This is a genomic window from Cupriavidus sp. FW305-F7, from assembly GCF_058782875.1.
On record NZ_JBYSYC010000025.1, the window covers coordinates 1 to 42,442 of the forward strand.

Below are 42,442 nucleotides of genomic sequence, written 5' to 3' on the forward strand. Positions count from 1 at the left end.
TGGTTTTCGTCTTGCGTGGCATACATGCTCCTTATCGACATGTTATGCCCTAAACACAAAATTTCTGACAGGTCCCCCTACGATATTTTGATCTTTGAATCCATTCTTTGCCGCGCGTTCCTGCACCGAAGAACGTCGACATCTGCCAGGGCTCGATTTTCTCCGTCCAAATGCCCACAAAGCGGGTCTGGCGATCATAGAGTTGCTGCTCGATACCGTTGCCGCCCAAGGTAAGCCCTCTTCGCCGTACCCAACGATACGAACGAGCGCATCCTTGAGCCAGAAACCTTGCGCATATGCGCCGGTGCCCCACACTCGCGGTTACACTCGAATCCGAGGCCGCTGGCCATCGAATGTCCGTTAGCGTGGCGAATGCCGACGTTTGAGCGCCCGAGTAATCGCGCGGGCCAACGACGCTTCATGGCCGATATGCGTCAGCCCACGGGACAGACCAACCAACTCTGTACCAGCCCCAAAAAAATAACCGCAGCCGAAGCTGCGGTTATCCCACCCCACCGGAGCAACACCCCCGGCCACATCAGCTTCCCCACTCATTCCACCGGACAAATCTCCGCCGCCGTTCGATCAAACTTCGCCTTGATCATCTCCACCAGGCACCGGATACCAAAGCAAGCATCCGAACATTCGCTTTCCACTTCCAACAGCGCCAGCACCCTGTCCAATCCAGCACTGATGCAATCCATGGATTCCCGAAATTCTTCCGGAATAGCGGCCAACACGGTTTGTTGTTTCGACGCAGTTTGTTCCTGCATTGCGAGCTCCTATCACAGTTGGAAGACCCGCCTGATACCTGCATTAAAAGGGTGGCGGGCCTGACAGCGGGGGTACCAATACCGGCTCATTCACAGAGTAGTCCGGCCAGCCTTGCGGCTGCCCCGCCCGGCCCGCCATTAACTGAGGGATGTGGGCGTACGACTGTGGCCGCTTGAGACGGCCATCTGGAATGAGATCCGGGTTGGTACACCCGATCACCGTTGTTTCGGTGATGGCTCTAGTGTTCCCATCTCTGTCGTCTGTGGCGATCAGACGATTCGCAATCTTCCGGCGCTTCGTTGTTAGGCAGTTACCTAGCGAATCCTGTCGAACCCACCAGCGGCCCAGCGCTCGGCGCTGTCGCGCGTCAGCCGAAAGTCGGGCCGCACCTTCACAGTCGCCAGCACATCGCCGAAGGAATCCTCAGCCGTGAGCGTGCCGAAGGGCTCGAATTCATCCGGCGTAATGACGAGCTTCACCATCACAGTGCCGGATTCAGACTCGATACTGACCTGCTTGTTGAGCTGCGCATGCAATTGCTGCTCATGCCGCCGGATAACCTCTGAAGCGGTCTTGACCAGCGTCTGGTGGGCGGTGGCATCCAGCGGCTTGGGATCGACCTTGTTTCGCCCCATGGTCCAGGGCCCGACCAGCGCGGGCTCGGCGCTGCCGTCGCGGATCATTTCTACTGCCCAGCCGTCGCCGTCTTCGTTCTTGATGACGCGGGCGGTCCAGCCCTTGTCGCGCCAGAGGCGGGGTTCGTGGATGGCGGTGAATTCGTGCTCCGGCAGAGCGTCGTCGGTGTGGTGCATCAATCTCGTGGTACGGGTCGGGGAACCCGCGAGGATACTATAGGGGCCGGAGGAGAGGGCAGGCGGTGGCATACCGACACGCGTCAATTCCTCGATGCTCCGGCCCTCACCCCAGCCCTACCCAGGAACCATCGCTAACCCATTGTTTTTGCTGGCACCAGATCAAGGCCAGGTTTCTGCGCGAGCTTGCGTAGCACGCGTTGCTCGGACTGCGCGGTACGGGTCTGGTAGTAGCGCAGACCGTGTTCGACGTAGTCCGAGCCTTTGACCATAGTCTGCCAGAACAAGGCAGCGAGCTTGCGCGCGAGCGCTTTGTTGGCGATGAGGCCGCCGCGGCGGGCCTTGAGGCGGCGATAGAAGCCGCCCAGGGCCTTGTCAACGCTGTTGGCCAGGCTACGGGCCATGGTGCAGAACAGTTGGCCGGTACGGTTGCGGTGGCGCGATTGCTGGGAGCGGCGCTTGCCGCTCTGGTGGGAGCCCGGCGCGAGCCCGGTCCAGGCGGTGAAGTGCTTGGCGGTGGGCCACCGGCTCAGATCGGTGCCGACCTCACCGATCACGAGCAGCAGCGAGTAGTCGGCGAGCCCCGGCAGTTGGGTGGGATCATTGCCGCCACACAGCTGCAGCAGCATGCGGTGCAGGCCGTCGATCTTGGGCGTATGCGTGCCGCCCGGCTTGGCCGGCGAGGCCGGGTCGTCGTCGCGGGGTGGACCGCTTAGTGCGCGTAGCACCTGTTCGATGGCGCGATCGCATTCGCTGATCTGGCTTTGGTAGTGCTGCCAGCTGTGTAAGGCCTGGCGCAGGGCAAACAGGTGTTCGTCCTTCCACATGCCGCGTAGCGATTCCTTGACCCGATCGCCCTTGTGCTTGCGGATTTGTGCGTCGCATAGCGTCAGCAGGTCAGCGGGGTCGCGCCGGCCAGCCAGGATGGCGTCGATGACCTTGAGCCCGCTGACGCCGGTGAGGTCGCTGATGACCGCATGGAACTTGACGTTCATGCGCTCGAGCGCCTTTTGCATGTGCTGCACGTGGCTGGCCGCCATCGTGATGTGATCTTGGCGCAAGCGCAGATAGTCCTGCAGTTGCCGGATTTCGGCCGGGGGCACGAAGCCGGAGTGCAGCAGGCCGTGCGCATGCAGTGTGGCCAGCCACTGGCAGTCGGCCATATCGGTCTTGCGTCCGGGCAGGTTGCGCACCTGCCGGCCATTGACCACCAGGACCGTGATGCCGGCGGCCTCCAGCGCACCGTACAGGCACAGCCAGTACACGCCGGTCGCCTCCATGGCAACTGAGCGCACGCCTTGGTCCCGCAGCCAGTCGATCAGCGTCGACACGTCTTGGGTCATGGTGCCAAAGACCCGCGGCGTGTCACCCGCGATGGACACGTGCAACTTCTCGCTGCCCACGTCGATGCCGGTGGCCCGGTCATCCAATACCGGTAGCGTTTTCATCTGCGGCCTCCTCTTCTTGGGAAGGATCGGCGCCAACGTGCCCGGCAGACACAAAAATGGAAACAAACCTACCCAGCGGGAAGCTAACGACGCTCACCAATCAAGCCCAATGCTGTCTGCCGGAGCCAGTCTCTCCCACGGGCAACAAGAAGTGCACCAGAGGGGACGCGGCCACACTGCGCGTCAAGGCCGAGTATCAACCACTATACGACCGGTTCCTGGGGCAAGCCGGCATGGGCCGCATGCGGGGGACTCTCCCGCAAGCGGGAGAGGGAGCGCGCCATTGGTTTGTCTGGAGTCTGTAGCACTTGCCAGCCGTTGGCGAATGGTGGACAGGTTTAGCCGCGGCCTGCTAGCGCCGGGTGAACATCGACTTCCTGATAATGGCGTGCACGCCCCAGTTGCCATTGACCACCTGCGTGATACCAAAATCCACCGCAACGGAGATCAGCGCGACCGCCTCGTCTTCACTCAGCCCCTTGACCGACATAAGGAAGCGGCGTGTCTTGCGGAAGGCGTCGCGCATGGCGTCGTCTAGGGTGGACTTCAGGTAGATGTGGCTCTGCGCCATCTGGCCCAGTTCAGCCAGGTGGTTCGGCGAGCTGAAGCCATGCAAAATCCATTCGTCGGCGGTTTCCACCAGCGGGTAGCTCAGGTCGGCGAAGGGAGCGTCGCGGTCGATCATGGTGCTCTTGTGCAGGATGAGCTGGAAGTCACCGGTGAGTGAGCATTCGATGGCCGTGCCGCACAGCTCGGAGTCTCCCTGGGAGGCATGGGGATCGCCAATCGACAGCAGGGCGCCCGGCACGGCTACCCTGAGATAGACGCTGGCGCCCCGGGTGACGCGCCAGTTGTCCAGGTTGCCGGCGAAGCTGGAGGGCGGGATGGAGTCGATCAGGCCGTCCTGCGCCGGCGCCACGGCGATGACGCCGAAGTGGGGGCGGACCGGTATCTCGATATCACGCAGCACGTCGTAGTTCTTGACGATGGTGTCGTGGTCGACTGGCACGCCGGGATAGTCGATGGTCGGGTGCAGCACGCCGAACGGATCGCGCTGCGGCGTCCAGCGGAAGTTGTAGACCGCGCGCGCACGGCTGTCGGCACGTTCGCAATCGATCTCGAAGACGGTGACCACTTCGCGCTCGCGCGGCTCGGTCAGCATGTCGCGATAGTGAAAGCCCCACCAGGTCGCGGCGTTGCTGCCGAAGGCCCTGCCGGCAAAGCGCGGGTTGCAGCACGGACGCGGGCGCACGTCGAGGATGCGCACCTCCAGCACATCGCCGGGCATGGCGCCGCGCACCGCGACCGGGCCGGTGCAGATATGCACGCCAAAGCCTTCGCCGGCGCCGCGGCCATAGACCGAGGCGTCGATGGGGCCCGCGCCGCGCCGGTTGACGTTCTTCTGCTCTGCGGTCCAGTGAAAGACGCTTTCTGCGCCGGCGTCGCCTTCGATCATGCGTTCCCGGTCGTCAGAGGCGTGCTGCGTCAGTGTTTCGATGGTGACGGTGTCGCCGGGCATGACCTCGAGCACGGGGGGCAGGTCGTGGCTGAGATAGCCCCAGTGCACGGTCTTGTCCGTGGCCTGCAGCCAGTGGTGTCGGCCTTCCGGGCGGGCGGCATGCGAGCGCGCCTGGGTGATGGGGACGATGGTAGGCGCCGGTTGCAGGCGCGCAGCAGGGACATCGTTCGCGGGCGCGCCAGGACTGGCGGGAGCACGTTTCGCATGGGCCGGAAGCCCGCGGGAGACATTCTGCGGTGGGCGATGCTCGGGCGTGTTCGCCGTCTGCTCACGGTAGGCGCGGGGCGAGAGCCCGAACTGTTCGCGAAACGCGTGGCTGAAGTGCGAAGGGTCGTTGAAGCCCCAGCGATAACAGATGTCGGAGACCGAGAGCTTGTCGTACTGGTGATTCGCCAGGTCGGCCCGGCATCGCTCAAGCCGGCTGGTGCGCAGGTAGGCGGAAAAGCTGCTGCCGGATTTCTCGAAGAGCTTCTGCAGGTAGCGGGCCGACATGCGCTCGTCCGCGGCGATGGCGGCGAGGCTGAGTTCCGGCTCGGCAAGGCGTGCGTCGATGCGGCTGCAGACGCGCGCAAAGACGGCCGCGCGCGAGGGCGTCATGTCCGGCGGTGCGATGGGCTGGCTGTCGGCCAGCGCGGCGTCAAGGCAGGCGGTGATGGTGTTGTCGAAGGGCTGGATGGCCTTGGCGTTTGCGGACACGATGGTGTCGAAGCTGGCCGCCATGGACTGGAGCAGGCGGGCAAACAGTTCCGCCGAGTCGCCGCTCAGTACCAGCGCGGAGCGAGGCAAGGGGGCCGTGATGCGTGCGCTGAGCAATGCCTGGCCGATATGCACGATCAGCATCCGGAAGCTGGTAGCAAGGGCCAGCATGCGGGCGGCGTGTGCCGGCACGCAGACCACCTGCCCCGGCCGCAGCGGTTCACGCAGTTCCGGCGCAGCGAGGTGCGCTTCGCCTTCGGTCAGCATCACCAGCATCAGGCCGCGGCCATCGCCGCTGGTGATGGCCAGCGTCTGGGGGACCGACGCAATGCAGGTCAGCTCGATGCCCGCGGGGGTGGTCCGGGACTGGATCGTGCCGTGCAGGGTGTGATCGGCGCACAGGCTTTCGCAATGCAGGCGTGCGGCGCGGAGTTCGTCACGCCAGGCTGCGCCGCGTCGGTTGCGTGGATAGGCTTCGGTGGAAAAACGCAAAAGGTGCAATTGAACCTCCCTGGCATCACGCTGCAACAGCGAAAACGGGCGGACATTGCTGTCCGCCGCGCATCCAAAGCACTACTTGCGAAGTCCAGGCCATCCGCTAGCCGAACAGCAACTGCCCCCGCATCGCGGCCACCAGTACGAACCCCGCAAACGTGCCAAAGATGGCGAAGATCCCGCCGAGCACGTTCGGGGCCGGTATCGGCGCACGTACCGCAGTGTAGATAACGCCAGTCACCAAGCCAACGGCTGCGGCCTGCAGCTCGGTGCTGCCCAATGCAATTTCGAGCATGTCATTCCCCAATCTCATGAATTGCGCGTGATTCAGCGGCTTTCCGGCGGTCGTCCGAAGGCGATGGTCCTGCGCCACGCGTGCACGATCAGATAGCCGATGTAGGTGAAGAGGATGGCGCAGATCCCGCCGGTGACGTTTGGCGCGGGGATCGGCAGGTTCAGCCAGGAATACAGGGTGCCGGTGACCAGGCCGACGATCAGTGCAACCAGCTCGTTGCGTCCTATGTAGACGTATTGCATGTGGTTCTCTCCCTTGGTGTTGCGTTGATGGCTCAGCCCTTGTCCTTGGGCGGAAAGATCGAACGCGGCATGGTGCAATGGATGCCCTGGGTGCCATCGACGACCTGCGTCACGCCGAAGTCAGCCGAGACGCTCATGAGCGAATAGGCATCGTCGCGCGAGAGTCCCTGTTGCTCGGTCAGCAGGTGGATCATGTCGCGGGCCGCGTTCTTGCCGGCTTCATCCAGGTCCTCGTGGAAGCCATGGACGACCCAGCAATCCGGCGTTTCCAGCAGCGGCGACGGGAAGTGGAAATCCTTGCGCAGGACCACCTGGAACAGGACGTTCAATGAGGCCTCGATGGCGGTGCCGCTGACTTCGCCGTCGCCTTGCGAGATATGCGGGTCGCCGATCGAGAACAGCGCGCCGTCGACCTGGACCGGGTAGTACATGGTGGCGCCCGCGCCGATGCGCCAGTTGTCGATATTGCCGCCATGCAGGCCGGGCTCGACGGTGGTGACGCGACCGCGCGCGTCGGGCGCGACGCCAGCGGTGCCCAGGTGCGGGCGCACGGGAACGCGTACGCCGGCCAGCGCGGGCTGCCGGCAGCATTCCCGGTCATCCACGAGCTTGCCGGGGATGGTCATCTTGCCGGGGTAGTCGAAGGCGTACAGGGCATGCGCGGTGTTGGAGCGCTGGTCCAGCTCATAGATGGTGACCCGCTCCTTCTCGAACTCTTTGTACAGCTGGCCCCAGTGGGCCGCGGCATTCGCCCCGAAACGGAAGCGCGGAATCATCTGCAGGTAGCGCACCTCCAGCACGTCGCCGGGCTTGGCGTCTTCGACATAGATGGGGCCGGTCATGATGTGCACGCCGGGGTTGCGGTCGTCGTGGGGAATCGCCCGGAAGATCTCGCGAATGGCGTCATCCATCATCAGGTCGGGGGCATCGCCGGCATGGTGGGTCACCGCTTCGGCGCGAATGAGGTCGCCGCTTTTCACGGTCAGGGCGGGCGCCTTGGCGGCATCGAAGTAGCCCCAGTGGACGGTCTCGGGGCGGGCGGGCAGGTCGTGCAGCATGTTGTCTCCATTGTTTTTTGCAGCCGTATCCGCAGCCGTTCACCCGGTGAGCGGCTGGATTGATTGAGGTAATCAGGGACACTGGCTATGCGTGATGCTCATGAACCGCCGCGATTGAGAACGGCGGTTCGTGGCCAGGCAGGGTATGCCTGGTACCGCACGGCAGTCCTTCACGCGCCGCGCGGTGAGTCAATACTAGGAAGAGGGCGTTGCGGGGGAGTAGGGCGATTCACCCCAAACTCTTGTGTTGCTGCGTACTAAGGTAAACCCTCTCAGGCGACAGCCTCAGTTCATTGCGCCTCGGGCCATTTCCCCTTGCGGGGAAAGCGCATATCGAACTCGGTGAACACGTGTTCCTCGGAGCGGCAGCTGATGCTTGCCCCCCAGCTGTTCAGCACCTTCTGGCAAAACGCCAGTCCGATGCCGGTGCCGCGATGCGCCGGGTAAGAGAAGAAGGGCTGGAACATCCGGGCCAGCACTTGCGGCGGCACGCCCGTGGCGGTGTCGCGGAACACCACATGGACGGCGTCGGGCCGGACCTCGCAGCGGATATGGATGGTGCCCTTGCCGGCCCGCTTGGTCGCTTCCAGCGCGTTCTTCAGCAAGTTGGTCGTGACCAGCCCGAACAACTGGGCGTTGCCCATCACATAAGCGGGGCCAGGCAGGTCGACGGTGACCAGTTCCAGGTCGCTCTGCTCGAACGGAAACCGGCCGACAGCGTCGCGGATCACACCGCCCAGTTCGAACAGCTCCTGCGTGGCGTTGTCCGGGTTCTTGGAGTTGGCGACCAGCAGTTCAATGCTGTTGCTGATATGGGCCAGGTCTGACTCCATCCGGGCCACGGCCTGCATCAGACCGTCGCGCAGCGGCGTGTCCTGGTCCAGGGCGGCCGGCAGCCGTGCCTTGAGGCCCCTGGCAGTCATGGCCAGGCTGGTCAGCGGCGTGCGCAGTTCGTGCGCGACGGTGGCCAGCGCGGCGGCCATCCCGCGCCGTTTCTGTTCGGCCAGCAGCTGGCGGTCCATCTTGATCACCACCAGCACCGCGATGACAAAGCCGATCACCGGCAACTGCAGCAGTACCGGCTCCCACGGGATTCCGCCCATGGAGTTGCCCGCCAGCACGAACAGCGCGATGGCTGCGGCGGCCCCTGAGAACAAGGCAATGGTCGCGAACGCGGTGTTGAAGTGATACAGGATCACCACCGCGATGATGACCGATTCGGCCCACACCATGGAGCCGCCATTCTCCAGGTAGAAGAAGATGAAGGCGAACGGCAGGCCTACGGTAATGGCAAAGAGCGCATAGGGTGGCAGCCAGCGCCGGTCCGAGAAGGCGGAGGCGAACAGCAGCGGCACGAACAGCGCGGTGCAGACCAGGCGCAGCCAGAGGTTTTCATAGGGCTGCGGGAAGATGTAGGACCAGATCACGTAGTACAGCGGGTGACCGATCACGCCCAGCGCGCCCACCATCTGGATCCGGCGTAGCCGGATGACGCTCTCCTCGTCCAGCAGGGTGGCCCGCGCGGCGGTCTCGAACACGGTCTGCCACGCATGGCGGGCGACGCCGGCAAGTGAGGTGCGGCCGTCTTCCGCTTGCGCTACCTTTGCATCCATCTCCAGGACTACTCCTCGCGGGAACCTGCCAGCGGCCCGCTTGTGGGATTTTGAGACTTGCGCCGGGCCCGGCGCGTCGAGGACCACTCATCCAGCCGGACTTCGTCGCGGATGCTGGCGAGCACGCTGACCAGGCGGTCGATTTCATTGGCGGCAAGTTTCGCATGCAGCGTAAGTCGCATCAATGCCCGATTCTTCGGTGTTGCTGGCGCACAGAATACCGCGCCGAAGATCCCGCGGCTCTGCAACGCATCGCGCAGCACCTTGACTTGCGGCTCGGTTCCCGCCTCCAGGCCGATGATCTGCTCGGAGCCTTCGCCGATGTTGTAGCCCAGTTCGGCAATCGCAGCCCGGGTGTCGCGGGTGATGGCGTGCAGGCGCGCACGGCGCTCATCCGCCGTGGCGACGAAATCCGTCACGGCATCGAACCACGCAACCTCATGGCGCAGCAGCCCGGAACTGAAAATGGCCGGCCGGGACTCAACCGCGAAGAAGTCCTTGAAATCGGTCGAACACGCAACATAGCCGGCGCGGCCGGCGAACGCCTTGGCCAGCGAGGCCGTGCGGAAGTGTACGCGCTCAGACAGCCCGAGCGCGCGCACCAGGCCGCCGCCAGACGGCCCATGGGTGCCGAGCGAGTGCGACTCGTCCACCACCAGCACGCAGCCCGACGCCTCTGCCAGTTCCACATAGTCCTCCAGCGGCGCCACGCTGCCCGTGGTGCTGTAGACCGAGTCCACCATGATCACTCCCGGCCCGAAGCGCTCAAGCTGGCGGCGCACGTGCTCGCAATCGTTGTGGCGCACCGGCACGGCCTGCGCGCCCGCGGCGATGATGCCCTCCCACAAGGAGGCATGCCCGTTCATGTCGATATAGACCGGAATGCCGGGGCCGGCAATGCACTGCACCAGGCCGACGTTGGCGGCCCAGCCGGACTGGGCGATCAGCCCGTCCTCGGCCTGCATCAGGTCTGCGATCTTGCGCTCGACCCGCCGCTGAGGGGTGTCGCCGTGCTGGAACACGGACGACATCAGCAACTCCGGCTCTTCATTGAGGAAGGCCCGCGCCTGCGCCTGTACCAGCGAGGATTCGCCAAGCAGGCAGAGATAGTCGTTGCTGCTCAGGTGCAACGCATCGGGCCCGGGCGTGCGTCCGTGAAGCAAATGATCGCCGCCCCAGAGCTTGCCCATCCGCTCGTCGAAATGTTGTGCCATCCGCGCCGTGATCCATGGCGGCAGCGTGGGGGCTTTGGCGCGGGAGGCGTGGCGCATCGAGTGCGGAGGCTCGGCTTCGGAGAACATCGGCTTTCCTTCTACAGGTCGGGTAATAGTGAGATCGGTGGCAAGGCTCTGCATGGCGGGGGCGGCAACAGATGCCGTCCGCGCGCGAGGCGGCCGCACCCAGTCCTTCCGGCGAGGTGCCATTGCTGACAAGTCGGGAGAGTCCTGTTGACGTAGCGACCACTGTGCCAGCCTTAATCAGCGATTGTGACCGGACTTCCACCAATCCAACGTCTGTTTGGAGTGGGGGTGCCGGGTTGAGACAGCCGCGTCGTGGCCACATCCTTCGCTAGTCGATTGGCCGATTTCTCACTAAAAAATGCCTTTACCATCACTTATGTGATGCTTGCGCTACCTGTTGCGCCGATCCTTGAGCCCCGGACCGGGCGTGGCTTGCGCTTGGCGGGACCTAGTCAGGCCCGGGACTGCCGAATGCTCATCATCAGTCTTGGTGAAGAACGCCCTTTTTGCACGCCCTGTTTCCAGGCAGGCGGCTGCGGCAGCGCGCCATAGCCAGGAATCGGGGCAACATGGGATTTGGCACCGAGGGCGGGAAACAAGGGGCTGCCTGGTACGCAGGTTGCGGCCGGCGGCGCTCGCCGCCAGCGTGGGGTGTCTGGCGGCGTGTGGGGGAGGGGGTGGCGGTGGCTTTGGAGAGGGGGGCGCTGCCCATGGCGCTTCCAGGCTGGTGCCTTTGGCGTTCAGGTACAGGGCAGCAGCGTGCTGCGCGTGTTCACCTACGCGCCGGGCCTGCCGGTGCCGGCGCGCTCGGCGGCGCTTGTGTCGGGGGCGTCTTACGCCTGGCCTGCTTTGTCGGTCTGGTACTCGGACTTCTCATAGTCGAAGGTGCCTTTGCGCGAGGCGCCATGCGCTAGCGCATGGCACCCATGCTATCGGCATGAACTCAAGCCGCGCTACCACCAACCAGCGCCGCCCCCCGCGCCTCCATCGTCCTGCGCGCAATATTGAGCTGGTGGATCTGCGTCGTGCCCTCATACAGCCGGAACAGCCGCACATCGCGATAGAAGCGCTCGGCCACGGTGCGCGCCATATACCCGCTGCCGCCGAATACCTGCACCGCGCGGTCGGCCACGCGGCCGGCCATCTCAGAGGCGAACAGCTTGCACATCGACGCCTCCATGGTCACGTCCTCGCCGGCGTCGCGCTTGCGCGCGGTGTCGAGCACCAGCGCGCGGGCGGCGTGCAGTTCCGTATTGCTGTCGGCAATCATCTGCTGCACCAGCTGGTAGTCCGCGATCGGCTTGCCGAACTGCCGGCGCTGCGCCGCGTAGCGGACCATCTCGTCGACCAGCCGGATGGCGGGCCCCACGCACAAACCGGCCAGGTTGATGCGCTGCTTGTTCAGCGCCTTCATCGCTGTCTTGAAGCCGACATTGGGTTTGCCGCCGACGATGGCGCTGGCCGTTACGCGGCAGTCCTTCAGGTAGACATCGCCGACCGGCGAGCCGTGCTGTCCCATCTTGCGTTCCGGTTCGCTGGTGCTGAGGCCGGGGGTGCCGCGCTCGATCAGGAAGGCGCTGATGCCATGGGCGCCCGGCGTATCGGGATCGGTGCGGGCGAACACGGTGAACAGGTCCGCGATCGGGGCATTGGTGATAAAGCACTTGCTGCCGTTCAGCACGTAGTGATCGCCGTCCTGGCGTGCGGTGGTTTGCAGCGACGTCGCATCGGAGCCGGCTTCGGGCTCGGTCAGCGCAAAGCAGCCGGTCACCTTGCCGGAGGCCAGTTGCGGCAGATAGCGCTGTCGCTGTGCTTCGGTGCCGTCGGCCACCAGCGATTCGGAGGCGATGCCGGTATTGCCGCCGAAGCGGGCACGGAACACGGTGGCGGCCTGCGAGACCTCGATGTTCACCAGCGCCAGTTCCTCGGTGGTCAGCCCTGCGCCGCCGTACGCTTCGGGGATGCTGTGGCCGAACAGGCCGAGGCGGCGCATCTGCTCGACCACGGGCTCGGGTATCACGTCGGTGCGATCGATCTCCGCCTCGAGGGGAATGCAGGTTTCGAGCACGAAGCGGCGGATATCGGCCAGCAGCGCTTGCTGGCGGGCGGAGTCGCGGATCATGGAAGGTTTCCGGTTGATTGAGTGAGCGTGGGCGTGTGCGGCTACTGTGCCGTGATGCCGGCGGTCTTCAGCACGCCGGTCCACTTTTTGGTTTCGGTATCCAGGAAGCGGTCGAACACGGCGGTGGATTGCGGTGCCAGGTCCATGCCGAGTTCGACCAGGCGGCGTGCAGTGGCGGGGTCGGACGTTGCCTGCGCGGCGGCCTCGGCCAGCTTGCGCACCACCGCGTCCGGCGTGCCCTGCGGCGCGACCAGGCCGAACCACCCGCCCACTTCATAGCCGGGCAGGCGCGCGGCCTCGGCCACGGTTGGCACGTCGGGCATCACGGCTGAGCGCTTTGCCGAGGTCACCGCCAGCGCGCGCAGCTTGCCGCTTTGCACCTGCTGGCGGGCAATGGCCGAGGTCAGCGCCATCATCGAGACGCGCGCGCCCAGCAGGTCGCTCATGGCCTCGGGCTGGCCCTTGTAGGGCACATGGGTGAGCTTCACGTGCGTCATCTGCGCCAGCAGTTCCGCCGAGAGATGGTTCGAGGTGCCGACGCCCGCGCTGGCGTAGGTCAGCGTGCCGGGCTGGCTGCGCGCGGCGTCGAGCAATTCAGGCAGCGTGCGCAGCGGCGACGCGGCCGGCACCACGATCACGTTGGGTACGGCACCAATGCCCGCCACCGCGCGGAAGTCTTTGCCACCCTTGCCCTGGATCGACGGGTTCAGCAGCGGCCCGACCACATAGCTGGGGCTGACCGCCAGCAGCGTATAGCCGTCGGCAGGCGACCGGGCGACGAAGTCCGCGCCGATGGCGCCGCCGGCGCCGGTCTTGTTCTCGACGATGACGGGCTGCTTCAGCACCCGCGCCATGTTCTCCGCGGTGATGCGGGTGACGGAGTCGACCACGCCGCCCGCCGAGAACGGCACGATGATCCGTATCGGGCGGTCCGGGAAGCGCGCCGCATTGTCAGGGGCGGCCAGCGCTGGCAGCGGCATCAGCGCGGCGCAGGCCAGCATGCCGGCAGCGAGCCGGCGCAATGGTTGGATGGCATCCATCTTGTCTCCTTGGGTTGCCTGCGCCGGGGGATTTCCCGCGGCGCGTTTTCATGCGGGCCTCTGGCGGGCCGCTTGTCATTGCCGGCGACATCACCGGCAGACTGCATTGCTGCGTCCTGTCGGCTAGCGCGCGCAGCTCAGTTCGATCTGCCGCACCGCCTCGCGCAGCCTCGGCGCCACCTCGCGCTCCAGCATGTTGTCGCGATTGCGCGATGCGGCGATGGTGCAGTTCAGCGCGAACGGGTCTTCGTGCAGCGACTGGCGCACGGGTGCCGCGATCGCGTGGATCTCTGGCCGCCACTCGCCGCGGCTCAGGCAGTAGCCGTGGGCGCGGAAGTGCTTCTGGTCGTCCGCCCACATCTGGCGCTCAACGTTGAAGCGCTCCGGATCGTCCACGCGCAGCCGGTTCAGCAGTGCCGTGCGCTCGTCTGCGCTGCAGGCCAGCAAGACCGCGCGGCCGATCGCGCTGGCCAGCAGCGGCCGGGTGCTGCCGATGTCCGGCTGGTAGAGGTTGCCCGGATCCAGCCGGCAACTGTCCACGTACACCACCGACAGCCGCTCGCGCATGCCCAGGTTCACCGTGCAGCCGGTTTCCCGCGCAATGGCCTCCATATAAGGCCGCGCCACCTGGCGGATCGCCAGCCCGGCCAGCATCGGGTAGGCCAGCGCCAGCACCCCGGCGCCCAGCCGGTACTTCTGGTTGCCGGGCACGCGGCTCAGGAAGCCGAGCAGCCCCAGCGTGTAGGTCAGCCGCGACACCGTCGCCTTGGGCAGCCCCGTGCGCGCCACGATGTCCTGGTTGCCCAGCACCGGGCTGGACGGCGTGAAGGCGCGCAGGACCTCCAGCCCGCGCGCCAGGTTGGTGGCGAACTGGCGGTCGGTGGCCAGTGCGTCCTCGCTGGCCAGGCCTGGCAGGGGCAGGTGTTCCGGGTTGCGGTCCATGCTGTGCGGTGGTTGCTTGGGTTCCATGCTGGGATCCGGGGATGGGGGCGTCAATGTTGTAGCACGACCGTTCCGCACAGCGAAACCGTACTTGCATCCGAGCCAGCCGCCTGCCACCTTGCAGCAGACGCCAATGCCGCCGGAGGCCCGCCATGCAAGACCAGGAACACGCTGTATCGCCAGACGCACACTGCACGGGCCCGCTGGGCGGACTGCGCATCCTCGACATGGCCACCGTGGTGGCCGGCCCGTTTTCCGCCACGCTGTGTGCCGACATGGGCGCGGACGTGGTCAAGCTGGAGCTGCCCGACGGCAGCGATCCGCTGCGCGGGCTGGAGCCGGTTACCGAGGACCACGCCCTGTACTGGAAGGTGACCAACCGCGGCAAGCGCGGCATCTCGCTAGACGTGCGCACGCCGCGCGGCCGCGAGATCTTCCTGCGCTTGCTGCCTCAGTTCGATGTGCTGGTCGAGAACTTCCGCACCGGTACGCTGGCGCGGTGGGGGCTGGATCTCGACACCCTGCATGCGGCCAACCCGAAGCTGATCGTGCTGCGGCTGACCGGCTTCGGCCAGACCGGGCCCGATGCGGCGCGGCCGGGTTTTGCCCGCATCTTTGAAGCCAGGAGCGGCCTTACCAACCTGGCGGGCACCGCGCAGAGCGGGCCGATGCATATGAACTACCCGGTGGGGGACATGATCGCCGGCCTGTTCGGCGCCTTTGCGATTGCCACTGCGGCGGCAGAGCAGCGCGCCAGGCCCGGCCAGCGCGGCCGCGAGATCGACCTGGCCGCCACCGAGGCGCTGTTCCGCCTGCTGGACCCGCTGGCCATCGAGTATGAACAGCTGGGACATGTGCGCCAGCGCGCCGGCAACCGCACCACCTATGCTGCGCCGTCCAACATGTACCGCACCGCGGACGAGATCTGGGTCACGGTAGTGGCCTCCTCCGACGCCACCTTCCGCCGGCTGGCCGAGGCCATCGGCGCGCCGCAACTGGCGCAGGCGCCGGAATATGCCACCAACGCCGGCCGCGTGCGCAATATCGAAGCGCTGGACGGCAGCATTGCCGAGTGGTTTGCCGCGCAGCCCTATGCCGCCGTGGCGGCCCGGCTGGAGCAGTGCCAGGTGCCATTCAGCAAGGTATTCAGCATCGCCGATATCGTCGACGACCCGCAGATGGCGGCGCGCCAGGCCATCGTGCGGCTGCCCGATCCGGACCTGGGCTCGGTGCCGGCGCCATGCGTGGTGCCGCGCTTCTCGGGCTATGCGCCGCCGTCACCGCGTACCGGGCCGGATGTGGGTGAACACAATGCCGAGGTCTATGGGCAGCTTGGGATCGGGGATGAAGAGTTGGCCCGGCTGCGGGCAGAGGGCGTGGTCTGACACACCGGGCGCGGGGCTACGCTGTCCGCGCTAGCCCCGGCGCCTATATCGGCATCGGCGCCGGCGAGAGCGCGGACGATCCGCCGCTGCACAATCCCTACTACGACTTCAACGACCGGATCTTGCCGCTGGGCGCGGCGTATTGGGTGGCGCTGGTCGCGCAGCAATTGCCGGCCAGATGACCCGCGCCCGTCAGGGCATGCGGGCCGCTTGCGCGAACACATTCAGGAACCCCAGCGCGGGTTGCGCGCTGGCTTGCGCTTCGATGCTGGCAGCAAGCACCGGCGCCGGCAGCCAGGGATAGGGCAGTGCCGCCTGCAAGGCCGCCAGCGTGACCGCGCCGGGATCGGCGACCGTGTCGATCCGTTCGATATGGATATGCAGGCTGGCGATACGGTACGTGCCGTCATCGCCGGCGGCAAAGCCCCAGCGGTAATAGCCCTTGCCGACGCGCAAGGCGCTGGCCGCGGTTTCCCGCATCACCACCAGCCAGGGGATCGTCATGGCGTTGCCGTCCAGCGCCGCGCCAACGTCGCCGATGTAGTAGGTCCGGCAGCGGTCGAACGTCTTGGCAAACTCGCTGACCAGCGTCGCAGCAATGGCATCCGCGCCTTCTGCCCTCGGCGGAAAGCTGATGGAGTCGGTATCGATCGAGAAGGTCAGCGACGCATCCGGAGCGAAGGCTTCGTGGATCAGCGTCGGACGATTGTTGTCCTTGGCCTCGACGTATTGGGCCAGCCGGGCTTTGGCGGTGGCGAGCGGGATTGTGTTCATGCTGGACTCAAGGGTATGGGTTGAAAGGCGGGGGGGGCGCTGAGGTGTTGCGGCGAGTTTGTTAGAATTTGGCACAAAGCTTGTATCAAAAGCTAAGTGGACATACCGCCGATGGCAACGACTCCTGCAAACAAGAACCTGACCGTAACGCATCCGGCGTGCCTGGTCGACGGCTCGGACCGTGAGTTCCGGCACCTGGTGAATGGCCTGCTGCCATTTGCCGCGCGCCTGCTGTCCGTGCGCGACGGCTTTGGCGGCCTGATCGGCCTGACAGGGGTCCAGTACTCGCTGATCCGCTCGATCCTGCACCTGTCGCAGCAAGGCGAGGTGACGGTCAACCAGCTCGCCGACCATCTGCACCTGAGCGGCCCGTTCATCACCATCGAGACCGGCAAGCTCAAGAAGCTGGGGCTGATCGACAAGAAGGCCCATCCCGAAGACAAGCGCAAGATGCGACTCACCATCACCGCCGCCGGGACGCGTCTGCTCAATGAACTGCTGCCCGTGCAGCAGCAGATCAACGACGTATTGTTCGACGGCGTTTCCCGCACCGAATTCAAGGTGCTGTGCTCGGTGGTCGACCGGCTGGTCGCCAACGGCGATCGCGCCGCGCTGGATCTCGAACACCTGCAGGCGCGCCGGCAGAAAGTCTAGTGCGCGGCCCACTGCACCGTGCCGACATCGATGCCTTCCTGGTGCATCTCCCATAGCGGGCTCAGTTCACGCAGGCGGGTAACGGTCTCGCTGACCTGCCGGATGACTTCGTCCACCTCTGCCTCGGTGGTGTAGCGCCCCAGCGTAAAGCGGATCGAGCTATGCGCCAGCTCGTCGCTGCGGCCCAGCGCCCGCAGCACGAACGAGGGCTCCAGCGAGGCCGAGGTGCAGGCCGAGCCCGACGACACCGCCACGTCCTTGATGCCCATGATCAGCGATTCGCCTTCGACATAGTTGAAGCTGATGTTCAGGTTGTGCGGGATACGGTGCGCCAGGCTGCCGTTGACGTAGACCTCGTCCAGCCGCGACAGCCCCGCCAGCAGCCGGTCGCGCAACGCGCCCACGCGGCGCGCTTCCTCCGCAAGTTCCAGCTTTGCCAGCCTGAAGGCCTCGCCCATGCCCACGATCTGGTGCGTCGGCAGGGTGCCTGAGCGCATGCCGCGCTCATGCCCGCCGCCGTGGATCTGCGCCTCGATGCGGATGCGCGGCTTGCGCCGCACGTAGAGCGCGCCGACGCCCTTGGGGCCATAGACCTTGTGCGCCGTCACGGTGAGCAGGTCGATCTTCAGCGCTTCCAGGTCGATGGCGATCTTGCCGGCGGCCTGCACCGCATCGCAATGGAACACCACGCCCGCAGCGCGGCAGAGCTCGCCGATCTGCGCGACTGGCTGGATCACGCCGATCTCATTGTTGACCATCATCACCGACACCAGGATGGTGTCCGGCCGCATGGCCGCGCGCAGCGCGTCAAGGTCGACCAGGCCGTCGGTGCCGACGTCGAGATAGGTCACCTCGAAGCCCTGCCGTTCCAGCTCGCGGCAGGTATCGAGCACGGCCTTGTGCTCGGTTTTGACGGTGATGATGTGGTTGCCCTTGCCGCGATAGAAATGCGCCGCGCCCTTGATCGCCAGGTTGTTGCCCTCGGTGGCGCCGGAGGTCCAGATGATCTCGCGCGGGTCCGCATTCAGCAGCGCCGCCACATGCGCGCGCGCGGCCTCGACCGCCTCTTCCGCCTGCCAGCCGTAGTAATGGCTGCGCGATGCGGGGTTGCCGAACTGCTGGTGCAGGTAGGGAACCATCTTCTCGACGACCTGGGGGGCGACCGGTGTCGTCGCGCTGTAGTCCATGTAGATCGGAAGGGTCTTCGGCTCGGATTGCATAGCGCTCATTCCTGGAGGCGGATGTGGGGACGACCGTGGGCAAAGCGTACCCGGTGGTCAAGGAAAGTGGGGCCGAGTCTAGCACCGGGTAGCGGCCGTTCGCGGCGGTGCCATGCTGCCGGTAGGGTTGCTTGACGCGCGGACAGCTGCAATTCCGGCCGCGTGGCGATACCTGTCCGCTAGCCGGAAAACCTTGTCCGGCAACGGTTTCCGGACTTCATTGAGTCTCCTCGGGAGGCTGTCCGGCTCCGCACTCTAGGGTTTCCACCAACTTGAATGGCGTTGTTTTATAGCATTCAATAAAACCTAAGTTACAAAGGTAAATAAACAAAATAACCGGTTGGATGAGAACACTTGTGTAGGAGTCGTGATGGCTGAGTCATCTGTTGGTCAGGGCGTCAAAGCGGACGCCGAAGCGGACGCAGAAGCGCACCGCCGCTTCAGGAATGCGTTGGCGATGTTTGCAACAGGCGTTGCCGTGATTACCGCGCCGCGCGAAGAAGGGCTGCCGGTCGGCATCACGGTGGCGTCGTTCAACTCGGTATCGCTGGACCCGCCGCTGGTGCTGTTCTCGGTGGACCGCCGCTGCCTGAGCCTGGGCGACCTGCGCAGCGCGCGGCGCTATGCCGTCAACGTGCTGGCCGAGGCGCAGCAGGATATCTCGAACCGCTTCGCCAGGGCCAATTCCGGCAAGTGGGAAGGCATCGGTTTCAGCAAGCGCAACGAGGACAGCCACGTGCTGCTGCCGGACGCGCTGGCCACCTTCGAGTGCGAGCCCTATGCCATGCACGACGGCGGCGACCACGTGATCTTTATCGGGCGGGTGGTCCGTCACCAGGCCCGCCAGGACGGCCGGCCCCTCATCTTCTTTGGCGGCAAGTACCGGGCACTGGAAGACAGCCCGGCCGCCGCCTGAATCCACAAGAACAGACAGTCAGCACAGGAGAACGACATGATCAAGACCGGTAATCAGCACATTGTCATGCTGCGCGATGGGCGTGAGGTGTACCTGGACGGCAAGCGGGTGACGGATGTCACCAGCCACCCGGCCTTCCGCAACTCGATCCGCAGCTACGCCAACCTCTACGACTTCCAGGCGCAGCCCGGCAATGTCGACAAGATGACCTTCCAGCCAGCGGGCACCGACCGGCGCGTCAGCCGGATCTGGGAGCTGCCGACCAGCTACAACGAGCTGGTCGAACGCCGCCAGATGCTGGAAGCCTGGACCGAGCTGCACTACGGCTTCATGGGCCGCTCGCCCGACCACGTGGCCTCTTGCATCTCGGGCATGTACATGGGCATCGATGTCTTCGAGCAGGCCGATCCGGCACGTGCCGGCGCGCTGCGCGACTACTACCGCTATGCCCGCGACAATGACCTGTTCCTCACCTATGTGATCGTCAACCCGCAGGCCAACCAGTCCAAGTCCGCGCACGAGCAGGAAGACAAGTACCTGGCCGTGGGCATCGTCGACCAGGACGCGGAAGGCATCACCGTGCGCGGCGCCAAGATGCTGGCCACCAGCGGCATCATGGCCAACGAGGTCTTCTGCAGCTGCATCCAGCCGCTGCGCGAGGGCGACGAGATGTATGCGCTGTCCTTCGCGGTGCCGATGAACACCAAGGGGCTGAAGGTGATGTCGCGCAAGTCGTATGAAGCTAATGCCACCTCGGTGTTCGACAACCCGCTGGCCAGCCGCTTTGACGAGAACGACGCGGTGCTCTATTTCGACGACGTCAAGGTGCCGTGGGAGCGCATCTTCGTCGCGGGCGACGTGGGCTTGTGCGCCAGGCAATTCCACGCCACGCCGGCGCACGTCTACCAGAACTACCAGTGCCAGGTGCGGCTGATGGTGAAGCTGCGCTTCCTGGTGGGCCTGGCGCACCGCATCACCGAGATCAACGGCACCAGCAGCTTCCCGCAGGTCAGGGAAATGCTGGGCCAGCTGGCCGCAGAGGCGGGCATGGTCGAGGCCTGGGTCTACGGGATGGAAGCCAAGGGCCAGGTCGGCAAGCACGGCTACTTCGTGCCGGACCGCAGCATGCTGTACGGCTCGCAGGTGGTGACCCAGCAGCTCTACGGCAAGGTGCTGGCCACGCTGCGCGAGCTGGCCGGCGGCGGCATGATCATGCTGCCGTCGAGCATCGAGGATTTCGCCAATCCGTCCCTCGCCGGGATCATCGCCAAGACGCAGAAGTCGCCGGTGTGCAGCCCGGAAGAGCGCGTCAAGTTCTTCAAACTCGCCTGGGACGCGGTCGGCTCCGAGTTTGCGTCGCGCCACAACCAGTACGAGATGTTCTATGCCGGCGCCACCTTCGTCACCAAGGGCCATGCCTATCGCACCTACGACTGGCAGAACGCATCCGGCCTGGTCGACAACATGCTCGGCAGCTATTCCCTCGAAAGCGAACTGGCCAAGCTGCCGCAGGCCGCCTGACTTCCCGCACCTTTCCCAATTCCCGCATCGAACACGGAGATCGACATGGCAATCACCAAACTTCACGACGAGTTCCACACCCTGGACCTGGAGTCCGGCTGGGAGGTCCCCCACGGCTATCCGTCGGGCATCCAGCAGAAGATCCTGTCCGGCTCGCTGGACGAGAACGGCCGCAGCGGCAGCCGTACGCGCCTGCTGCGCTTCCAGCCCGGCGTGTTCACCACCTCGCCCTTCGTGCATGAGTACTGGGAAGAGGTCTACCTGCTCAGCGGCGACCTGACTGTCGGCAACGACGCCAATGGCAAGGGCGGCGAAGCCTTCGTCCCCAACACCTACGCCTGCCGCCCGCCCGGCGCCTTCCACGGCCCGTTCAAGTCCGACGGCGGCTGCATGCTGCTGGAGATCCACTACTACGACCCGGCCTGATCATGGAAGCGACCATCGCAACCGCGCAGCGCCAGCTTGCCGCGGGCAGTGCCAACGCGCTGTCCTTGCTGGCGTCATGCGTCGAACGTATCTGCAATCCCGGCAGCGAAGGCGCTCGCGTATTCCCGCATGGCGTGAGCATGGCGGCGCGCAAGCAGGCCCAGGCCAGCGACATGCTGCGCGAGCAAGGCGTGGTCGGGCCGCTGGCGGGCGTGCCGGTATCCGTCAAGGACCTGTTCGACGTGCAGGGCGACGTGACCCGCGCCGGCGCACGTGTGCTGCCGGAGCGTGCGGCCAGTGCCGACGCGCCGGCCATCGCGCGCTTGCGTGCGGCGGGGGCGGTGTTTGTCGGACGCACCAATATGACCGAGTTCGCCTACTCGGGCGTCGGCATCAATCCGCACTACGGCACCCCACGCAATCCCTACGACCGGCAAGCCGGCCGCATTCCGGGCGGCTCGTCGTCAGGCGCTGCGGTGTCGGTGACCGACGGCATGGCCCTGGCGGCGATCGGCTCGGACACCGGCGGTTCGTGCCGGATCCCGGCGGCATTGTGCGGCATCGCTGGCTTCAAGCCCACGGCGCGGCGCGTGCCGCTGCAGGGCACGGTGCCGCTGTCGCCCAGCTATGACTCGGTGGGCTGCCTGGCCAACACCGTGGCGTGCTGCGCCGCCATTGATGCCGTGATGGCAGGCGAGGCGCCGCCCGCGGGGCCGGCGCCGCTGGCCGGGCTGCGCCTGGCGGTGCCCAGCGGGCTGGTGCTGGAAGGCATGTCGGACGAGGTGGCCGAGGTCTTCAGCCGCACGCTGCGCCGGCTGTCCGCGGCGGGCGCGCTGCTGCAGGACGTGAGCTTCGACAGCTGGGACCAGCTGGCCGGCATCGGCGCGAACGGCGGCCTGGTCGCAGCGGAAGCCAGTGCCTGGCACGGCAGCTTGCTGGCTGAGCAGGCCGATCGCTATGACCCGCGCGTGCTGTCGCGCATCCGGCTGGCTGACGGGCAGCGTGCCGCCGACTACCTGCGCATGCTGCAGCGCAGGGGCGAGCTGTGCCGGCAGGCCGATGCCGAGCTGGCGGGCTTCGACGCCGTGGTCCTGCCCACCGTGCCGGTCGTGGCGCCGCGCATCGCGAACCTGGACGACGACGAAGCCTTCTTCAGCACCAACCGGCTGCTGCTGCGCAACCCGGCCATCGCCAACATGCTCGACCTGTGCGCGCTGTCGGTCCCGTGCCATCGCCTGGGCGACGCACCGGTGGGACTGATGCTGTTCGGGCGCCACCTGTCCGACCGCAGGCTGCTGGCCATCGGCATGGGCATCGAGGCGGCATTGAGGCACGAGCGGGGCTGAGCCCCCGCAGCACTACAGAAGTACCCATAACTACAGTGGAGACAACAATGCCTGATATCCGTACCGGCGCCGCCGTACTGGCCTGCGCCACCCTGTTCGCGGCGACTGCTTCCGCAGTCGACCCGGCCCCCATCAGCGACGGCGTGGTCAAGATCGGTGTGCTGACCGACATGTCGTCGATCTTCTCCGACATCGGCGGCAAGGGCTCGGTGGTGGCCGCGCAGATGGCCGTGGACGATTTCGGCGGCAAGGTGCTGGGCGCCCCCATCCAGGTGGTCAGCGCCGACCATCAGAACAAGACCGACGTCGCCGCCACGCTGGCGCGCGGCTGGCTCGACAACCAGAAGGTCGACGTGATCCAGGACGCGCTGCCGTCCTCGGTCGCGCTGGCCGTGTCCAACCTGGGAAAGCTCAAGCACAAGATCGTCATCGCCAGCGGTGCCGGCACCACGCGCCTGAGCAATGAAGACTGCTCGCCCTACACCATCCAGTATTCGTACGATACGTACGCCTTTGCCGCCAACACGGTCAAGACGCTGGCCCGGCGCGGCGACAACAGCTGGTACTTCCTGACGGTCGACTACGCCCTGGGCGCGTCGCTGGAGAAGGACGGCACCGAGGCGCTGTCCAGTGTCGGCGGCACCCTGAAGGGCAAGGCCAGGCATCCGATCAACTCCGCCGACCTGTCGTCCTACCTGCTGCAGGGACAGTCCTCGGGCGCAAAGGTGATCGGGCTGGCCAACGCAGGCGCCGACACGGTCAATGCGATCAAGACCGCTGCCGACTTCGGCATCAACACCGCGGGCAAGCAGAAACTGGCCGGGCTGCACATGTTTATCAGCGACATCCACAGCCTGGGGCTGCAAGCCGCGCAGGGCATGACGCTGACGACATCGTTCTACTGGGATCGCGACGACGCCACGCGCGCCTGGTCGCAGCGCTTCTTCGAGAAGACCGGACGCATGCCAACGCTTGTGCATGCCGGCGTGTACTCGTCGACCACTCACTATCTGAAAGCGATCCAGGCCGCGCGCACCGACGACAGCGATGCCGTGCTGGCGCGCATGCGAGAGACCCCGGTCAATGACTTCTTCGCGAAGAACGGCACGATCCGCGCCGATGGCCTGATGGTGCACGACATGTACCTGGTCGAAGTGAAGCGGCCGCAGGAGTCGAAGCGGCCGTGGGACTACTACAAGATCAAGACCGTGATCCCCGCGAGCGAGGCGTTCCGCCCGCTCAGCGCCAGCGCCTGCCCGCTGGTCAGGAAGTAAGCCCATATCCCTCACCGAGGTCGGCATTCCAGCCGGCGCTCCACCCCATTGCAGAGAGCAACCGATCATGAAGACCCTTACCTTTGAACTCGACAGCCGCCAGGGCAAGTCGCAACGCACCGTCACCATCCACCAGCTCATCGTGGCGGGCTGGACCGGCCGCGACGTCGAAGCCATGGAAGCCCACATCCGGGAACTGGAAGAACTGGGCGTCAAGCGCCCGCCCTATACCCCGGTGTTCTACCGTGTGGCTGCGCAACGCCTGGGGCCGGCCCCGGAGATCCAGGTCAGCGGCGAGGCCAGCAGCGGCGAAGCCGAGTTCCTGCTGGTCCGGGACGGCGATGACATCCTGGTGGGCATTGCCTCGGACCATACCGACCGCGAAGCCGAGACCTACGGCATCACCGTGTCCAAGCAGATGTGCGAGAAGCCCTGTGCATCGGCCTTGTGGCGCCTTTCCGAGGTGGAAGGCCACTGGGACCAACTGGTGCTGCGCTCCTACGCCACCATCGACGGCGAGCGCGTGCTGTACCAGGAAGGCCCGGTGACCGCCATGCGCTCCCCGGCGGACCTGCTGCAGCGCTTCTGCGGCCATGGCGGCGAGTTCGGGGAAGGCTCTGCGATGCTGTGCGGAACACTGCCCGCGATCGGCGGCATCCGCCCGGCCGAGCGCTTCGAGATCGAGCTGGAAGACCCGGCGCTGGGGCGCACGCTGCGCCACGCCTACGCGGTCGCTGCGCTGCCCGTGGCGGGCTGAGCATGCCGCGCCATCCCCACTGCCACGGCAGCGCCACGGAGTCACGGCCATGCACCACGACCTGATACTAGAGACCCGCAACCTCGGCAAGGCCTTCCGCGGCTTTACCGCGGTGAGCGACGTCAACCTGCGGGTACGCCGCGGGTCGATCCATGCCTTGATCGGGCCCAACGGCGCCGGCAAGACGACTTGCTTCAACCTGCTCACCAAGTTCCTGGAGCCGACCACCGGCACCATCCTTTTCAACGGCATCGACATCACCCGTGAAAAGCCCGCGCAGATCGCGCGGCGCGGCGTGATCCGTTCGTTCCAGATCTCGGCGGTATTTCCGCACCTGACGGTGATGGAGAACGTGCGCATCGGGCTGCAGCGGCAGCTCGGCACGGCGTACCAGTTCTGGCGCAGCGAGCGCTCGCTGGACGTGCTCAATGACCGCGCCATGGAGCTGCTCGAACAGGTCGGCCTGACCGAGTTCGCGCAGACGCTGACGGTGAACCTTCCATACGGCCGCAAGCGCGCGCTGGAGATTGCCACCACGCTGGCAATGGAGCCCGAGCTGATGCTGCTCGACGAACCCACGCAGGGCATGGGCCACGAAGACGTGGACCGCGTCACGCAGCTGATCAAGAAGGTTTCGGCGGGCCGCACCATCCTGATGGTGGAGCACAACATGAGCGTGGTCTCGTCGATCGCCGACAAGATCACCGTGCTGCAGCGTGGCGCGATCCTGGCCGAAGGGCCGTATGCGGAAGTCTCGAAGGATCCGCGCGTGATGGAGGCCTACATGGGCACCGTCGACGCGGACCTGCAGGGCGCGCACTGAGACGGGAGACCAATGAGATGACGACATCCAACACACCCGCGCTCGAGATCAGGGACCTGCACGCCTGGTACGGCGAATCGCACATCCTGCATGGCGTTGACCTCACCGTGAACCGCGGCGAAGTGGTCACGCTGCTGGGCCGCAACGGCGCTGGCCGCACCACCACGCTGCGCGCGATCATGGGACTGACCGGCACGCGCAAGGGCTCGATCAAGGTCAATGGCCACGAGACCATCAGCCTGCCCACGCACAAGATCGCGCACTACGGCATTGGCTATTGCCCCGAAGAACGGGCGATCTTCTCCAGCCTCTCATGCGAAGAGAACCTGATGCTGCCGCCGGTGCTGAAGGGCGCCGACACCAGCAAGGGCATGAGCGAGACCGATATCTACGAGATGTTCCCGAACCTGAAGGAGCGCCGCCAGAGCCAGGGCACGCGTCTTTCCGGCGGCGAGCAGCAGATGCTGGCGGTCGGGCGCATCCTGCGCACCGGCGCCAACCTGCTGCTGCTCGATGAAATCTCGGAAGGATTGGCACCGGTGATCGTGCAGGCGCTTGCGCGCATGATCCTGATGCTCAAGCAGAAGGGGTACACGGTGGTGATGGTGGAGCAGAATTTCCGCTTTGCCGCGCCGCTGGCGGACCGCTTCTACGTGATGGAGCACGGCAGCATCGTCGAGCGCTTCGCGGCCAATGAGCTGCAGGCCAAGATGCCGGTGCTGCACGAACTGCTGGGCGTATAAGGAGCGACTCATGAATCTGTTTGAAATCCCGCTCCCGGCGCTGCTGTCGCAGCTGTTGCTCGGGCTCGTCAACGGCGCCTTCTACGCCATGCTGAGCCTGGGCCTGGCGGTGATCTTCGGGCTGCTGAGCGTCATCAACTTCGCGCACGGTGCGCTCTTCATGCTGGGCGCGGTGCTGGCGTGGGCCGGCATGACCTATGCGGGGCTCAGCTACTGGGCGATGCTGCTGCTGTCGCCGCTGGTGGTGGCCGCGCTGGGCGTGGTGATCGAGAAGACCATGCTGCGCTGGATCTACAAGCTCGACCATATCTACGGCCTGCTGCTGACGCTGGGCATTACGCTGGTGGTCGAAGGCATCTTCCGCTCGGTTTATGGCGTGTCCGGGCTGCCCTATGGACCGCCCGAGGCGCTGCAGGGCGCCTCCGACCTCGGCTTCATGCGCTTGCCCAATTACCGCGTGTGGGTGGTTGGGGCATCGCTGGCGGTCTGCCTGTCGACGTGGTACGTGATCGAGAAGACCAGGCTGGGCGCCTACCTGCGCGCTGGCACCGAGAACGCCAAGGTGGTCGAGGCGTTCGGCGTCAACGTGCCGCGGATGGTGACGCTGACCTATGGCTTCGGCGTGGCGCTGGCCGCGTTTGCCGGGGTGCTGGCCGCGCCGGTCATGCAGGTATCGCCGCTGATGGGCCAGAACCTAATCATCGTCGTGTTCGCGGTGGTGGTGATCGGCGGCATGGGCTCGATCATGGGTGCGATCCTGACCGGCTTGGGGCTGGGCGTGATCGAAGGGCTGGCCAAGGTGTTGTACCCGGAAGCATCTTCCACCGTTGTCTTCGTCATCATGGTGGTGGTGCTGTTGTTGCGCCCGGCAGGGCTGTTCGGAAAGGAGAAGTGATGAGCGGACAATCTATCGCCGCAATCGGCGTACGGCAGCAGCAGGTGGCGGGGCGCCTGCCAAAGCAGGTGATATACGGCGTGGTGCTGGCGTGCCTGCTGGCCGCGCCACTGGCCGGTGCGTATCCGGTGTTCGTGCTCAAGGTGCTGTGCTTCGCGCTGTTTGCGTGCGCCTTCAACCTGCTGATCGGCTATACCGGGCTGCTGTCGTTCGGCCATGCGGCCTTCTTCGGCGGCGCTGGCTATGCCGCCGGCCATGCCTTGAAGGTCTGGGGCGTGACCCCGGAAATCGGCCTGATCCTGGGCACCGCTGCGGGCGCGCTGATCGGCTACGTGGTGGGCTCGCTGGCCATCCGCCGGCAGGGCATCTACTTCTCGATGATCACGCTGGCGCTGGCGCAGATGCTGTTCTTTATCTGCCTGCAAGCGCCGTTCACCGGCGGCGAGGACGGCCTGCAGGGCATCCCGCGCGGCAAGCTGTTCGGGGTGCTGCCGCTGTCGGACGACCTGACGCTGTACTACGTGGCGCTGGCGATCATCGTGGCCGCCTTTGCGCTGATCGTGCGCACGGTGCATTCGCCGTTCGGGCAGATCCTGAAGGCGATCAAGGAGAACGAGCCGCGCGCGGTGTCGCTTGGCTATGACGTCGACCACTTCAAGCTGACCGCCTTCGTGCTGTCGGCGGCGCTGTCGGGGCTGGCCGGCTCGGTCAAGGCACTGGTGCTGGGCTTCGAGACGCTCAGCGACGTGCACTGGTCGATGTCCGGCATGGTGATCTTGATGACGCTGCTGGGGGGCCTCGGCACGCTCACCGGGCCGATTATCGGCGCGTTTGTTGTGATCGCGCTGGAGAACAAGCTTGGCGAACTGGGCGGCTACCTTGCGGCGGTGACGGGCATCGACTGGTTCAACGGGTTCGGTGAATCGGTGTCGATGGTGACGGGCATCATCTTCATCGTGTGCGTGCTGACTTTCCGCAAGGGGATTGTGGGGAGTTTGGGGCGCGGACCCGAATGAGGCGAAACCCGTCCATGCCCCTAGTTCTCTCCCCTCTCCCCTAAATGGGAGAGGGGGGAAAACATCTGCAAGTTCAGGCTCAGGCCTTGGCCAATGCCAGCGACGCACCCGGCGCGACTGCCAGCTTCGCGCCGAGATGCTGGTAGACAATCCCCGCCACCATATCCGCAGTCACCGCCGACAAGGTCCACCCCAGGTGCCCGTGCCCGGTGTTGTAGAAGATGCATGCCGTCCGCCCGCGCCCCACACGCGGCAGCATATCCGGCATCATCGGCCGCAGCCCGGCCCAAGGCACCACGCTGCGCGTGCTGACGCCGGGGAAGCACTGCTGCACCCATTCCACCAGCGGGCGGATGCGGTCGGCGCGGATATCGCGGTTGTAGCCATTGAACTCGGCAGTGCCGGCCACGCGGAAGCGGTCGTCGCCCAGGCGGCTGGTGACCAGCTTGGTTTCGTCGTCGAGCAGGCTCACCACCGGTGCCGCGGCGCGGCTGGCTTCATCGGTCAGGTTGACCGTGATCGAATAGCCCTTGACCGGATAGATGTTGACGCGGTCGCCCAGCCCCGCAGCCAGTGCGCGGCTGGCGGTGCCGGCGCAGATCACGGCGCCGTCGAAGGTGGAGCTGGCCGTGTCGGCGCCGTCCTGAACGGTCACGGTGGCGCGCCTGCCGTCGGTCTTCACCGCCCGCACGTCCTGGCCGTACAGGCAGCGCACGCCTAGCCGATCGATGGCCGCGGCCAGGCCGCTGGTGAACTTGTGGATGTCGCCGGTGGAATCGCTCTCGGTGAAATAGCCGCCATAGTAGGACCCGGCCAGCGTCGGCTCGATCGCGCGCATCTCCTCGGGCGTCACGGCGCGGCGCTCCAGCCCGCCCTGCGCCAGCAGCGCTGAGACCCGGCCGGCATGGTCGAAGCCGGCCTTGTCGCGGTAGATATGGAGGATGCCTTCCTTCTTCAGGTCGAAATCGATGCCTTCCTGCGCCGCCCAGTCGAACAGGTGCTCACGCGCGGCGATGGCCAGGCGCGCGGTCTCGATGGTGTTACGGCGGTAGTGGGGGATCGCGGCGATGAACTCGGCGAACCAGGACAGCTTGTGCCAGCTGGGCCGGGGATTGAGTAGCAGCGGGGCGTCGTTGCGCAGCATCCATTTCATGCCCTTGACGATGGTCGACCAGTGGGTCCAGACCTCGGCGTTGGAGGCCGACAACTGGCCGCCGTTGGCGAACGAGGTCTCCATGGCGGCATAGCGGTGCCGCTCGAACAGCGTGACGGAGAATCCGCGCCGGGCCAGCGCGTAGGCCGTGGTGACACCCGTGATGCCACCGCCGATGACAGCGATTGATTTCATGATCTGCAGGTTCCAGGAACGTCGATGGTGGGAGCCCGGACGCAATATGCGTGGCGGACGCCCCCTCTGTTCTGGACCTGAGAGATTCACGACACCCGGCCGCCAGGGCGGGGTACGCTTGCTCCTTCGGTATGCCGGCGGACGATAGCGTCCGGCATTCTTCAGAGTGCACTGACTGGTGATGCCGGTCCTTTTGCCTGAGAGTTTCCGGGGCGGTTGCTCCTTCGGCGCTGTGCGCGGCGGGCGCCGCGATAGTCTCTCCCTGCATCACATTGGCTTGACGCCAATCGGGGCAATGTAGTGACAAGGTCCGACGTTGGATATGCGGGTTAACACTTAGGCGGCCTGCCGCCCGCGTCGCTATGTCGCATCGGCCTGCGTCCCCATGCCCCATAAAATGTCAGCGCTCGCTCTCGGGGAGAAGCGCCGTATGCTGCGCTCAGGTGGAGTGAGCCAAAAAAAAAGACGACAACAAGGCTTTCCAGTGAAGATAAATCGCATTGCACTGGCCGTTTCGGCGGTACTGATGGGCCCCGCCGTCGCCGCCGCCCAGGTGGTGGACGCGCTCGAGCCGCTGCAGGAGGTGGTGGTCTCGGCCAAGTCGGAGCGCGGCGAGACGCCGGCCATACCGCCCAACACGCCCTCGCCGGCCTACGGCATCAGCAGCCGCCGCATGGCCGACTTCAATGTGGTGAACACGGAAGACGCCCTCAAATACGCGCCCAACCTCGCCGTACGCAAGCGCTTCATCGGCGATATGAACTCGATCATCTCGGTGCGCAGCACCAGTTCGCGCCAGTCGGCGCGGGGGCTGGTCTATGCGGACGGCCTGCTGCTGTCCAACCTGCTGGGATCGGACTTCAGCTTCCCGCCGCGCTGGTCGCTGGTCAACAGCGCTGAGATCGAGCGCATGGGTGTGCTGTACGGCCCGTATTCGGCGCTGTATCCCGGCAACTCGCTGGGTGCGACGGTGCTGATCACCACGCGCACGCCGGAGAAGTTCGAGGGCGATGCCAGCGTGCAGCTGTTCACGCAGCGCTTCAGCCTGTACGGCACGCACGACAACTTCAACGGGGTCCACGCCAACGCCTATGTGGGCGACCGCGTCGGCCCGTTCTCGTGGCTGGTCAGCGTGGACCGGCAGGACAGCAAGAGCCAGCCGCTGAGCTTCTATACCGCGGCGCGCTCCACGGCCCGTGCCACTTCCGCCGACAAGCCGGTCACCGGCGCCCACTTCGACCAGGACCAGACCGGCCGCGACCGCGTGGTGATGGGCGTGAACAGCGAGGGCGTCACGCATACCGTGCAGGACCAGCTCAAGCTCAAGCTTGGCTACGACATCACCAATACCCTGCAGGCGCAGTTCACTGCCGCCTACTGGCAACAGGACCGCTCCAGCGCCACGGGCAGCTACCTGCGCGATGCCAGTGGCAACGTGGTGTCGAACGGTCCAGTGAATATCGGCGGCTACGAGTATGTGATTCCCGCCAACGCCTTTGCCCCGAGCAATGGCGAGGACGCGCGCTGGCTCTATGGCCTGTCGCTGCGCACGCGCAACGAGACCGGCTGGAATTTCTCGGGCGTGGCGTCGCTGTTCGACGTCAGCAAGGACATCAGCCGCAGCGCCAACACCGTTGGCAGCGGGCCGGGCACGGTGACCTATGGCGACGGCACCGGCTGGCGCACGCTCGACCTGAAGGCCGACTACCGCCCGCAGCAGCTGCAGGGCGGGCACTGGGTCACGTTCGGCTATCACTACGACAACTACCGGCTGAGCAACACCACCTACAACACCTCGGACTGGCAGGCGGCCACCATCACCGCCTTCAACAACGCCTTTGCCGGCAAGACCGAGACCCAGGCGCTGTATGCGCAGGACGCCTGGTACTTTGCCGAGGACTGGAAGCTGATCCCCGGCTTGCGCTACGAACACTGGCGTGCCTATGACGGCAGCCGCAGCCAGCCCGGCGCGGATATCGGCTACCCGGTGCGCAGCGAATCCAACTGGTCGCCCAAGCTGGCGCTGGAGAAGGCCTTCGGGCAGGACTGGCTGGGCCGGTTGTCGCTGGGCCAGGCCTATCGCTACCCGACTGTCAGCGAGCTGTTCCAGGGCCGCATCACCGGGACCGCGCTGATCAACATCGATCCCAACCTGCGGCCAGAGCGGTCGTTCTCGAAGGACTTGACCTTCGAGCGCACGTTGGATTCGTCGTACTTCCGGGTCTCGGTGTATGAGGACGATATCCGCGATGCCCTGGTCAGCCAGACCAACACCACGGTATTCCCGACTGTCACCAGTTTCCAGAACGTCGACCGCGTGCGCACCCGCGGCATCGAGCTGGCCTATGACGCGCGCGATGTGTTCGTCAGCGGCTTTGACCTGTCGGCCAGCGGGGCCTACAACCATTCGAAGACGCTTGAGAACGCCAACAACCCGGCCTCGGTGGGCAAGTACTTCTACCGCATCCCCAAGTGGCGGGCCAACCTGATGGGAACCTATCGCATCACGCCGGCCTGGGCCGGCACGCTGGCCATGACCTATTCGGGGCGGCAGTACAATACGCTCGACAATTCCGACGTCAATCCCGACACCTTCGGCGGCACCAGCAGCTTCCTGACCTTTGACGTCAAGGTGACGTACAGGCCCGCGAAGAACGTGCGCCTCGGGCTTGGCATCGACAACCTCACCGACCAGCGCTACTACGTCTACCACCCGTATCCGGGCCGGACGTTCTACGCCGAGGCGAAACTTTCCTTCTGAGCACGTGAACAGGCTGACCACACCCATGCAAGGCGTTTGCCCCAGTTTCCGTCTGATCGTTGCCGGGCTGATGGCCGGCGCCGCGCTGGCCGCGACCGCGCAAACGCACGGCGATCACGCCGGCCACGGCAGCCAGGCCAAGACCGCGAAGATGAGCGAGCTGGGCACCGGCGCGGCCTTCGATCGCGAGGGCAAGCTGTGGGTCGCCTACAAGGACGGCCCTTACGTCGCGGTACGTGCATCGACCGACTACGGCCGCAGCTTCGGGCCGGCGCAGCATGTCAACAGCGTGCCGGAGCAGGTTGCCGCCGATCACGAAAGCCGGCCCAAGGTGGCCGCGGGGCGCGACGGCGAGATCTACGTCACCTGGACCCAGCCGCTGCCCAAGCCGTGGACCGGCTTTATCCGCTTTGCGCGCTCCACCGATGGCGGCAAGTCCTTTGCCGAACCGCTGACGGTGCATGCCAACCGCGACCAGATCGCACACCGCTTCGACGCCATCGCGGTGGACAACGCCGGGCGCGTCTTCGTCAGCTGGATCGACAAGCGCGACGTGGTTGCCGCCGAGGCGCGCAAGCAGCCGTACGCCGGCGCCGCGGTCTACTACGCGGTCTCGGCCGACCAGGGCAAGACCTTCCAGGCCGACTACAAGATCGCCGACCAGTCGTGCGAATGCTGCCGCATCGCGCTGTCGCCCACGCCTGACGGCAAGATGCTGGCGCTGTGGCGCCATGTATTCCCGCCCAACGCGCGCGACCACGCGCTGGCGCTGCTGGGCACCGACGGCAGGGCCACGCCGATGCAGCGCGCCACCTTCGACGACTGGCGCATCGACGCCTGCCCGCACCACGGCCCCGGCGCTTCGGTGGCGCCCGATGGCACGGTGCATATGGTCTGGTTCAACGTGCGCGAAGGCAAGCCCACGGTCTCGGTGGGGCGCTGGAAGGACGGCAAGCTGCTGGCACAGCGCCCGCTGGACGACCCGCGCGCGCAGCATGCCGATATCGTCGCGCTGAAGGACAACGAGATCGCGGTGACCTGGAAATCGTTCGACGGCCAGCAGACACGCCTGTCGGCGATGTTGTCGCAAGACGGCGGCAAGACCTGGCAGACGCGCAAGCTTGCCGGCACGGAGCGCGACTCGGACCAGCCGCACTTGCTGCAGCATGCGGGCCGCGCCTACGTGCTGTGGCGTACCGAGGCCGAGGGCTTCCAGGTGTTCCCGCTGGGCAAGGAGGGCGCATGATGCCATCCCGCCGCAAGCTGCTCGCCGCTGCCGTCCTGACCCTGGCGATGACTGCCGCCAATGCCGGCAGTGCGCCGGCCGAGCGCGTCGCCGTGTTCGCATCGGCCAGCGCCACCCAGCTGGCAGCCAGCCAGCAGGGCAAGCCCTTTGTGCTGGTGGTGTGGTCGCTCGACTGCGTCTATTGCAAGCGCAACTTCGACGCCATCGGCAAGCTGCGCGCGCAGCACCGGGACCTGCGCGTCGTCACGCTGGCGACGGACAACCCCGACGCGCTGCCACAGGTGCAGCAACTGCTCCAGCGCGTCAGGCTGACGCGCAACGCGTGGGTGTTCGGGCACGAGCCGCAGGAGCGGTTGCGCTATGCGGTCGATCCGGACTGGATGGGCGAGATGCCGCGCACCTACTTCTATCGCGCCGATGGCCAGCGGCAGGGCGTGTCCGGCGTGATCAGCGACGCCGACTGGGGCAAGCACCTGCGCTGGGCCGGCATCGCCGGCTGAGGCTGCGCCGGGAGCGGCTGCCCGTTCAATCCGGCTTGATCCCCGCGCGCGCAATGATCGGCTTCCAACGCTGCTGTTCCTGCGCGATAAAGCGCGAGAACTCCGCCGGCGTGTCGCCCACCACAATCGCCGCATCCGCGCTCAGGCGCTCGACCGACGACTTGCTCTTCACAGCTTTCACGGTGGCGTCCGCCAGCTTGTCGGCGGCCGCCTGGGGCAGAGACGCCGGTGCCAGCAGGCCATACCATTGCGTCATTTCGAAGCCGGGATAGCCTTGTTCGGCAACCGTCGGCACGTCAGGCAGCTGGGGAATGCGCTGGGTCGTGCCGGTGGCGATGCAGCGCAACTTGCCGGCCTTGATGAACTGGATGATCGCCGGTGCGCCGACGGCGGCCGCGTCCAGCCGCCCCGACAGCAGGTCGGTGATCTGCGGGCCGCTGCCGCGATACGGCACATGGGTGATGAAGGTGCCGGTCGCGGCCTTCAGGTATTCAAAGGCCAGGTGGCCGGCGCTGCCGTTGCCGGCCGAACCGTAGTTCAGCTTGCCGGGTTTGCTCTTGGCTAGCGCCACGAACTCCTTCAGGTTCTTCGCGGGCACGTCGGGGTGGACCACATACAGGCTCGGCACCTTCGACAGCAGCGAGATCGCGCGGAAATCCTTGATGGGGTCGTAGGGCAGCTTCGGGAAGATAAACGGATTGACCGCCAGCGTGCCGATATGGCCGAGGATCAGCGTGTGGTTGTCATCGGCGCGCGCGACTTCGCCCATCGCGATATTGCCGGCCGCGCCGGGCTTGTTCTCGACGAAGACTGACACGCCAAGCAGCTTGGTCAGCTCCGCCGCGGTGGAGCGCGCCACGATCTCCGAGCTGCCGCCCGGCGCGAACGGCACCACCAGCCGGATCGGCTTGGCCGGCCAGGCCTGGGCACGCGCCAGCGTTGGCGCCAGCGCGCACGCGCCCAGCGCGGCGGTGGTCTTGAGCAGATGGCGGCGAAGGGGATTGATCGAGGTCATGTTTTTCTCCTGAAGGTTCTGTAGCTGGGCCGTGGTGGGGCAGGGGCGGTGCTGGCGGGTGCTATTCGGGCTTGATGTTGCCGTCCCGGATGACCTTGGCCCATAGCCGGGTCTGCCCGTCGATGAATTGCCGTGCCTGTGCTGGCGGCGCAGCCACGACCTCGCCGCCCAGCTCGGCCACGCGTTGCCGGATCTCGGGGCTGGTCATGACTTTCTGCAGGGCGTCAGCGAGCTTCGCTGCGATCGGGTCCGGCGTTGCGGCGGGCAGGAAAGCCGCGTTCCATTCATAGACCTCGTAGCTCGCCACGCCGGCTTCCTGCATGGTGGGCACGGACGGCAATGCCTGGGTGCGGGCATGGCTGGTCACTGCCAGCGGCTTGAGCTTGCCGGCCTTGATGTGCTGCAGGCTCGACGCCACGTTGGCAAAGAACAGCGGCACCTGGCCGGCGATGACATCGGTCATGGCGGGGCCGCCGCCCTTGTAGGGCACATGCAGTAGGTCGACTCCCGCGCGCTGCTCGAACAGCACGCCCGCCAGATGCTGCGCCGAGCCATTGCCCGAGGACGCAAAGGCGACCGAGCCTGGCTTTTGCCTGGCCATGGCCATGACGTCGCTGACCTTGCTGGCAGGGAAGCTCGCCGTGGCCACCAGCACATTGGGATAGCGCGCCAGCACGCCGACCGGCCGGAAGGCCTTGTCCGGATCGTAGGGCAGGCGCGGATAGAGGCTGGGATTCACCGCATACGAGGAGGCATCGACCATCATCGTGTAGCCGTCCGGCGCCGCCTTGGCGACATAGGCTGCACCGATCTGCCCACCGGCACCCGGGCGGTTCTCGACGATCACGGTCTGGCCCAGCTCGCGCCCGAGACCCGGGGCGATCAGCCGTGCCATCAGGTCCGCGCCGCCGCCCGGCGGATACGTCACCACGATCGTGATGGGGCGTGCCGGCCAGGCCGCGGCGGTGTCGGCGGCCTGCACCAGCGTGGTGGTGGTGATCATGGCAGCGATCGTGGCGGCGATCGCGTGGCGTGCGTGCATGGGTCTGTCTCCTCGGGTGCGGTCCGTCAGCGGACGTCCGCGGTATAGCGAAAGGCAAAGGCGTCGCCCCGCGTCAGCCGGTATTCGATGCAGCTGCCGCCCAGGTCGAAGGCATGCCGGGTCACGACCGCGCACGGGTGCGCATCCGGCAAGTCCAGCAAGGCGGCCTCGTCTGCTGCTAGCGTGCGGAAGGTCACTTCATCAACGGCGCGATGGACCGTAATGCCGCAGGCGCTGCCCAGCAGCGGGTAGAGCAGGTCGCCCCATTGCACCGGCGGGAGTTGCTGCAGGGCCTCGCAGCGCGGCAGCGGCAGCCAGATCGATTCCAGCAGCCGGGGCGTGTCATCCAGCCAGCGGCGGCGTGAAATTGCCAGCCCGCGTGCACCCGTCGGCAGCCCGAAGCGGGTTGCCATGGCCTTGTCCAGGCGCACGGCGCGGCACGACAGGATTTCCGAGCGCGGCACCGCCGGCGCGCCATCGGCGCCGCCGAAGCGGAAAAACCGCATCAGGCTGGCCCCGCTCAGTCCCTTGCGCACGAAGGTGCCCTTGCCCTGCACGCGCTCCAGCAGGCCCTGCTGGACCAGCACGGCGATGGCCTGCCGGATGGTGCCCAGCGCGATGCCGAACTCCTTGGCCAGCGCGCCTTCCGCAGGAATGGCGCTGCCGGGCGCCCACGCGCCCGAAACGATCCTTGCCTGCAGTTCCGCCGCAATCTGGCCGTAGCGGCTCAGGCCCGCGGCGGTGGTTGTAGTCTGGAGCAGCGCGTTGTCTGGCATGCCGAACCCGTGCTAAATTGATGTCAATGCCGATGTCCTCTAGAGGACTAGAATACTGACGCGGGTTCGGATGCCATATCCGGATATACCCGCGCCACTGAGCCGCGCCACGGAGGGACTGACTGATGAGCAAGCGCGCATTGCCGCTGGTGGATACCCACTTCCACGTCTTCGATGCCGGAGTGGCCGCGCCATCGGCCCGCTACCGGCCGCCCTATGCCGCCGACCTGAAGGGCTGGCACGTCCGGCTTGCAGAACTCGGAGAGCTGTATGGGGTAGTGGTGCAGCCCAGCTTTCTCGGCACCGACAATGCGGCGCTGCTGGCCGCGCTGCAGGCCATGCCCGGGCGCTTGCGCGGCGTCGCGGTGGTCGACCCGGAAGTGACGGACCAGGAACTGGCCACATTGCACGGCGCCGGCGTGCGGGGCATCCGCCTGAACCTGTATGGCGATCCGGACTGGCAGCGCATTGCCACCGCGCCGTGGCGCGGGCTGTTCTCCCGGATCGCCGGGCTGGGCTGGCATGTCGAACTCCATACCAGCAACGGCGATGGCGCCATGGTGCTGGCGCAGCTTGACGCGGCCCTTGGCGATGCCGGCGCGCCGGTCGTGCTTGACCACTTTGGCCGGCCCGGCCCCGCAGGAACCGCGGATGCGATCTTCGACGTGGCCACTGCCGTGCGCGCGCGCCGCCAGGTCTGGGTGAAGATCAGCGCGCCGTACCGGCTTGCATCCCCTCAGGACTGGCACGGGCTTGCGCAGCGATGGCGCGAAGTCGTGGGCGATGACCGCTTGCTGTGGGGCAGCGACTGGCCATGGACCAATCACGAGGCGCCGGCTCGGGTCGACGAGTGCCGGATGCTTGCCGCATGGCCGGGACAAGGGGCGTCCGGTGACAGCGAGGAGGCCGGCGCGGCCTTGTCCGCTGCGCTCCGGTGGCGCAACGCCGCAGCGTTGTACGGGTTTGCGGTGAAGGGATAGCGGGCGACTTGCGCCGCCGGCGTCAGTCCAGCGCGAGCACCCCGGGAATCGCCTCCACCAGCAAATCGATCGTCACCCTCAGCTTGTGCGGCAGGAAACGGGTGCGCGGCCACACCAGGTGCAGCGGGGTCCGGATGACGGAGGCTTGCGGCAGTACGCGCACCAGCGTGCCCTGGTCCAGCGGCTGCCGCACCAGCCACAACGGGACATTGACCAGGCCCGCGCCACGTATGGCTGCGGCGGCGATGGTGTCGATATCGTCAAAGCCGAGACGGTGCGCCAGTTCCGGCCGCGCGATATTGCCGTCGGGACCGGCAAGTGACCAGGGCACGGACTCGCCGCCATGCATGTAGACGAGGCAGCGGTGCGAGGCCAGGTCGGCAATGCTGGCCGGCGTGCCATGCTTGCGCAGGTACCCGGGCGCGGCGCAGAGCACCATCGCCTGCATGCCCAGCGGACGTGCCACCAGCATGTCGCTGTCCGGCAGGCGTCCGCTGCGGATGGCCAGGTCGATGCCGTCGTCAGCAAAGTCGACCAGCCGGTCGGTGAAATTCCCTTCCAGCCGCAACTCCGGATGACGGTCCGCCAGCTCCAGCAGCAGCGGCGCCACATGGTGGCGGCCGAACACCACCGGGGCGCTCACGCGAACCCGGCCGGCCGCTTCCCTGCGCCCGGCTTCGAGCATGAGCTGGGCGGCATCCAGGTCTTCCAGCGCCTGGGCACAGCGTTCATAAAAGGCCTGGCCGTCGTCGGTCAGCGCCAGGCTGCGCGTGGTGCGCACGAACAGGCGCGTGCCGACGCGTGCCTCAAGCCGGGCGATGGCCTTGCCGATGGCCGAGCGCGTCAGCCCCAGGCGCGCCGCGGCCTGGGCAAAGCTGCCGGCCTCCGCGGCGGCCACGAAGGCGGAGATCCCGGCCAGCCGGTCATGGGTAATTGGTTCCATAGGATCTACATGGGAAGGACATCGATTGCCCAATGGATCTGTCAGGGAATCAGTATAGTGGGTTCACCGTTTTCAACAGACCGGAGTACCCCATGACGTCCTCCATGCAACGCTGGCAACTGTCCGCTTTCGGCCGCAACAACCTGCGTCGCGTCGACGCGCCCATTCCCGTGCCCGGTCCCGGCGAGGTGCTCGTGCGGGTCCATGCAGTGGCCCTGAACTACCGCGACCTGCTGATCATCCAGGACGGCATGGGCATGCCCGTGCAGCCGCCGCTGGTTCCCGGGTCGGACATGCGCGGCGAGGTGGTGGCGATTGGCGAAGGTGTAGCCGACTTTGCCCCTGGCGACGCCGTGATCAGCACCTTCTTCACCGGCTGGCTCGATGGCGTTCAGCCGCGCCGCAGCATGCCGCTGGGCGTGCCTGGTCCCGGCATGCTTTCGGAGTACGTGGTGCTGGCAGAAGATTCGCTGATGTCGGCCCCGCGCACGCTCGACGCCGCGCAGGCCAGCACCCTGACCTGCGCCGGCCTGACGGCCTGGCAAGCCCTGGCCGAGGCCACGGTGACGCGGCCCGGCGACACCGTCGTGGTGATCGGCACCGGCGGCGTGGCCCTGTTTGCCGTGCAGATCGCCCGCGCACAGGGTGCGCGCGTGATCGTGGTGTCCGGCAGCGACGACAAGCTGGCGCGCGTGCAGGAGCTGGGCGCGGCGCATGGCGTCCATCGCGGCCGCACCGCTGACTGGCCGGCTGCCGTGCGCGAGCTGACCGGCGGCCGCGGTGCCGACCATATGCTGGAACTGGCTGGCGGAGACAACTTCGGCCGGTCGCTGGCCGCGCTGGCGCAGGGCGGCCGGATCTCGGTGATCGGCAACCTTCAGGGCGATGAGCTGCGCGCCAGCGTCTATCCGGTGCTGCATGGCCGCGTGACCGTGCAGGGGATCGGCGTGTCGCACCGGCGCGCGCTGCAGGACCTGGTGCGTGCCGTGGACTGGCTGGGGCTGCGCCCGGTGATCGAGCGCGAGTATGACTTCGGGGACTTGCCCGCGGCGCTCGACCACCTGGAACGCGGGGCCTTCGGCAAGGTGGTGGTGCGGCTGCGCTGAGGCGCGGGCCGGACTGCTATTTGCGAGCCTTGCCGCGCGCGCTCTTTTTGGCCGCGGCGGCGCGCGCCGCTTCTTTCTCGGCCGCCGCCGCTGCGCCCAACTGCTCCAGCCAGGACATGCCCTCGACATAGGACAGGAAATGCCGCAGGTATTCCGGCGAGGTCTCGCGCATCAGCGACAGCGAACGATGCACGAGATGGTCGGTATTGAGCGGCCCGGCATTCTCCGGCACGCGTTCCAGCGACAGGCGGAAGTGCTGCTCGACGCTGACCCTGGCCCAGGTTTCGCGGAAGTAGTCGGCCAGGGCATCGACCAGCGGCGCGTTGGACTGGGGGGCGTGTGCCGGCACCGGCGCGGGCGACCGTGCATCGTTCGAGGCGACCGCGACGGCGGGCCTGGCGCGCGCGGTGATGTCGTGCACGAGTGCGCCAAGCGCGCTGGCTGTCGGGCTGGACGTTGGCGTGGACGGCGCGCCACCATCGGCAATATCGCTATCGTTGCCTGTGTACCGCTGCACGATGGCTGCATACGCGGCGGCCAGACCTCGCAGGCGCTCATCCAGCAAGCCCCGCACCGCGCCACTGTGTCCGGCGCAGCGACGGGCCAGCGCCTCCATCAGGCGGAAGCGCACGGGATCGGCCTGGTCGGCGCCGCTGGCCTGCCAGGCGTCCAGTTGCGCGCGGATATCGGCTGCCACGTCGAGGCTAGCCATGCGGCTTCACCGTGCCCGCGGTCACGCGCGGCACCGGCGAGATCTCCACGCGCCGGTTCTTCGCGCGGCCCTCGGCATCGGCATTCGGTGTCACAGGCTGCTGCGAACCGAAGGCGGCCGAGAACACCGAGGTGGGCGGGATGCCGGCATCGATCAGGGTGCGGGTCACGGTCAGCGCGCGCTGCGCCGACAGCTCCCAGTTGTCGGCAAAGCGGCGATTGCCTTCGCGCACCTGCTGGTCGTCGGTAAAGCCGCTCACCATCAGGATCTCGTCGCGGCTGCGCAGGTAGGCTGACAACGGTTGCGCCAGGCTTTTCAGCAGATCGCGGCCGTCAGGTTGCAGCTGGTCTGAGTTGAGCGCAAACAGCACGTTGCCGCTGATGCCGATGCGCCCGTTCACCAGCGTCACGCGGCCGGCCGCCAGCGGCCCCGCCAGCGCCTTTTCCAGCGTCTCGCGGCGCTGTGCTTCCTCCTGCCGCTGCTTCACCTCGGCTTCCAGCCTGGCCGACAGTTCCATCTGCACGCCGATGACCCCCAGCAGGACCAGCACGAACGCGCCCAGCAGGACCGACATCAGGTCGCCAAAGACCGCCCACGCGGGAACGGTCGGCTCAACGCCGGCGTCAAGGTCCTCTCTCATGCCGCCTCTGCGCTGGGCGCTTGCTGGCCGGCGCGCTGCTGCAGGTCCTCAAGGATCTGCTTTTGCGACAGCATGCTCAGGTCGACGACTTCGCGCGCCTGCGCCACGTAGTAGGCCAGTTGCTCGTCGCTGCGCGTCATCGACTTGTCCAGCGCGACCTCGATGCGCTGCAGGTGGTCGATCAGCTTGCCGTTGGATTCGCTGAACAGCTGCACCGCCACGCCAAAGGCCTCGCCCAGGCTCGCGACTTCGACCGCGCTGCCGGTGACCTGCGCGGCGATGTCGGTGAGCTTGCCGGTTTCGGATTCGACCTTGTCGGTAAAGCGCGTGCCGACGCGGTCCAGCAGGTCCGCCGTGGTGGCGACCAGGGTGTCGACCACGCTGCGCTGCTCAGTGGAGGCATGATTCACGGCATCGAGCAGCGTGCCCAGCGTTTCCAGCATGCGGCTGCGTTCTTCCAGCATGGCGTTGTCGCGCGCCATGCCGTCGGTGAGCTTCTCGCGCAGTTCCGCGATGACCTCCGCGGCGGCCTTGGGCGCTTCGGATGCGGCCTGCATCAGGTGGGCAACTTCGGCGATGGTGCCGGTGGCCTGGGCCTGCGCCTGGGCTGCCATGTCGCGCGCGGTGACGGCCAGCGTCTCGCAGATTTCCTGCTGGCGGCTGACGGTGTGTGCGCTGGCCTGTTCCCATTCCTGGCGCAGCGATGCGGCCATGGTGCCGAGCGTATCGGTCCAGGCAGCCATGCGTTGCGCGTCCTGCGATGCCAGTTCCGCCTGCAATGTGGTGGCGGCCTTGGGTGCCTCGGCCGCGGCTTGCACCAGGCGGTCGATTTCGGCGAGGGTGGTGCTGGCATGCGCCTGCGTCTCGGTCGAGATCGCGCGCGCGGTCTGCGCCAGCGCCTCGCAGATCTCCTGCTGGCGGGTGGCGGCGTGCGTGCTGGCCTGTTCCCACTGCTGGCGCAGCGTGGCGGCGATGGTGCCGAGCGTATCGGTCCAGCTGGCAAAGCGCTGTTCATCGCGCGCAGCCAGCTCGGCCTGCAGCGCAACGGCCGCCTTCGGGGCGTCCGCTGCAGCCTGCACCAGACGGTCGATCTCAGCGAGGGTGCGACTGGCATGCGCCTGGGTCTGGGTCGAGATGTCGCGCACGCTCTGCGCCAGCGTCGTGCTGATCTCGTCCTGGCGGCTTACCGTATGCGCGTTCAGCTGTTCCCACTCCTGGCGCAACGCGGCCGTCATAGTGCCGAGCGTATCGGTCCAGGCGGCGAAGCGCTGTGCATCGCGCGAAGCCAGTTCCGCCTGCAGCGCGACGGCCGCCTTCGGCGCGTCC

The 42,442-nt window shown here is 66.5% G+C and carries 38 protein-coding genes, 1 pseudogene and 2 riboswitches; of the genes and pseudogenes, 17 read left to right on the forward strand and 22 right to left on the reverse strand.

Translation table 11 applies throughout. The features are described from left to right. Positions 1–551: 551 nt before the first annotated feature. The 12 genes from AC3WL8_RS22390 to AC3WL8_RS22445 form a co-directional block, all read right to left on the reverse strand. A complete protein-coding gene (locus AC3WL8_RS22390; RefSeq protein ID WP_211979649.1) occupies positions 552–773 on the reverse strand; it encodes a DUF1484 family protein in 222 nt (73 codons plus the stop codon). 315 nt (positions 774–1,088) lie between these two features. Beyond that, a complete protein-coding gene (locus AC3WL8_RS22395) occupies positions 1,089–1,586 on the reverse strand; it encodes a hypothetical protein (RefSeq protein ID WP_013952132.1) in 498 nt (165 codons plus the stop codon). Between the two features lie 134 nt (positions 1,587–1,720). Beyond that, positions 1,721–3,070, reverse strand: coding sequence for an IS110 family RNA-guided transposase (locus tag AC3WL8_RS22400; RefSeq protein ID WP_492378875.1), 1,350 nt, complete (start codon positions 3,068–3,070; stop codon positions 1,721–1,723). A 316-nt stretch (positions 3,071–3,386) separates the two neighbouring features. Then, complete coding sequence (locus AC3WL8_RS22405; protein WP_211979651.1) at positions 3,387–5,750, reverse strand: acetamidase/formamidase family protein; 2,364 nt, start codon at positions 5,748–5,750, stop codon at positions 3,387–3,389. A 97-nt stretch (positions 5,751–5,847) separates the two neighbouring features. Continuing rightward, the gene (locus AC3WL8_RS22410; protein WP_013952134.1) at positions 5,848–6,039 is read right to left on the reverse strand and encodes a DUF1427 family protein; all 192 of its coding nucleotides are present in this window, start codon (positions 6,037–6,039) and stop codon (positions 5,848–5,850) included. Between the two features lie 32 nt (positions 6,040–6,071). Further along, entirely contained in the window at positions 6,072–6,281 is a 210-nt protein-coding gene (locus AC3WL8_RS22415; protein ID WP_010812532.1) for a XapX domain-containing protein, read from the reverse strand. A gap of 32 nt (positions 6,282–6,313) precedes the next feature. Continuing rightward, a complete protein-coding gene (locus AC3WL8_RS22420; protein WP_013952135.1) occupies positions 6,314–7,339 on the reverse strand; it encodes an acetamidase/formamidase family protein in 1,026 nt (341 codons plus the stop codon). 290 nt (positions 7,340–7,629) lie between these two features. Next, positions 7,630–8,952: a sensor histidine kinase gene (locus AC3WL8_RS22425; protein ID WP_013952136.1), complete on the reverse strand. Its 1,323-nt coding sequence runs from the start codon at positions 8,950–8,952 to the stop codon at positions 7,630–7,632. 8 nt (positions 8,953–8,960) lie between these two features. Continuing rightward, positions 8,961–10,253 carry an alpha-hydroxyketone-type quorum-sensing autoinducer synthase gene (gene cqsA, locus AC3WL8_RS22430; protein WP_492378876.1) on the reverse strand — a complete coding sequence of 431 codons (1,293 nt, stop codon included), beginning with the start codon at positions 10,251–10,253 and terminating at the stop codon, positions 8,961–8,963. A gap of 883 nt (positions 10,254–11,136) precedes the next feature. Then, the gene (locus tag AC3WL8_RS22435; protein WP_153954769.1) at positions 11,137–12,315 is read right to left on the reverse strand and encodes an acyl-CoA dehydrogenase family protein; all 1,179 of its coding nucleotides are present in this window, start codon (positions 12,313–12,315) and stop codon (positions 11,137–11,139) included. A gap of 41 nt (positions 12,316–12,356) precedes the next feature. After that, positions 12,357–13,355, reverse strand: coding sequence for a Bug family tripartite tricarboxylate transporter substrate binding protein (locus AC3WL8_RS22440; RefSeq protein WP_211979653.1), 999 nt, complete (start codon positions 13,353–13,355; stop codon positions 12,357–12,359). Positions 13,356–13,478: 123 nt separating this feature from the next. Further along, complete coding sequence (locus AC3WL8_RS22445; protein ID WP_013952140.1) at positions 13,479–14,324, reverse strand: IclR family transcriptional regulator; 846 nt, start codon at positions 14,322–14,324, stop codon at positions 13,479–13,481. Positions 14,325–14,449: 125 nt separating this feature from the next. On the opposite strand from AC3WL8_RS22445, the gene AC3WL8_RS22450 reads away from it, so the two are divergent. Then, on the forward strand, positions 14,450–15,682 hold the full coding sequence (locus tag AC3WL8_RS22450) for a CaiB/BaiF CoA transferase family protein (protein WP_013952141.1): 1,233 nt from the start codon (positions 14,450–14,452) through the stop codon (positions 15,680–15,682). 192 nt (positions 15,683–15,874) lie between these two features. Here the strand turns inward: AC3WL8_RS22450 and AC3WL8_RS22455 are convergent, their stop codons facing one another. Further along, positions 15,875–16,456, reverse strand: coding sequence for a hypothetical protein (locus AC3WL8_RS22455; RefSeq protein ID WP_492378877.1), 582 nt, complete (start codon positions 16,454–16,456; stop codon positions 15,875–15,877). A gap of 111 nt (positions 16,457–16,567) precedes the next feature. On the opposite strand from AC3WL8_RS22455, the gene AC3WL8_RS22460 reads away from it, so the two are divergent. Then, positions 16,568–17,110: a MarR family winged helix-turn-helix transcriptional regulator gene (locus AC3WL8_RS22460; RefSeq protein WP_211979655.1), complete on the forward strand. Its 543-nt coding sequence runs from the start codon at positions 16,568–16,570 to the stop codon at positions 17,108–17,110. Here the strand turns inward: AC3WL8_RS22460 and AC3WL8_RS22465 are convergent. Then, positions 17,107–18,330: an IscS subfamily cysteine desulfurase gene (locus AC3WL8_RS22465; RefSeq protein ID WP_013952144.1), complete on the reverse strand. Its 1,224-nt coding sequence runs from the start codon at positions 18,328–18,330 to the stop codon at positions 17,107–17,109. The genes AC3WL8_RS22460 and AC3WL8_RS22465 overlap by 4 nt on opposite strands. Before the next feature lie 370 nt (positions 18,331–18,700). Between AC3WL8_RS22465 and AC3WL8_RS22470 the strand changes: the two genes are divergently transcribed. The 10 genes from AC3WL8_RS22470 (at position 18,701) to AC3WL8_RS22515 (ending at position 28,047) form a co-directional block, all read left to right on the forward strand. Continuing rightward, positions 18,701–19,246 carry a flavin reductase family protein gene (locus AC3WL8_RS22470; protein ID WP_013952145.1) on the forward strand — a complete coding sequence of 182 codons (546 nt, stop codon included), beginning with the start codon at positions 18,701–18,703 and terminating at the stop codon, positions 19,244–19,246. A 36-nt stretch (positions 19,247–19,282) separates the two neighbouring features. Further along, positions 19,283–20,767 carry a 4-hydroxyphenylacetate 3-hydroxylase family protein gene (locus AC3WL8_RS22475; RefSeq protein ID WP_013952146.1) on the forward strand — a complete coding sequence of 495 codons (1,485 nt, stop codon included), beginning with the start codon at positions 19,283–19,285 and terminating at the stop codon, positions 20,765–20,767. Positions 20,768–20,812: 45 nt separating this feature from the next. Beyond that, a complete protein-coding gene (locus AC3WL8_RS22480; RefSeq protein ID WP_010812510.1) occupies positions 20,813–21,193 on the forward strand; it encodes a cupin domain-containing protein in 381 nt (126 codons plus the stop codon). Between the two features lie 2 nt (positions 21,194–21,195). Then, a complete protein-coding gene (locus tag AC3WL8_RS22485) occupies positions 21,196–22,539 on the forward strand; it encodes an amidase (protein ID WP_211979656.1) in 1,344 nt (447 codons plus the stop codon). A 47-nt stretch (positions 22,540–22,586) separates the two neighbouring features. Beyond that, the gene (locus tag AC3WL8_RS22490; RefSeq protein WP_211979657.1) at positions 22,587–23,813 is read left to right on the forward strand and encodes an ABC transporter substrate-binding protein; all 1,227 of its coding nucleotides are present in this window, start codon (positions 22,587–22,589) and stop codon (positions 23,811–23,813) included. Between the two features lie 67 nt (positions 23,814–23,880). Next, positions 23,881–24,570 (forward strand): DUF2848 domain-containing protein, encoded by a 690-nt coding sequence (locus tag AC3WL8_RS22495; RefSeq protein WP_211979658.1) that lies wholly within the window; start codon positions 23,881–23,883, stop codon positions 24,568–24,570. Positions 24,571–24,619: 49 nt separating this feature from the next. Beyond that, entirely contained in the window at positions 24,620–25,393 is a 774-nt protein-coding gene (locus tag AC3WL8_RS22500) for an ABC transporter ATP-binding protein (RefSeq protein ID WP_492378878.1), read from the forward strand. A 17-nt stretch (positions 25,394–25,410) separates the two neighbouring features. Continuing rightward, positions 25,411–26,136: an ABC transporter ATP-binding protein gene (locus AC3WL8_RS22505; protein ID WP_013952151.1), complete on the forward strand. Its 726-nt coding sequence runs from the start codon at positions 25,411–25,413 to the stop codon at positions 26,134–26,136. 10 nt (positions 26,137–26,146) lie between these two features. Continuing rightward, on the forward strand, positions 26,147–27,031 hold the full coding sequence (locus AC3WL8_RS22510; protein WP_013952152.1) for a branched-chain amino acid ABC transporter permease: 885 nt from the start codon (positions 26,147–26,149) through the stop codon (positions 27,029–27,031). Then, on the forward strand, positions 27,031–28,047 hold the full coding sequence (locus AC3WL8_RS22515) for a branched-chain amino acid ABC transporter permease (RefSeq protein ID WP_211979660.1): 1,017 nt from the start codon (positions 27,031–27,033) through the stop codon (positions 28,045–28,047). The genes AC3WL8_RS22510 and AC3WL8_RS22515 overlap by 1 nt, the downstream gene beginning before the upstream one ends. 79 nt (positions 28,048–28,126) lie before the next feature. On the opposite strand, the gene AC3WL8_RS22520 is transcribed toward AC3WL8_RS22515, so the two are convergent. Further along, positions 28,127–29,440 carry a D-amino acid dehydrogenase gene (locus AC3WL8_RS22520; protein ID WP_330995911.1) on the reverse strand — a complete coding sequence of 438 codons (1,314 nt, stop codon included), beginning with the start codon at positions 29,438–29,440 and terminating at the stop codon, positions 28,127–28,129. Positions 29,441–29,451: 11 nt separating this feature from the next. Beyond that, a riboswitch (glycine riboswitch) is annotated at positions 29,452–29,570 on the reverse strand. After that, positions 29,571–29,669, reverse strand: a riboswitch (glycine riboswitch). A gap of 156 nt (positions 29,670–29,825) precedes the next feature. Here AC3WL8_RS22520 and AC3WL8_RS22525 point away from each other — a divergent pair. The 3 genes from AC3WL8_RS22525 to AC3WL8_RS22535 are packed head-to-tail and all read left to right on the forward strand — an operon-like array spanning position 29,826 to position 33,902. Continuing rightward, the gene (locus AC3WL8_RS22525) at positions 29,826–32,156 is read left to right on the forward strand and encodes a TonB-dependent receptor (protein ID WP_492378879.1); all 2,331 of its coding nucleotides are present in this window, start codon (positions 29,826–29,828) and stop codon (positions 32,154–32,156) included. A 25-nt stretch (positions 32,157–32,181) separates the two neighbouring features. Continuing rightward, entirely contained in the window at positions 32,182–33,402 is a 1,221-nt protein-coding gene (locus AC3WL8_RS22530) for a sialidase family protein (RefSeq protein WP_211979662.1), read from the forward strand. Then, entirely contained in the window at positions 33,399–33,902 is a 504-nt protein-coding gene (locus AC3WL8_RS22535) for a TlpA family protein disulfide reductase (RefSeq protein WP_114136060.1), read from the forward strand. Before AC3WL8_RS22530 ends, AC3WL8_RS22535 begins: the two co-directional genes overlap by 4 nt. Positions 33,903–33,927: 25 nt before the next feature. Here the strand turns inward: AC3WL8_RS22535 and AC3WL8_RS22540 are convergent, their stop codons facing one another. From AC3WL8_RS22540 to AC3WL8_RS22550, 3 genes are all read right to left on the reverse strand, one after another. Further along, a complete protein-coding gene (locus AC3WL8_RS22540) occupies positions 33,928–34,917 on the reverse strand; it encodes a Bug family tripartite tricarboxylate transporter substrate binding protein (protein WP_035828322.1) in 990 nt (329 codons plus the stop codon). 61 nt (positions 34,918–34,978) lie between these two features. Next, a complete protein-coding gene (locus tag AC3WL8_RS22545; protein ID WP_013952159.1) occupies positions 34,979–35,959 on the reverse strand; it encodes a tripartite tricarboxylate transporter substrate binding protein in 981 nt (326 codons plus the stop codon). 26 nt (positions 35,960–35,985) lie between these two features. After that, on the reverse strand, positions 35,986–36,735 hold the full coding sequence (locus AC3WL8_RS22550) for a GntR family transcriptional regulator (protein ID WP_035828325.1): 750 nt from the start codon (positions 36,733–36,735) through the stop codon (positions 35,986–35,988). Positions 36,736–36,860: 125 nt separating this feature from the next. Here AC3WL8_RS22550 and AC3WL8_RS22555 point away from each other — a divergent pair, with 125 nt between their 5' ends. Beyond that, positions 36,861–37,715 (forward strand): amidohydrolase family protein, encoded by an 855-nt coding sequence (locus AC3WL8_RS22555; protein ID WP_211979663.1) that lies wholly within the window; start codon positions 36,861–36,863, stop codon positions 37,713–37,715. Positions 37,716–37,737: 22 nt separating this feature from the next. Here the strand turns inward: AC3WL8_RS22555 and AC3WL8_RS22560 are convergent, their stop codons facing one another. Beyond that, positions 37,738–38,658 (reverse strand): LysR family transcriptional regulator, encoded by a 921-nt coding sequence (locus AC3WL8_RS22560; protein ID WP_211979664.1) that lies wholly within the window; start codon positions 38,656–38,658, stop codon positions 37,738–37,740. Positions 38,659–38,750: 92 nt separating this feature from the next. Here AC3WL8_RS22560 and AC3WL8_RS22565 point away from each other — a divergent pair, with 92 nt between their 5' ends. Then, positions 38,751–39,764 carry a zinc-dependent alcohol dehydrogenase family protein gene (locus tag AC3WL8_RS22565; RefSeq protein WP_211979665.1) on the forward strand — a complete coding sequence of 338 codons (1,014 nt, stop codon included), beginning with the start codon at positions 38,751–38,753 and terminating at the stop codon, positions 39,762–39,764. A 16-nt stretch (positions 39,765–39,780) separates the two neighbouring features. On the opposite strand, the gene AC3WL8_RS22570 is transcribed toward AC3WL8_RS22565, so the two are convergent. The 3 genes and pseudogenes from AC3WL8_RS22570 to AC3WL8_RS22580 all read right to left on the reverse strand — a co-directional run. Next, the gene (locus AC3WL8_RS22570; RefSeq protein WP_013952164.1) at positions 39,781–40,476 is read right to left on the reverse strand and encodes a DUF2894 domain-containing protein; all 696 of its coding nucleotides are present in this window, start codon (positions 40,474–40,476) and stop codon (positions 39,781–39,783) included. Beyond that, a complete protein-coding gene (locus AC3WL8_RS22575; protein ID WP_013952165.1) occupies positions 40,469–41,116 on the reverse strand; it encodes an OmpA family protein in 648 nt (215 codons plus the stop codon). Before AC3WL8_RS22575 ends, AC3WL8_RS22570 begins: the two co-directional genes overlap by 8 nt. Continuing rightward, positions 41,113–42,442, reverse strand: a pseudogene (locus AC3WL8_RS22580) (DUF802 domain-containing protein); the annotation flags it as partial. The pseudogene AC3WL8_RS22580 and the gene AC3WL8_RS22575, both read right to left, overlap by 4 nt.

Coding starts and splice junctions, on each gene's coding strand:
- AC3WL8_RS22390 (WP_211979649.1), bottom strand. CDS start 773: ATGCAGGAACAAACTGCGTCGAAACAACAAACCGTGTTGGCCGCTATT.
- AC3WL8_RS22395 (WP_013952132.1), bottom strand. CDS start 1,586: ATGCACCACACCGACGACGCTCTGCCGGAGCACGAATTCACCGCCATC.
- AC3WL8_RS22410 (WP_013952134.1), bottom strand. CDS start 6,039: ATGCTCGAAATTGCATTGGGCAGCACCGAGCTGCAGGCCGCAGCCGTT.
- AC3WL8_RS22415 (WP_010812532.1), bottom strand. CDS start 6,281: ATGCAATACGTCTACATAGGACGCAACGAGCTGGTTGCACTGATCGTC.
- AC3WL8_RS22420 (WP_013952135.1), bottom strand. CDS start 7,339: ATGCTGCACGACCTGCCCGCCCGCCCCGAGACCGTCCACTGGGGCTAC.
- AC3WL8_RS22425 (WP_013952136.1), bottom strand. CDS start 8,952: ATGGATGCAAAGGTAGCGCAAGCGGAAGACGGCCGCACCTCACTTGCC.
- cqsA (WP_492378876.1), bottom strand. CDS start 10,253: ATGTTCTCCGAAGCCGAGCCTCCGCACTCGATGCGCCACGCCTCCCGC.
- AC3WL8_RS22435 (WP_153954769.1), bottom strand. CDS start 12,315: ATGATCCGCGACTCCGCCCGCCAGCAAGCGCTGCTGGCCGATATCCGC.
- AC3WL8_RS22440 (WP_211979653.1), bottom strand. CDS start 13,355: ATGGATGCCATCCAACCATTGCGCCGGCTCGCTGCCGGCATGCTGGCC.
- AC3WL8_RS22445 (WP_013952140.1), bottom strand. CDS start 14,324: ATGGAACCCAAGCAACCACCGCACAGCATGGACCGCAACCCGGAACAC.
- AC3WL8_RS22450 (WP_013952141.1), top strand. CDS start 14,450: ATGCAAGACCAGGAACACGCTGTATCGCCAGACGCACACTGCACGGGC.
- AC3WL8_RS22455 (WP_492378877.1), bottom strand. CDS start 16,456: ATGAACACAATCCCGCTCGCCACCGCCAAAGCCCGGCTGGCCCAATAC.
- AC3WL8_RS22460 (WP_211979655.1), top strand. CDS start 16,568: ATGGCAACGACTCCTGCAAACAAGAACCTGACCGTAACGCATCCGGCG.
- AC3WL8_RS22465 (WP_013952144.1), bottom strand. CDS start 18,330: ATGCAATCCGAGCCGAAGACCCTTCCGATCTACATGGACTACAGCGCG.
- AC3WL8_RS22470 (WP_013952145.1), top strand. CDS start 18,701: ATGGCTGAGTCATCTGTTGGTCAGGGCGTCAAAGCGGACGCCGAAGCG.
- AC3WL8_RS22475 (WP_013952146.1), top strand. CDS start 19,283: ATGATCAAGACCGGTAATCAGCACATTGTCATGCTGCGCGATGGGCGT.
- AC3WL8_RS22480 (WP_010812510.1), top strand. CDS start 20,813: ATGGCAATCACCAAACTTCACGACGAGTTCCACACCCTGGACCTGGAG.
- AC3WL8_RS22485 (WP_211979656.1), top strand. CDS start 21,196: ATGGAAGCGACCATCGCAACCGCGCAGCGCCAGCTTGCCGCGGGCAGT.
- AC3WL8_RS22490 (WP_211979657.1), top strand. CDS start 22,587: ATGCCTGATATCCGTACCGGCGCCGCCGTACTGGCCTGCGCCACCCTG.
- AC3WL8_RS22495 (WP_211979658.1), top strand. CDS start 23,881: ATGAAGACCCTTACCTTTGAACTCGACAGCCGCCAGGGCAAGTCGCAA.
- AC3WL8_RS22500 (WP_492378878.1), top strand. CDS start 24,620: ATGCACCACGACCTGATACTAGAGACCCGCAACCTCGGCAAGGCCTTC.
- AC3WL8_RS22505 (WP_013952151.1), top strand. CDS start 25,411: ATGACGACATCCAACACACCCGCGCTCGAGATCAGGGACCTGCACGCC.
- AC3WL8_RS22510 (WP_013952152.1), top strand. CDS start 26,147: ATGAATCTGTTTGAAATCCCGCTCCCGGCGCTGCTGTCGCAGCTGTTG.
- AC3WL8_RS22515 (WP_211979660.1), top strand. CDS start 27,031: ATGAGCGGACAATCTATCGCCGCAATCGGCGTACGGCAGCAGCAGGTG.
- AC3WL8_RS22525 (WP_492378879.1), top strand. CDS start 29,826: ATGCTGCGCTCAGGTGGAGTGAGCCAAAAAAAAAGACGACAACAAGGC.
- AC3WL8_RS22530 (WP_211979662.1), top strand. CDS start 32,182: ATGCAAGGCGTTTGCCCCAGTTTCCGTCTGATCGTTGCCGGGCTGATG.
- AC3WL8_RS22535 (WP_114136060.1), top strand. CDS start 33,399: ATGATGCCATCCCGCCGCAAGCTGCTCGCCGCTGCCGTCCTGACCCTG.
- AC3WL8_RS22540 (WP_035828322.1), bottom strand. CDS start 34,917: ATGACCTCGATCAATCCCCTTCGCCGCCATCTGCTCAAGACCACCGCC.
- AC3WL8_RS22545 (WP_013952159.1), bottom strand. CDS start 35,959: ATGCACGCACGCCACGCGATCGCCGCCACGATCGCTGCCATGATCACC.
- AC3WL8_RS22550 (WP_035828325.1), bottom strand. CDS start 36,735: ATGCCAGACAACGCGCTGCTCCAGACTACAACCACCGCCGCGGGCCTG.
- AC3WL8_RS22555 (WP_211979663.1), top strand. CDS start 36,861: ATGAGCAAGCGCGCATTGCCGCTGGTGGATACCCACTTCCACGTCTTC.
- AC3WL8_RS22560 (WP_211979664.1), bottom strand. CDS start 38,658: ATGGAACCAATTACCCATGACCGGCTGGCCGGGATCTCCGCCTTCGTG.
- AC3WL8_RS22565 (WP_211979665.1), top strand. CDS start 38,751: ATGACGTCCTCCATGCAACGCTGGCAACTGTCCGCTTTCGGCCGCAAC.
- AC3WL8_RS22570 (WP_013952164.1), bottom strand. CDS start 40,476: ATGGCTAGCCTCGACGTGGCAGCCGATATCCGCGCGCAACTGGACGCC.
- AC3WL8_RS22575 (WP_013952165.1), bottom strand. CDS start 41,116: ATGAGAGAGGACCTTGACGCCGGCGTTGAGCCGACCGTTCCCGCGTGG.